This is a genomic window from Corallococcus sp. AB045 (assembly GCF_003668895.1).
GTDB lineage: Bacteria > Myxococcota > Myxococcia > Myxococcales > Myxococcaceae > Corallococcus > Corallococcus coralloides.
The window spans coordinates 1-57,671 of record NZ_RAWN01000020.1 but is presented as its reverse complement, the minus strand read 5'-3'; the positions used below and the strand labels follow the sequence as shown (position 1 = coordinate 57,671).

Below are 57,671 nucleotides of genomic sequence, written 5' to 3'. Positions count from 1 at the left end.
CCACCACCGTCATGCGCTCCGGGCACGTCACGTCCGGCAGCACCGTGTCCACCGCCGCCACCGTCACCTGCTGGGGCGTCAGGCGCGAGAGCGAGCTGGGCGGCGGGACGATGACCAGCGTGAGCGGGAACTCCGTGACGCCGGGCAGGGACGTGAGCTGGTAGCGCCCCTGCGCGTCCGTCAGCACCGGCACGCCCTTGAAGGTGCCTCCGCCGGCCACGCGGCCCTGGAGCGACACGCGCGCGCCGGCCATGGGCGTCTGGCCGTCCATCTCCAGCACGCGGCCCTCCACCTTCACGGACGCGCCGGGGTCTCCCAGCTCCAGCGGAGCGGGGAGGGCGGTGGACGGCTCCACCACGAAGGTCTTCCAGGGCACCAGGTCCCCGGCGTTCACGGGGGTCGCGCGCAGGAGCACCGTGGCGCGCGCGGCGTCCTCCGCGCTCAGCACCAGTTGGAACGCGCCCGTGCCGCGGGTCACGCGGGCGCGTTGGGACAGCGGGCGCAGCGACTCATCCAGCACCTGCACCTCCATGTCCGCGTCCACCTGCTTCGAACCCTGGAGCACCAGCGTCCCCGTCAGCGTCACCACGCGCGAGCCGGTGGGCAGGTCGAAGGCCACCATGCCGCCCGACGAGGGATCCACGAAGGCGTCGCGCGACAGCGGTGGCAGGGCCGGGTCCACCGGCGTGAGCGTCACGGTGTACCTGCCACTGCCCACGGGCAGCACCCACGCGCCGTCGTCCGGGGTGAGCGTCGTCTCATAGCGCCGCGCCACGCCGGGGATGAGGCGGCTGTCGCCCGTGGCCAGCAGGTGGATGGGGGCGCGGTAGGGCATGGGGGCCGTGCCGCCGTCCGCCGTGGCGGTGGTGCCGCGCGTGACGGTGCCCATCAGGCGCACGGGGCTGAAGAGCTCCAGGTTCTGCTCCGCCCGCAGCCGGTCCACCGGGAAGTCCTGCGCGAGCAGGCCCGCCTTGGGATGGGGCTGCACCTCCACGACGATGTCGCCGCCGGGGTTGCCGCAGCCGTCCACGAAGCACACCTGGCCGGCGGCGCACTCCGCGTCGGAGCGGCACACGAGCTGCTCCGGGGGAGGCTCGTCCTCCAGGAAGCCGCACCCGGCCCCGGTCAGCCCGAGCGCCAGCGCCAGGGCCCGGAGCGCGCGCCTCACTGGCAGTCCCCCGCCACCGTGTTCACCACCCACGAGTACGAGGTGACGAAGCCCGGGTTCTTCACCACGCCGCCGTCCGCGAGGATGACCTCGTCCGGTGGATCCGGCTGGCGGTTGGTGAGGTGCCGGTCGGTGACGAACGCCTCCACCAGGTGGATGCCCGGCGGGGCCAGCGGGTTGTTGGCCGAGCGCAGGTCCATGCGCAGCGTGCCGCGGTCGTCACGGCGCGGCTGGCCGGTGTTGGCGAGGACGATCTGCCGGTAGTAGCCCGTGGGGTTGGACGGGTTGTAGTCCACGTACCACTCCACGGTGATGCGGTCGTCGACGTCCAGGTCCTCCACCACCACGTTGAAGTCCTGGATGCAGCTGCCCACGCCGAAGGCGCGCAGGATGCGCTCGGAGGGCTCCACCTGCTCCTCCAGGATGCGCGGCGGCCGGTTCCTGAACTGGGGCAAGCTCTCCAGCAGCGCCACTTCCTGCGGGATGAGGCACCCGGAGCCCGTCGCGAGCGCCGCGAGCCCCAGGGCCGTCACCAGCGGCTGGAGGATGCCCCGGGACTGTCGCGTCGCGTGACGGTGCATGGCGTGGCTTGGGGGAACGCTATAGCAGTTCCTCGTTCTCCTCGGGAGGAAGCGGACCGCCCGTCTTCTCCGCCTCCAGCTTCTCCAGGTGGCGGAAGATGGTGCGGGGGTCCACGCCCAGGTCCTTGGCCGTCTTGGTGCGGTTACCGTTGTTCCGGGCCAGGACCTCGTTGATGTAACGCTTCTGGAACTCTTCCTTGGCCTGGAGCAGCGGCATGATGGGCTCCAGGTTCTCCGGCTTGAGGTCCAGGTCGTCCGCGCCCAAGAGCGGCTTGTCCGCCAGCACCACCGCCTTCTTCAGGCGGTTCTCCAGCTCGCGGATGTTGCCCGGCCAGCCGTACTTCTTCATGGACACGGCGGCGGCGGGCGTGAAGCCGCGCGCCTTGGAGTTGAACTCGCGCGCGTACTTCTGGAGGAAGAAGCGGCCCAGGACGATGACGTCCTCGCCGCGCTCGCGCAGGGGCGGCAGCTTCACGGTGACGACGTTGAGCCGGTAGTAGAGGTCCTCGCGGAACGCGTTCCGCTTCACCTCTTCTTCGAGGATCTTGTTCGTCGCGGCCACCACGCGGATGTCCACCGGTTCGCCGCGGTTCTCGCCGACCTTGTAGACGATCTTGTCCTGGAGCGCGCGAAGCAGCTTCACCTGGAGCTGGAGCGGCATCTCGCCGATTTCGTCCAGGAAGAGCGTGCCGCCGATGGCCGCCTGGAACTTGCCGGGCCGCGTGGCCACCGCGCCGGTGAAGGCGCCCTTGGCGTGGCCGAACAGCTCGCTCTCCAGCAGGTTCTCCGGGATGGCGCCGCAGTTCACCGTGATGAACGGGCCCTTGGTGCGCGGCGAGCGGCGGTGGATCTCCCGGGCGATGAGCTCCTTGCCCGTGCCCGTCTCGCCCGTAATCAGCACGGAGATGTCCGTGGGCGCGATCTTGTCGATGCGCTTGTACACGTCCCGCATGCCCTGGCACGCGCCCACGATGTCGCCGTAGCGCTGGTCCTCCAGCTTGCGGCGCAGCTCCGTGTTGTCGAGCTTCAGGTCGTTCACGAGCAGCGCGTTCTGCAGGAGCAGCGACGCCTGCGCCGCGAACACGGTGAGCATGTCCATGCTCTTGGGCTCGAAGCGGTTCACCAGCCGGTCGTTGCCCACGTAGAGCACGCCGAACAGGTCGCCCTTGTGCATCACCGGCACGCACATGACGGAGTGGACCTTGAGGTTCACCACGGACTCGCTGGCCTTGAACTCCGGCGTGTCCAGCGCGTCCGCGACGATGATGGCCTTCTGGTCCTTCACCACCTTGGCGATGATGGAGTCGGACAGCTTCTCCACCGCGTCCTCGATGTTCTCCCGGGCCACGTTGCGCGCGGCCTTCACGCGAGGCTCGCCGCTCTCCATCAGGATGAGGAAGCCCTTGTCGGCGCGGGTGACCTCGATGGCCTCGTCCAGCAGGCTCTCCAGGATGCGGTCCACGTCGTAGCTGCCGAAGAGCCGCTCACTGAACGCGGTGAGCCGCTTGAGCAGAACCAGCTCGCGGCCCACCACGCCGGGCAGCTCCGCCGTGTGCGAGTCCGACGAGGCCGTGGCGGCGGAGGGCAGGGACACCTCGCGCTCGGGCACCTCGCGGCGCACGGGCTCGCGGGGGGCGTCCTCGCGGGAGAAGGTCAGCTCGGTGCCGCCGACCTTGACCACGTCTCCGGTGGAGAGCGCGTGGTTGTCGCGGCGCTTGCCGTTGACGTGGAAGGTGGCGCCCAGGCTGCCCACTTCGTAGCGGGTGCCGTCGAAGGTGACGTGCAGGGCGTTGGCGGGGACGTTGGCGTCCTCCAGCGGCACGTCGTTGTCGGATCCCCGCCCCAGGCTGGTGATGCGCTTGAGCAGGGAGACCGTGCGGACCTTTCCATCGGGGGTGCGGACGGTGAGGCTGGCCATGGGCGGACTTTGGGTTCTTGGGGCTAGAACGTGAGGGTGAAGCCGGCGCCCAGCCCACCCTTGGTGGAGTACAGCCGCACGCGCGGCGGCGCGGCCTGGGAGACGGAGGGAGAGGGCTTCGGTTCGGGGCGGGACTCGACGGTGGTACTGGTCACCACCTGGTCCTCGTGGTGGTAGACGGCGTCCACCACGCCCAGGGTGTAGACGGTGTAGAAGCCGGTGGCGGACGCGAGCTTGAGCAGCTGCCAGGTGTCCGCCTGCCGGGCGCGGTCCGTGGGGATGTAGCGCACCGGAATGGACGCGCGGCCGTCCTCGTCCAGCACGTTGTCCAGGTTGATGAGCCGCTCCTCGAAGAGCGAGTCGTACGCGAAGAACGCGATGATGCTGGTGATGGCCAGCACGCCCTCCGTGGCGGCGAAGGCGATGCCCATGCCGTTGCGGCCCTGCTGGAACTGGCCGGCGCCGAAGGGGACGAAGTTGACCAGGAAGTTGCGCTTCTCCACGGTGCGCACGGTGACCTGGCGGGCCAGCTCCTCCGCGCGGCGGCGCTGCGTCTCCAGGGCGACGCGCTCCTGCTCCCGGCGCTCCTGTTCGGTCTTCTCGCGCTCCAGGCGCAGGCGCTGCTCCTGGCGGAGGAACTCGCGCTCGCCGGACATCTGGTTCTTGAGGTCCTCGAAGTAGGCGACGGCCGGGGGCGGGACGACGAAGGGGTCCAGGCTGAAGTCGGGATCCAGCCGGAGCACGGCGCGCAGGTGGCGTTCGGCTTCGTCCGTCTTGTTGAGGTTGAAGGCGGACAGGCCCGCGAGCTTGTGCAGCTCCACCAGGTCCTCTTCCGGCAGGTCGCCCCGGTCGATGCGCTGGCCGGCGCGCTCCAGCACCTCCGCGTACTTGCCGTATTCGAACGACGAGCGCAGCGCGGCGACCTCCGGATCCGCGCCCATGGGCGTCTGGGCGCGCGCGGACGCGGGGCCGAGCAGGGCGGCCAGCAGGAGGAACACGAGAAGCAGCGGGCCGCGGCTCATTCGGGCGCCAGGCTCCCGCGCAGGGTGGTGGGCTTGCCGGGCTCCAGCAGGACGACGCGCTTCTCCGTCTTGTAGCCGGGGGAGGAGATCTCCACCTCCACGCGGTGCTGGAAGCTGGCGGGGCCGCGAGGGGAGCGGATGTCGAAGGGGTGCTGGAGGCTGTCGTTCGCGGTGCGCTCCACGTCGCCCACGCGCACGGTGGCGTCCGGCGGCTGGTAGTCCATGGACAGCTGCGAGGCCTTCAGCAGGGCGCGCAGGCGGAAGACGTTCTCGCGGTCCGGCTTCACGTCGATGGTCTCCGTGGCGTCCTCGCAGTAGCCGCAGGAGACGGTGACGGTGTGCTCGCCCGGGGACAGGTGCACGTCGTGCTGCGCGAGCTGCTGCGCGCCGGCGGGGCCGCCGTCCACGCGGATGGAGCCGTAGGGGCGCACGAGGATGGACACGGGGATTTTCCCCGCGCGTGTGGACTTGGAGTCGTCCTGCGGGTCGAGGCTTGCGACCACCGCGGGGCGCGAGGGCGCGCGATCCGGAGGGGAGGGGACGCGAGGGTTGGTGTCGGTGGGAGGCAGGAGCGCGTCTCGGCCGGGCGTGCCCGGGCCCTGCGCGCCATTGGGACGCGAGCCCGTGGCCTGCACGCCCTGAGGGGTGCCCGTGCCGTCAGGCGAACCTGTCGTGCCACCCGTGCCCTGCGCGCCGTGGACCGCGCCCGCGCCTTGCGTGCCCGTCGTGCCACCCGTGCCCTGCGAGCCGCCAGCCGTGGGCTGGGAACCCGGCGCCTTCGAGCCCTCGGCGCGCGGATCCACCGTTTGCACCTTCGGCGTCTCGGGCGCGCTCGCGTTCATCCGGTGCACCTGCCAGCCGCCCAGCCCCAACGCGAGCGCCACGCCCGCCGCGATGCCCACGCGGAGGCCGCGCCTGCGCCACGTGCGCCGCCGCTGCTGACGCTGGATGCCCTTGAGCAACCCCAGCGCCCGTTCATTCGTCGCGTCCAGCGCGAGCACGTGGTTGAGGCACGCCAGCGCGCGCGGTGTCCGCTTCTCCGCGAGCTGCCGCTCCCCGCGCTCCAGCAGCGCCGCGACGATGCGCTGGCGCGCGAGCCGCTGGTACGACGGCGGATCCGCGAAGAACGAAATCAGCTCCTCGCCCACGCGGGAGAAGCCCAGCCCCGCGAGCGCATCCGCCAGCGCGTCGCGCAGCTTCCCCGCGTTGGGGTAGCGCCGCGCCGGGTCGCGCTGGAGGCACGTCGCGCAGATCTCCGCCAGCTCGTCCGAAAGCGCGGGCACGCGGCGGCGCGGGTCCTCATACGCCCCATCCAGGATGCGCTTGAGCGTCGCCGTGGTGTTCGACGCGGTGAAGGGCAGACGGCCCGTCATCAGCGCGTAGAACATGATCCCCAGGCTGAAGACGTCCGCCTCCGGCCCGGCCTCCAGGCCCTCGATGATCTCCGGCGACATGTGCGCGGGAGAGCCCACCAGGGCGCCCGTCACCGTCATCCGGTCCTCGATGTCCAGGAGCCGCGCGATGCCGAAGTCCATGAGCTTGAGGACCCCGTCCTCGCGCACCATGACGTTCTCCGGCTTCAGGTCGCGGTGGATGACGCCCGCCTCGTGCGCGTGCGCCAGCGCCGCCGCCAGCTCGTGGATGATCATCGCCGCCAGCTCCGGCGGCTCCAGCGGGCCTTCGTCCAGGTACGTCTTGAGCGTCCGGCCCCGGATGTACTCCGTGACGATGAAGGCGTCGTGCGCCTCCGCCGAGGAGAAGTCGAACACCTCCAGGATGTTGGGGTGGTGCAGCTTCGCCACCGCGCGGGCCTCGCGCGCCAGGCGCCGCCGCGACTCGTCCTTGCCGGCCAGGTGCGGGTGCAGCACCTTCACCGCGACCTCGCGGTCCAGGGCCGTGTCCAGGCCCTTGTACACGACGCTCATGCCCCCGGAGCCCAGCTCCTCCAGGATGCGATAGCGACCGATATGGCGGCCGACGAGCGTCATGGCGTGCGGTGCGCGCTCTCCCCTCAGTCCCCGAACCCGATGCCCATGCTCCGCGCGAACCGCACCAGGTCCCCCTGGACGTCCACGCGTCGCTCCTTGCGAGACTCACTCAGCGGCACGGGGATGACCTCGTTGTTCCGGAGCGCCACCATGTGCCCCCACTGTCCGTCCCGCACCAGGTCCAGCACCTTGCACCCGTAGCGCGTGGCCAGCACCCGGTCCGCCGCGCTCGGGCTGCCGCCGCGCTGCAGGTGGCCCAGCACCGTCACGCGGATCTCCGCCTCGATGTGGCTCGCCAGCAGATCCGCGCACACCTTGCCGGAGCCGCCCAGCCGCACCACGCCCCGGCCCGGGATGTCCGCGGCCTCCGCCAGCACGGACAGCGCGCCGCCCTCCGGATACGCGCCCTCCGAGATCGCGATGATGGAGAAGCTGCGCCGCCGCGTGGCCCGCCGCTTCAGCGTCTCCAGCATGGACTCCACGCGGTACGGAATCTCCGGGATGAGGATGAGGTCCGCGCCGCCGGCGATGCCGCTCTCCAGCGTGAGGAAGCCCGCGTGGCGGCCCATGATCTCCACCACCATCACGCGGTCATGCGCCTCCGCGGTGGAGTGCAGCCGATCCAGCGCCTCCGTGACGATGAGCCGCGCGGTGTCGAACCCGAACGTCTGGTCCGTGCCGGACAAGTCGTTGTCGATGGTCTTCGGACACCCGACGACCTTCAGGCCCTTCTCCGCCAACTGGTGCGCGATGGACAGCGTGCCGTCCCCGCCAATGGCGACCAGGCCGTCCAGCCGCAATTCCTCGCAGCGGCGCAGGACCTGATCCGACACGTCCCGCACCCCCCAGCCCGAGCCCTCACGCACCGGGTAGGCGAACGGGTTCGCCTTGTTGGACGTACCGAGGATGGTGCCGCCCTTGGGAAGGATGCCGCGCGTGTCCTCCACACCGAGCGGGCGGACGAGCTCCGGCTCCACCAGGCCCATGTAGCCGTTCTCGATGCCGACGAACGAGTGGCCGAACTCGTGCACGCCTCGACGGACGAGGCCACGGATGAGCGCATTGAGTCCCGGACAATCACCACCGCCGGTGAGGACGCCGAGTCGAAGAGGTCGAGCCATAGGAAAGATGAAAGTCGGACGCGGGTGTCAGTGGGAACGGGCGACACTATGACAGCAACGTCGGTGCGGATTGTAGGTGCCACCCCAGGGGGGTGCAACGCACGAATCAGCGGTTGCGTCGGATCCGCGCTTGGAGGGACGCGGGGGCGACCCCTCAGTCGCGCTTGAGGCGACGCCGGGAGGCCAGCCGGTCCAGGAGGGCCTGGAGGCGATCCTCCTTCTGCGCGGGAAGGGCCCGGTCCGTGGGGGACTGCACGGGCATCTCGCGGGCCATCCGGTACAGCTCTTCCAACCGCTCCAGCACCAGCTCGTTGCCGGGGCGCTCCTGAAGGGCCCGGCGGTACGCGGCGGCGGCGCCCACGTAGTCACCCAACGTGAAGAGCCGCTCGCCCTCCTGCATGGGGGAGGGAGGGCCCAGCGGGAGGCGCTGGGGTTCGCGCACGCGGTTCTTCAGGTGCTGCAGCTCCTCCGGCTGGAGGCTGTCGCGCAGCTGGGCCAGCCTGGCGGCCAGGGCTTCCTCGCGCGGAAAGGCGGCGAGGAGGTGCTCGAAGAGCTCGAACGCCTCCGCCAGCTCGCCCCGGCGCAAGGCGCGGTCGGCACGTGCTTCCATGTCGGCCCGGACGGCAGGGGTCATCTCGCGCGGGAGAGTAACTGTTGCCCACCCGGGATGTCACATGCGGAAAAGCCTGCGCTCGGCGGGCCGCAAGGCCTCTCAGGCGGGCGTCGCGGAGGACTCCGGCAATACCGTGCTTTCCGTGCTCCGGGCGCTCCGCTTCCAGTGGCGGAAGAGCCACACGGCCACCAGTCCGTGGAGCACGAGCCCGAAGACGCCCTCGCCGTTGAAGACCCAGACCTGACCGCCGAAGAGCCCCGGCCGGCCGTTGTAGACGCTGCCGAAGAGCAGCGGGTTGATGATGTTCCAGCTGATGTGGAAGAGGGCGGGCGGCCAGATGGAGCGCGACGCCATGTAGAGCTGCGCGAACACCACCGCGGCCACGGCGATGGACACGAGGAACGTCACGTTCTGCCCCACGTGCCCGCGCTGCGTGGAGGAGAAGATGAGGGGCAGGTGGAACGCGGCCCACACCGGCATGGTGATGGCCGCGGCCAGCGCCGGCCGGTGCATCCACCAGCGCACCAGCGTCCCGCGCCAGCCCACCTCCTCACCCAGCTCACTGGGGACGCCGAAGCCCACGACGGGCCCCCACACCAGTGCGGCCAGGCCGTAGCGCAGCCAGCGCCAGCGCTCGGGCAGCTTCGCGCCCAGCTTCTCCACCCAGCGCCAGCGCACGGACGCGGCGGCCAGCCACCACGTCACCGTCAGCGCCCAGAACAGGAGGATCATCACCGGCACCGTCGCCACGCCCGTGACCCCGAATGGACCCTTGAGCAGCTCCGGCTGGTACGTGATGAAGGACGCGTCCCCCGTGGCGAACCGGATCGCGTAGGCCAGCGGCGCGATGACGGCGCCGTACGCCAGCGGCAGCGCCAGCCCCAGGAACCACCACTTCCAGCCGGGGAAGGAGAAGCCCACCGCGGAGGGCGGCTCGCGACGGAAGAACCAGGAGCACGCGAGGCCCACGATGCCGGGCACGCACATCATCCAGCGCATCAGCCACACGGACTTCTCGCCGCCCGTGATGAACAGCACCGCCATCGTCCAGCTCACCGCGAGCGTCACCGCGATGAACGTGAGGGTTTCTTTCCGGGGATTCCTCATGTTCCGGAGCATACCGGTTGGGCTCATGCCGTCGAGCCCTACGTACGAAGGGAGGGCGGACAAGCCGCCCTGCACCCGCGTGCGCCTTCAGCCCTTGAGGTGGACCTCTCGCGCGCCCTCGAGTCGTTCGGCCTGGAGGCCGCGCTCGCGGGCGGTGGAGAGCAGCAGATCAGACTCCTTCATGCGGGGCGTCTCCGGCGTGGCGGCGGGCCCGATGATGTGCTCCATCCAGGGCTCCAGGCCCATGGCGTAGTTGAAGATCCGCTTCGCGCCCACGAGCTCCAGCAGGCGCAGGCCTTCGGTGGAGTTGCTGCCGCGGCAGCGGCGGTTCTTCTCCAGCTTGCGGTCGCGCTTCTTGGGGAAGAAGCCCTCCAGCATCCACGTGTGCGGCGCGCCGACGATCTCCGTGTTCATGAAGACCGTGTGCAGATCGCCCACCGTGCTGCGCAGGTCGCGGTACGTCGTCTCGTCCACGCACATGGAGTCGGCGGCGAAGAACAGGCGCTCCTCGCCGGTGCGGATGATCCACGCCGTCTTGGCGTGGGCCACGTCGCCGTGCTCGCCCATGAACGGCGCGGCGATGATCTCCCCGTCCGGGATGGGCAGGGATTCGTAGAAGTAGGGCTCCAGCACGTTCTTGAAGCCGAGCGCCTTGCCCAACAGCCGGGGCGAGTAGTCACCCGCCAGGGCGCCGCTCGAGCGCGGCACCATCAGCGTGCCGATGCGGTGGCGCAGGCGCAGCAGCGTTTCGATGTCCAGGTGATCCGGGTGGCTGTGGGTGATGACCACGTAGTCGATGCGGCGGGGCAGGTCCGCGAAGGACATGCGCGCCAGCGGGCCCATCTTCTCCGGCCGCACCGGCACCACCGCGTCGATGAGGATGGACGTGCCCTTCCACTCCACCAGCACGCACGCGTGGCCCACGTAGCGGATGCGCACCCCCGGCCCGTTCCAGGTCTCGGGAAGGGTCTGCGGCGCCTCCGTGAGCAGGGGCATCAGGTCCGCGTCGGACTTCACGGCGTCGCCCAGCAGGTCGCGGATCCACTCCAGCGGCTTGGGCTCCACGTCCAGGCTGAACAGCTTGTCCAGGCGCTCGTCGTGGAACGGCACCTTCCAGTCCAGCTGCCCCGCCTCCATCAGGCGCGGCGTGGTGAGCAGCGAGTCGCGCTCCGCGTCCGCCTTCAGGCGGCGGAGCCGCATCGACTGGAGCTCCGTCTTGTGGTGGCGGCCGCGGTACAGCAGGCCTTCGTGCACGCGCATCGACGGGCGGTTCACGTAGTCGTACACCAGCTCCACCACGCCCTTGAGCGGCTCCGGCAGCCGCGCGTACAGCGGCTCCAGGGACTGGCCCTTGGCCTCCGCCAGCAGCTGCGTCTGGAACTCGTCGAACGCCTCCGCCAGCTTGATGTTGTCCTCCTGCGCGGTGGTCATCCGCTGCATGAGCGCCCGCACCTCTTCCGCGCGCTCCGGCGCGATGCCCACGAAGGAGCTGCCGCTCAGCTCCGGATCCTTCGCCGCCTTCGCGTGGAAGTCCGGCGTCTGCAGGTAGGCCTTCAGCAGCGGCAGCAGGTAGGCCTGCAGATGCAGGCTCGCGGGCATGGGCGCCACCGTCATCCACCAGGCCTGGAAGTCCTGGACGAGCGGTTCGACGAGAGTGGCATCCGCGAGGCGATACAGAGGAGCAGTCATGGTGGGCGATCGCGAGGAGGCACCCGCACCCGGACTCGATTCACGGCGGTTCCGGGAAGGGAACTCGCGGAGTCAAGGAAGGGCGGGGTGAGTGCAGAAGACCAGGAAGCAGGGCTGACGAGCGAATGTGAGCGATTCGAGCAATTTGTTCAAGTTCGGTAGAACCCAGCCGTAGTGGTATTCTCGTATCCAGTTCTGCTCCCCCGGACACATTGCAAGGGTGCCTGTGTCACTCACATCGTGAGTGTGCGTCGCACAGGAAGTCGGCCCACTGAAGCCTTTGCGGTGTTCTCCGGCCTTCCACATGGGTTCTTCCTTGCCGCGTTCCCCTGAGCTGACGCCCTCGAATTCCACCCTCGTCGAAATCTTGCGGAGCCGGGCCGAGTCGCGGTCCGAACAACCGCTGTACACCTTCCTGGATGACGCGGGTCAGGAAGACGGAACGCTGAGCTACGCGGGACTGGACGCAAGGGCGCGGCGGATCGCGGTGGCGCTGCGCAAGGTGGCGAAGCCGGGCGAGCGCGTGATGCTGCTGTATCCGCCCGGCCTGGAGTACGTGGCGGGGTTCTTCGGGTGCCTCTACGCGGGGCTCATCGCGGTGCCGGCGTATCCGCCGGATCCGATGCGGCTGGAGCGGACGCTGCCGCGCCTGCGGGCGATCATCCAGGACGCGAACGCGACGGTGGTGCTCACCACGTCCGGCATCCTGTCCATGACGGAGTTCGTCTTCGAGCAGGCTCCGGATCTGCGCTCGCTGCACTGGGTGGGGACGGACGAGATCCCGGCGGGTGGGGAAGCGGAGTGGACGCCGCCGGCGGTGGACGCGTCGACGCTGGCGTTCCTCCAGTACACGTCGGGGTCCACGGGCTCGCCCAAGGGCGTGATGCTGAGCCACGGCAACCTGGCGCACAACCTGGCGCTGATCACGGACGCGTTCGAGCTGGGCCCCAGCAGTTCGGCCGTCATCTGGCTGCCGCCGTACCACGACATGGGGCTCATCGGCGGCATCCTCACGCCGCTGTACGCGACGTTCCACGCGGCGCTGATGTCGCCGCTGACGATGCTCAAGAACCCGCGCGTGTGGCTGGAGGCCGTCACCCGCTACAAGGCCACCATCAGCGGCGGGCCGAACTTCGCGTTCGACCTGTGCGTGCGGCGCATCCCGGCGGAGGAGCGGCAGTCGCTGGACCTGAGCTCGTGGAAGGTGGCGTTCACCGGCGCGGAGCCCATCCGTCCGGCGACGCTGGACCGCTTCGAGCAGGCCTTCGGGCCGCACGGCTTCAAGCGTGAGTTCTTCTTCCCGTGCTACGGCCTGGCGGAGGCGACGCTGCTGGTGTCGGGCGGGCGCGTGGAGGCGCCGCCGGTGCGCTGCGCGCTGGATGCTCCGGCGTTGGAGCAGCGCCGGGCGGTGCTGGTGGACGAGGCGAAGCCGGAGGCGCGTGTCCTGGTGGGCTGCGGCGATGAGCGGCCGGGACACCCCGTGGTCATCGTGGATCCCCAGACGCGCGAGGCGTGCGCGCCCGGCGGCGTGGGAGAGATCTGGGTGCGCGGCCCCAGCGTGGCGCTGGGTTACTGGAACAAGCCGGAGGCGACGGCGGAGGCGTTCCAGGCGCGCGTGAAGGGCACGGACGAAGGCCCGTTCCTGCGCACGGGGGACCTGGGCTTCATGCGGGACGGCGAGCTGTACGTCACCGGCCGGGCCAAGGACCTGATCATCATCCGCGGCCGCAACCACTACCCGCAGGACATCGAGCAGACGGTGGAGGAGAGCCACCCCGCGCTGCGCGCCGGCAGCGTCGCGGCGGTGTCGCTGGAGGTGGCGGGCGAGGAGCGCCTGGTGGTGGTGCAGGAGATCGACCTGCGCAAGGCGGGCAACCTGCGCAAGCAGGTGGACATGGCGGAGGCGGCGGTGAAGGAGATCCGCCAGCGCGTCGCCGAGCGCCACGAGGTGCAGGTGCACGCCGTGGCGCTGATCGAGCCCGGCAGCATCCCGAAGACCTCCAGCGGGAAGATCCAGCGGCACGCGTGCAAGGCGCAGTTCCTCGCGGACGAGCTGCGCACGGTGCTGGTGTGGCGCGAGCCGGGGTTCGAGGAGGCGGAGGAGACGGAATCCGCCGAGTCCTCGGAGCCCGCCGCGGCGCCAGTGCGTGAGGACGTGCCGGAGGCCGCGCGGGCCACGCTGACGTGGCTGGTGGATCGCGTGGCGGAGCAGCTGAAGATGCCGGCGAAGACTGTGGACGTGCGTGAGCCCATCACGCGCTACGGCCTGGATTCGCTGAGCGCGGTGGAGCTGGCGCACGCGGTGGAGAAGGGGCTGGGGATCGCGCTGCCCATGGAGCTGCTGCTCCAGGGGCCGAGCCTGGTGGAGCTGGCGAAGCGCATCACGGCTTCGAAGCAGGAGCCGAAGGCGGCGGTGCTCGCGCCCCGGCCGCGAGGGGCCACGCAGCCGCTGTCGTTCGCGCAGCAGCGCCTGTGGTTCCTGGACCGGCTGGAGCAGGGCAGCGCGCTCTACATCATCCCGGGCGCGGTGCGGCTGGACGGCGCGCTGGACGCCGAATCGCTGCGGCGGAGCCTGGAGGAGATCGTCCGCCGGCACGAGTCGCTGCGCACGACGTTCCGCGAGGAGAACGGCGAGGCGGTGCAGCTCATCCACCCGGCGAAGGCCTTCGAGCTGCCGGTGGTGGACCTGACGGGCTTCCCGGAGGCGTCGCGCGAGGCGGAGGCGCGGCGCTGCGTGGATGAAGAGGCCGTGCGCCCGTTCGACCTGGGCGCGGGTCCGCTGGTGCGCGCGCGGTTGCTCAAGCTGGGTGAAGCGAAGCACGTGCTGCTGGTGACGATGCACCACATCGTCTCCGACGGCTGGTCCATGGGCGTGCTCGTGCGTGAGGTCGCCGCGCTCTACGACGCGTTCCGTGGCGGGCGGGGTTCTCCGCTGCAGGAGCTGCGCGTGCAGTACGCGGACTTCGCGCAGTGGCAGCGGGAGTGGCTGCTGGGCGGCGTGCTGGAGAAGCAGGTCGGCTACTGGAAGCAGCGGCTGTCCGGAGCGCCCGCCGTGCTGGAGCTGCCGACGGACTTCGCGCGTCCGGCGGCACAGACGTACCGCGGCGCGACGGTGCCGGTGAAGCTGGGCGCGGAGCTGAGCAAGGCGCTGGGCGCGCTGGCGAAGAAGGAAGGCGTCACGCCGTACATGCTGCTCCTGGCGGCGTTCCAGGTGTTGCTGGGGCGCTACAGCGGGCAGGAGGACATCTCGGTCGGTTCGCCCATCACGGGCCGCTCGCGCGCGGAGACGGAGGGCCTCATCGGCTTCTTCGTCAACACGCTGGTGCTGCGCACGAAGCTGGAGGGCAACCCGTCCTTCCGCGCGCTGCTGGCCCAGGTGAAGGAGACGACGCTGGGTGCGTACGCGCACCAGGACGTGCCGTTCGAGAAGCTGGTGGAGGAACTCCAGCCGCAGCGCAGCCTGAGCCACGCGCCGCTGTTCCAGGTGATGTTCGTGTTGCAGCAGGACGTGCTGCCGCACTTCCGTCTGCCGGGCGTGGAGCTGTCGCCGTACGAGGTGGAGTCGAAGACGGCGAAGTTCGACCTCACGCTCTACCTGACGGAGACGGCGGGCGGGCTGGATGGGACGCTCGAGTACAACACGGACCTGTTTGCTGCGGAGACAGCGCGCCGGATGACGGAGCACCTGCGGGTGCTGCTGGAGTCGCTGCTCACGGATCCGGGCGCGAAGCTGTCCGACCTGTCGCTGATGGGAGCGCAGGAGAAGCAGACGCTGCTGAAGGACACGTCGGGGACGGACCTGTCGGCCCAGGTGAGCGGGACGATGCAGGCGCTCTTCGAGGCGCAGGCGGTGCGTACGCCGGATGCGGCGGCCGTCTACTTCGACGGGCAGGTGCTGACGTACGCGCAGCTGGACGCGCAGGCGAACCAGTTGGCGCATCACCTGCGTGGCATGGGCGTGGGCTCGGACACGCTGGTGGGCGTGAGCCTGGAGCGCTCCGCACGGATGGTGGTGGCGCTGCTGGGCGTGCTGAAGGCGGGCGGCGCCTACGTGCCGCTGGATCCGGCGTATCCGAGTGAGCGTCTGGGCTGGATGCTGGAGGACGCGCAGGCCCCGGTGCTGCTGACGCAGCAGAAGCTGCTGGGCGTGCTGCCTGAGCACTCCGCGAAGGCCGTCTGCGTGGACACGGACTGGTCCGTGATCGCGCGGCAGCCGACCACGCCTGTCGCGACGAGCACGCGCCTGGGGAACCTGGCGTACGTGCTGTACACGTCGGGCTCCACGGGCCGTCCGAAGGGCGTGGCGATCGAGCAGCGCAGCGTGGTGGCCTTCCTGCACTGGGCGACGGCTGCGTTCACGAAGCAGCAGCTGACGGGCGTGCTGGCGGCGACGTCGCTGAACTTCGACCTGTCCGTGTTCGAAGTCTTCGCGCCGCTGGTCAGCGGTGGTGCCGTCATCGTCGCGGAGAACGCGCTGGCGTTGCCGACGCTGAAGGACGCGGGCCGCGTGACGCTGGTGAACACGGTGCCCTCCGCGATGGCGGAGCTCGTGCGCAGCCAGGGCGTGCCGGAGTCGGTGCGCACGGTGAACCTCGCGGGCGAGCCGCTGCTGAACCGGCTGGCGCAGGCGCTGTACGGGCTGAAGAACGTCGAAGGCGTCTACAACCTCTACGGCCCGACGGAAGACACGACGTACTCGACGTACTCGCGAGTGGAGAAGGACGGCGCGCGCGAGCCGACGATTGGCCGTCCGCTGACGGGCTCGCGTGCATACGTGCTGGATGCATGGCTGCGTCCGGTGCCGCAGGGCGTGCCGGGCGAGCTGTACATCGCGGGCGCGGGCCTCGCGCGTGGTTACCTGGCGAAGCCGTCACTGACGGCGGAGCGCTTCGTACCGAACCCGTTCTCGGCGCAGCCGGGCGCGCGGATGTACCGCACGGGTGACCGTGTGCGGTGGCTGGCGACGGGCGAACTGGAGTACCTGGGCCGCATCGACTTCCAGGTGAAGGTGCGTGGCTTCCGCATCGAGCTGGGTGAAGTGGAGTCGGCGCTGGCGTCTCAGCCAGGAGTGCGCGAGTCCGTGGTGGTGGTGCGCGAGGACGTGCCCGGCGACAAGCGCCTGGTGGCGTACGTGGCGGGTGACTCTCTCGACACGGCGGAGCTGCGCAAGGGCCTGAAGTCGCGGCTGCCTGAGTACATGGTGCCGTCGGCGTTCGTGGTGCTGAACGCGCTGCCGCTGACGCCGAACGGGAAGGTGGACCGCAAGGCGCTGCCGGTGCCGGAGGCCCAGTCTCAGAGCCAGTACGTGGCACCGCGCACGGCGACGGAGGAGCAGGTGGCGACGCTCTTCGCGCAGTTGCTACGTGTGGAGCGCGTGGGCGCGGAGGATTCGTTCTTCGAGCTGGGCGGACACTCGCTGCTGGCGATGCAGTTGGTCTCCCGGCTGCGCACGGCCTTCGGCGTCGAGGTCCCCCTGCGTTCGCTCTTCGAGCTGAGCACGGTGGCTTCGCTCGCGTCGTTCGTCGACGGGAAGAAGCAGCAGGCGGAAGGCGCGAACCTGCCGGCGCTGAAGCGGGTGTCGCGTGAGGGCGTGCTGCCCCTGTCGTTCGCGCAGCAGCGCCTGTGGTTCCTGGACCGGTTGGAGCAGGGGAGCGCGCTCTACAACGTGCCGGGCGCGGTGCGTCTGGATGGTCCGCTGGATGTGGAAGCCCTGCGGCTGACGCTCCAGGAGATCGTCGCGCGGCACGAGTCGCTGCGCACGACGTTCCGTGAGGACAACGGTCAGGCGGCGCAGATCATCCACGCCGCGGGCCGAATGGACCTGCCCGTGGTGGATCTGTCGACCGTGGCCGAAGCGGCACGCGAGACGGAGACCCAGCACCGCGTCAACGAGGAGGCCCTGCGCCCGTTCGACCTGGGCACGGGTCCGCTCTTCCGCGCTCAGTTGCTGAAGCTGGGTGAAGCGAAGCACGTGCTGCTGGTGACGATGCACCACATCGTCTCCGACGGTTGGTCCATGGGCGTGCTCGTGCGCGAGATGGCCGCGCTCTACGAGGCGCACTCGCAGGGCCGCGCCATGCCGTTGCCGGAGCTGGCGGTGCAGTACGCGGACTTCGCGCAGTGGCAGCGGGAGTGGCTGCTGGGCGGGGCGCTGGAGAAGCAGGTCGGCTACTGGAAGCAGCAGCTGTCCGGGGCTCCGGCGATGTTGGAGCTGCAGACGGACTTCGCGCGTCCGGCGGTGCAGACGTACCGCGGAGCGACGGTGCCGGTGAAGCTGGGCGCTGACCTGAGCCGCTCGCTGAACGCGCTGGCGAAGCAGGAAGGCGTTACGCCGTACCAGCTGCTGCTGGCGGCGTTCCAGGTGCTGCTGGCGCGTTACACGGGCCAGGACGACATCTCGGTGGGTTCGCCCATCGCGGGCCGCACGCAGGCGGAGACGGAGGGGCTCATCGGCTTCTTCGTCAACACGCTGGTGCTGCGCACGAAGCTCTCGGGCAACCCGAGCTTCCAGCAGCTCCTCAAGCAGGTGCGTGAGACGACGCTGGGTGCGTACGCGCACCAGGACGTGCCGTTCGAGAAGCTGGTGGAAGAACTCCAGCCTCAGCGCAGCCTGAGCCACGCGCCGCTGTTCCAGGTGATGTTCGCGCTGCAGCAGGACGTGCTGCCGCACCTGAAGCTGTCGGGCATGGAGCTGTCGCCGTACGAGGTGGAGTCGAAGTCGGCGAAGTTCGACCTGACGCTCTTCCTCACGGAGACGGCGGGCGGGCTGGAAGGCACGCTCGAGTACAATACCGACCTGTTCACGGCGGCGACGGCGCAGCGGATGACGGAGCACCTGCGCGTGCTGCTGGAGTCCGTGGCGGTGCGGCCCATGGCGAAGGTGTTCGACCTGTCGCTGATGGGCGCGCAGGAGAAGCAGACGCTGCTACTGGACGTGTCGGGGACGGACCTGCCGGCCCCGGTGACCGGGACGATGCAGGCGCTCTTCGAGGCGCAGGTTGCGCGCACGCCGGATGCAGCGGCCGTCTACTTCGACGGAGAGGTGCTGACGTACGCGCAGCTGGAGGCGCAGTCGAACCAGCTGGCGCATCACCTGCGTGGCATGGGCGTGGGCCCGGACATGCTGGTGGGTGTGAGCCTGGAGCGCTCCGCACGGATGGTGGTGGCGCTGCTGGGCGTGCTGAAGGCGGGTGGCGCCTACGTGCCGTTGGATCCGGCGTACCCGCAGGATCGTCTGGGCTGGATGTTGGAGGACGCGCAGGCGACGGTGGTGCTGACGCAGCAGAAGTTGCTGGGCGTGCTGCCCAAGCACTCGGCGCGCAACGTGTTCCTGGATACGGATTGGGAGAGCATCTCCAAGAACCCTGCTTCGCGCGTCGATCCGCGCACGGGCGTGAGGAACCTGGCGTACGTGCTGTACACGTCGGGTTCTACGGGCCGTCCGAAGGGCGTGGCCATCGAGCAGCGCAGCGTGGTGGCCTTCCTGCACTGGGCGACGACGTTCTTCACGCCGCAGCAGCTGTCGGGCATGTTGGCGTCGACGTCGCTGAACTTCGACATCTCGGTGTTTGAAGTCTTCGCGCCGCTGAGCATCGGTGGTTCCGTCATCGTCGCGGAGAACGCACTGGCGCTCCCGACGATGAAGGACGCGAGCCGGGTGACGCTGGTGAACACGGTGCCCTCCGCGATGGCGGAGCTGCTGCGCAGCCAGGGCGTGCCGGAGACGGTGCGCACGGTGAACCTCGCCGGTGAGCCGTTGCTGAACCGGCTGGCGCAGGCGGTGTACGGGCTGAAGAACGTGGAGGCCGTCTACAACTTCTACGGCCCGACGGAAGACACGACGTACTCGACGTACTTGCGTGTGGAGAAAGGCGCGACGCGGGAGCCGACGGTGGGCCGTCTCCTGACGGGCTCGCGGGGGTATGTGCTGGATGCATGGCTGCGTCCGGTGCCGCAGGGCGTGCCGGGCGAGTTGTACATCGCGGGTGCGGGCCTCTCGCGAGGCTACCTGGCGAAGCCTGCTCTGACGGCGGAGAGGTACGTCCCCAATCCCTTCAGCCAGGAGCCCGGCGCGCGGATGTACCGCACGGGCGACCGCATCCGCTGGTTGCCGAATGGCGAGCTGGAGTACCTGGGCCGCATCGACTTCCAGGTGAAGGTGCGTGGCTTCCGCATCGAACTGGGCGAAGTGGAGTCGGTGCTGTCCACGCAGCCCGGCGTGCGCGAGTCCGTGGTGATGGTGCGCGAGGACGTGCCCGGCGACAGGCGCCTGGTGGCGTACGTGGCGGGTGCGTCTCTGGACGTGGCGGAGCTGCGCAAGGGGCTGAAGGCGCGGCTGCCGGAGTACATGGTGCCGTCGGCGTTCGTGGTGTTGAGCGCACTGCCTCTGAATCCGAACGGGAAGGTGGACCGCAAGTCGCTGCCGGTGCCGGAGGCCCAGACGGCGCAGGGCCAGTACGTGGCTCCGCGCACGGCGACGGAAGAGCAGGTGGCCACGATCTTCGCGCAGTTGCTGCGCGTGGAGCGCGTGGGCGCGGAGGACTCGTTCTTCGAGCTGGGCGGACACTCGCTGCTGGCGATGCAGCTGGTTTCCCGGCTGCGCACGGCCTTCGGCGCCGAGGTCCCGCTGCGTTCGCTCTTCGAGCTGAGCACGGTGGCTTCGCTCGCGGCGTTCGTGGATACGGCCGTGTCAGGCCGTGATGCGTCCAAGGCCTCGGCGATCACGCCTCGGCCCCGGAGTGCCACGGAGTCGCTGTCGTTCGCGCAGCAGCGTCTGTGGTTCCTGGACCAGCTGGAGCAGGGCAGCGCCTTCTACAACGTGGCGGGCGGCGTGAAGCTGGACGGTGCGCTGCATGTGGAAGCCATGCGGCGGGCCCTGGAAGAGATCGTCCGCCGGCATGAGTCGCTGCGCACGACCTTCCGCGATGAGAACGGTCAGGCGGTGCAGGTCATCCACCCGGCGAAGGCCTTCGAGCTGCCGGTGGCGGACCTCTCCGGTGCACAGGACACGGAAGCGCGGCGGCTGGCGGAGGAAGAAGCCGCGCGCCCGTTCGATCTGGGCACGGGCCCGCTCTTCCGCGCGAAGCTGCTGAAGCTGGGTGAGGCGAAGCACGTGCTGCTGGTGACGATGCACCACATCGTCTCCGACGGCTGGTCCATGGGCGTGCTCGTGCGCGAGGTCGCCGCGCTCTATGAGGCCCAGGTCCTCAACCAGAAGTCGCCGCTGCCGGAGCTGGCGGTGCAGTACGCGGACTTCGCGCAGTGGCAGCGGGAGTGGCTGCTGGGCGGGGTGCTGGAGAAGCAGGTCGGCTACTGGAAGCAGCAGCTGGCCGGGGCTCCGGCGGTGCTGGAGCTTCCGACGGACTTCGCGCGTCCTGCGGTGCAGACGTATCGCGGCGCGACGGTGCCGGTGAAGCTGGGCGCGGACCTGAGCCGCACGCTGAACGCGCTGGCGAAGCAGGAAGGCGTCACGCCGTACCAGTTGCTCCTGGCGGCGTTCCAGGTGCTGCTGTCCCGCTACAGCGGCCAGGACGACATCTCGGTGGGCTCGCCCATCGCGGGCCGCACGCAGGCGGAGACGGAGGGCCTCATCGGCTTCTTCGTCAACACGCTGGTGCTGCGCACGAAGCTCTCGGGCAACCCGAGCTTCCAGCAGGTCCTCAAGCAGGTGCGTGAGACGACGCTGGGCGCGTACGCGCACCAGGACGTGCCGTTCGAGAAGCTGGTGGAAGAACTCCAGCCGCAGCGCAGCCTCAGCCACGCGCCGCTGTTCCAGGTGATGTTCGCGTTGCAGCAGGACGTGCTGCCGCACCTGAAGCTGTCGGGCGTGGAGCTGTCTCCGTACGAAGTGGAGTCGAAGTCGGCGAAATTCGACCTGACGCTGTCGCTGACGGAGACGGCGGGCGGACTGGAAGGAACGCTCGAGTACAACACGGACCTGTTCGCTGCGGCGACGGCGCGGCGGATGACGGAGCACCTGCGGGTGCTGCTGGAGTCCGTGGCGGTGCGGCCCATGGCGAAGCTGTCCCAGCTCGCGCTGATGGGCCCGCAGGAGCGTCACCAGGTGCTGGTGGCGTGGAACGACACGCGCGGCGACGTCGCTGGCGACGTGACGTTCCCGGCGCTCTTCGAGGCCCAGGTGCGTCGCGCGCCGGACTCGCAGGCGCTGGTGTTCGAGGATGCCTCGCTGACGTACGCGCAGTTGGACGCGCGGGCGAACCAGCTGGCGCACCACCTGCGCACGCTGGGCGTCGGGCCCGAGGTGCGTGTGGCGCTCTGCGTGGAGCGTTCGCTGGAGCTCGCGGTGGCGATGCTCGGCATCCAGAAGGCCGGTGGCGCCTTCGTGCCGTTGGATCCGTCCTACCCGCGTGAGCGCCTGTCCTTCATGCTGGAGGACAGCGGCGCGCCCGTGCTGGTGACGCAGGAGTCGCTGAGCCAGCAGCTGCCCTCCGACGGCCTGCGCGTGGTGCGCATGGACGTGGAGGCGGCGCACCTCCGGACGCTTCCGGAGACCGCTCCGGCTTCCAGCGCCAACGCCGACACCCTGGCGTACGTCATCTACACGTCCGGCTCCACGGGGCGCCCCAAGGGCACGCTGCTGCCGCATCGCGGCCTCAACAACACCGCCCGGCAGGCCGCCGCGGCGAAGGGTCTGGGCACGGGCCGCCGCGCGTTGCAGTACGCGGCGTCCAGCTTCGACGCCAGCGTGTGGGAGGTGTTCAGCACGCTCGTGTCCGGGGCCACGCTGGTGCTCGCGCCTCGCGACCGGCTGCTGCCGGATGAGCCGCTGCGCACGCTGCTGAAGTCGCAGCGCATCACCACCGTGACGCTGACGCCGTCGGTGCTCGCGCAGCTGAGCACGGATGGGCTGGAGGGCCTGTCCACCATCGTCTCCGCCGGTGAGGCGCTGAGCGTGGAGATGGCTCGCAAGTGGGGGCAGGGGAGGACGCTGATCAACGCGTACGGCCCCACCGAGACCACGGTCTGCGCGACCCTCACGCACGGCGGCGTCCGGGCGGAGCGCCTGACCATCGGCAAGCCGCTGGCGAACGTGCAGGTGTACGTGCTGGATGCCCTGCACCACCCGGTGCCCGTGGGGGTCGCGGGAGAGCTGTACGTCGCGGGCGAAGGCCTGGCGCGCGGCTACCAGGGCCGGCCGGACATGACGGCGGAGAAGTTCGTCCCCAACCCGTTCAGCCAGGAGCCCGGCGCGCGGCTGTACCGCACCGGCGACCGCGTGCGCTGGCTGGCCGAGGGCGAGATCGAATACCTGGGCCGCATCGACCACCAGGTGAAGGTGCGTGGCTTCCGCATCGAGCTGGGTGAAATCGAGGCCGTGCTGCTGCGCCACGCGGACGTGCGCGAGGCGGCGGTCGTGGTGCGCGAGGACGTGCCGGGCGACAAGCGGCTCGTCGGCTACGTCGTGCCTCAGCCGGGGCGGACGGTGGACGCGGCCTCGCTGCGCAAGCACCTGAAGGACGGCGTGCCGGAGTACATGGTGCCGTCGGCGTTCATGGTGCTGGACGCGCTGCCGATGACGCCCGCCGGCAAGGTGGACCGCAAGGCCCTGCCGGCCCCCACGGGCGCGCTCACGCGTCCTGACGCCTACGTGGCCCCTCGCACGCCGACGGAAACGCGCGTGGCGGCCCTCTTCGCGCGCGTGCTCACCGTGGAGCGCGTGGGCGCGGAGGATTCGTTCTTCGAGCTGGGCGGCCACTCGCTGATGGCCACCCAGTTGGTGTCGCGCCTGCGCGGCGAGTTCCAGGTGGAGCTGCCCCTGCGTGCGCTCTTCGAGTCCCCGACGGTGGCCGCCCTGGCCGCTCGCGTGGACGAGGCCACCGGCGCCGAGCGGAAGTTCAAGACACCGCCGCTCAAGCCCGCGTCGCGTGAGGGCTCGCTGCCGCTGTCGTTCGACCAGGAGCGCCTCTGGCTCTTCGAGCAGCTCACGCCGGGCACGCCCATCTACAACGTGCCCAGCGCGGCCCGCTTGAACGGCGACCTGGACGTCGACGTGCTCCGCCGCGGCCTGGAGGAGATCGTCCAGCGCCACGAGGCGCTGCGCACCGTCTTCCATCAGGATGCGTCCGGTTCTCCCGTGCAGGTCATCCTGCCGGCGAAGCCGTTCGTGCTGCCCGTGGTGGACCTGTCCTCGCTGCCCGCCGACAAGGCGGAGGCCGAGGCCCGGAAGCACCTGAACGCGGAGGCCGCTCGGCCCTTCGACCTGGTGCAGGGCCCGCTGCTGCGCGCCCAGCTCCTGAAACTGAGCGCGCGCGAGCACGTGCTGTGCCTCGCCATGCACCACATCGTGGTGGATGGCTGGGCCGTGGGCGTGTTCATGAACGAGCTTCAGGCGCTCTACACCGCGTTCTCGCGCGGCGAGCCCTCGCCGCTGCCCGCGCTGCCCGTGCAGTACGCGGACTACACCCTCTGGCACCGCCAGTGGCTGAGCGGCGACGTGCTGGAGCAGCAGATCTCCTGGTGGAAGAAGCAGCTCGCCGGAGCGCCTCGCATCGCGCTGCGCACGGACGCGCCGCGCCCCGCGGGCGATCGCTTCCACGGTGACAGCCGCCGCTTCCACCTGTCCCCGGACCTCACGTCCCGCATCGAGGCGCTGGGACGAGGGGAGGGCGCCACGCTGTTCATGGTGCTGCTCGCCGCGTTCGACGCGCTCCTGCACCGCCGCACCGGCCAGGACGACATCGTCGTGGGCACGGACATCGCGAACCGCGCCCGCGAGGAGCTGGAGTCCCTGGTCGGCTTCTTCACCAACCAGCTCGTCCTGCGCACGCAGGTGTCGGGCGACCTGTCCTTCCGCTCGCTGCTGGACCGCGTGCGCAAGGGGACCCTGGACGCCTACGAGCACCAGGACCTGCCCTTCGGCACGCTGGTGCAGGCGCTCAAGCCGCCGCGCGAGCCGGGTGGCCAGCTCTTCAACGTGAAGTTCGTGCTGGAGAACGCGCCGCTTCCGCCGCTCCAGCTCCCCGGCCTGGAGCTGAGCCTCCTGGATGCGGAGACGAACGGGACCGCGAAGTGGGACCTGCTCGTCGTCGTCTTCCCGTGGCAGGGCGGGCTCACCGTCACGGTGGAGCACAACACGGACGTGCTCGACCGCGCGTCGGTGGAGCGCCTGTTCGCCCACTTCGAGTCGCTGCTGCGCGCCGTCGTGGACGACCCGGAGCACCGCATCGGCACGCTGCCGCTGCTCACGCCGGATGAGCGCAACACGCTCGCGGCGTGGAACGACCGCCCGCGGACGTACCCGCACGGCCAGCCCGTGTCGCGCGTCTTCGAGGCGCAGGCCGCCCGCGCCCCGGACGCGGTCGCTGTCAGCTTCGAGGGCGGGACGCTCACCGCCGGCCAGCTCAACGCGCGCGCCAACCAGCTCGCGCACCACCTGCGCGCCCTGGGCGTCAGGCCCGGCAAGCGCGTGGGTGTGTCCCTGGAGCGTTCGCTCGACCTCGTCGTGGCGGTGCTGGGCATCGCCAAGGCGGGCGGCGCGTACGTGCCGCTCGACCCCAGCTTCCCCACCGAGCGCCTCTCGATGCTCATCGAGGACGCAGGCCTGTCCGCGCTTGTCAGTGTCTCCGCGATCGCGGACGAGCTGCCCGCGCAGTGGCTCCAGGTGATCTGCCTGGATGACGACGCGGCCGCGATCGCGAAGCGTTCGGATGCCAACCTCGACACCGCGCCGAGCGGCGAGGACGAGCTGTACGTCCTCTACACCTCCGGCTCCACGGGCAGGCCCAAGGGCGTGTCCGTGCCCCACCGCGCCGTGGTGCGCCTGGTGTGCGGCCCGGAGTGGGTGAGCCTGTCGTCGAAGGAGGTCTTCCTCCAGCTGGCGCCGCTCGCGTTCGACGCGTCCACCTTCGAGCTGTGGGGCGCGATGCTCAACGGCGCGAAGCTCGCCGTGTTCCCGCCGCGCGCGCCCACCCTGGACGAACTGGGCGAGGTCATCACCCGCGAGGGCGTGAGCACGCTGTGGCTCACCGCGGGTCTGTTCCACCAGATGGTGGACGGCAACCTGGACGGCCTGCGTCCCGTGCGCCAGCTGCTGGCCGGTGGTGATGTGCTGTCTCCCTCGCACGTGCTGCGTGTGATGGAGCAGTTGCCGGGCTGCCGCGTCATCAACGGCTACGGCCCCACGGAGAACACGACGTTCACCGCGTGCTACCCGGTGGAGGACGCGAGCGCGCTGGGCATCTCCGTGCCCATCGGCCGTCCCATCAACGGCACGCGCGTGCACGTCCTCAACGCGTCCCTGCAGCCCGTGCCCCTGGGCGCCCCCGGCGAGCTGTTCGCGGGCGGCGACGGCCTGGCGCACGGCTACCTGAACCAGCCGGAGCTGACGGCGGAGAAGTTCATCCCGGATCCGTTCAGCACCGTGCCGGGCGCGCGGCTGTACCGTACCGGCGACCAGGTCCGCTTCCGCGCGGACGGCTCGCTGGAGTTCCTGGGCCGCATCGACCAGCAGGTGAAGGTGCGCGGCTTCCGCATCGAGCCGGGCGAGATTGAGACGGCGCTGCGCGGACACGCGTCCGTGCTCGACGTCACCGTCGCCGTGCAGGAGGTCGCGGGCGAGAAGGCCCTGGTCGCCTACGTCGTCACGGAGGAGGGCGCGGAGCCCCTGGGCGTGGACACGATGCGTGCGTTCCTGCACGACAAGCTGCCCGCGTACATGGTGCCTACGGCGCTGATGGCACTGGACGCGCTGCCGCTCACGCCCAACGGCAAGGTGGACCGCCGCGCGCTGCCCGTGCCCGGCAGCGAGCGTCCGCAGATGTCCACCGCGTACGCCGCTCCTCGCACCATGGAGGAGACCGCGCTGTGCGAGGTCTGGGCGGAGGTGCTGGGTGTGGAGCGCGTCGGTATCGACGACAGCTTCTACGACCTGGGCGGTGATTCCATCCGCAGCATCCAGCTCATCGCGAAGCTGCGTGAGCGCGGGCTGGATCTGCCCATGGTGGAGCTGCTGCGTCAGCCCACCATCCGCGCGCTGGGGAACCTGGTGCACGCGGCCCCGTCGAAGGCCGCGGCGCAGGCCGTCCCGGGCTCGGAGCCCTTCAGCCTGCTGTCCGACGCGGACCGCGCGCGGCTGCCTTCGGACGTGGAGGATGCGTACCCGGTGGCCGTGCTCCAGGCCGGCATGCTCTTCCAGAGCGAGCTGGACCAGGCGTCCGGCATGTACCACGACGCCACCAGCTACCACCTGGAGATGGCGCTCGATGAGGCGAAGATGCGCCAGCTGCTGGCCGAGCTGGCCCGCCGCCACGCCATCCTGCGCACGTCGTTCGACCTCACCGGTTACGAGCAGCCGTTGCAGTTCGTGCACCGCGAGGTCCAGGTGCCGCTGGAGCTCCACGACGTGCGCCACGTGCCCGCCGCGGAGCAGGACGCGCTCCTGCGCAAGCTCGTGGAAGAGGACCGCTGCCGCCCGTTCGACTGGAGCCGCGCGCCGCTGCTGCGCTTCGCGATCTACCGGCGCACGGAGAAGACGCTCCAGTTCTCGCTCATCTTCCACCACGCCATCCTGGATGGTTGGAGCCTCGCGACGCTGCTGTCGGAGCTGTTCCGCGGCTACGTGAACCTGCTGCGCGGCACGCCGGCCCCGGAGGCGGCGCCGCTGGCCGTCACCTACCGTCAGTTCGTCGCGCTGGAGCACCAGTCGCTCACCTCCGGCGAGGGCGAACGGTTCTGGAAGTCGCGCCTGGCGGAAGTGGACCGTCCTGCTCCTCGCGCGCCGCTGCCCGCGGGCCAGGAGCCGGTGCTGAGCATGCGGCAGGTGGACGTGCCCGCCGCGCTCCAGGAAGGACTGCAGCGCGTGGCGCAGGCCGCCAACGTGCCGCTGAAGACCGTGCTGCTGGCGGCGCACCTGCGCGTGCGCGCGCTGATGGAGGGACAGCGCTCGGTGGTGACGGGCGTGGTCTCCAACGGCCGTCCGGAGACGGCCGACAGCGAGCGCATGGTGGGCCTGTTCCTCAACAGCATCCCGTTCCCGGTGACGCTGGCTGACGGCTCGTGGCTGGACCTGGTGCGCCAGGTGTCGAAGGCGGACGGCGACATCTGGCCGCACCGCCGCTACCCCATGGGCCGGTTGCAGCAGCAGCTGGGTGGCCAGCGGCTGTTCGAGACCATCTTCAACTTCGTCCACTTCCACGTGGCCGGAGGCCTGTCGCAGCTCGAAGGCGTGCGCCTGCTGGAGGAGACTCCATCCACCGCGTGGATGGAGCTTCCGCTGAGCACGCTGTTCCTCCAGCGCCCGGACACCGGCGCGCTGATGCTCGTGCTGCGCACCAACGGCACGCAGCGCGACGCGGACCAGACGGAGGCGCTGGCGGGCTACTACTTCCGCGCCCTCGAAGCGATGGCCGCCAACCCGCACGCGCGTCACGAGCACGCGCGGTTGCTGCCGGACGCGGAGCGACAGAAGCTGCTGGTGGAGTGGAACGCCACGGGCACGCAGCCCGCGGGCGACACCTGTGTCCATGAGCGCTTCGCCGTCCACGCGGCCCGCACGCCGGACGCCGTGGCGGTGGTCTGCGACGACGGCCAGCTCACCTACGGGGAGCTGAACCGCAGGGCCAACCAGCTCGCGCACTGGCTGCGCGCGCGCGGCGTGGGCCCGGATGCGCGCGTGGGCCTGCTCACCGAGCGCACCCCGGATTCCATCGTCGGCATGCTGGGCATCCTCAAGGCTGGCGGCGCGTACGTGCCGCTGGATCCGTCGCATCCGCCGGAGCGCCTGCGCACAGTGCTGGAGGACGCGGCGGCTTCGCTCGTGGTTACCCAGGCCTCGCTCGCCGCGCATGTGGCGGACGCCTCCAGGGGACACGTGTGCCTGGACTCCGACGCGGGGTTGCTCTCGCGCGAGCGAGAGGACGACCCGAAGCGCCTGGGCGACGCGAGCTCGCTGGCCTACGTCATCTTCACGTCCGGCTCCACGGGCCGGCCCAAGGGCGTGGCCATCGAGCACCGTCAGCTCAACCACTACGTGGAGGGCGTGACGCTCCGGCTGGAGCTGCCCCCGGCGGCGAGCTTCGCGTCGGTGTCCACGCTGGCCGCGGACCTGGGCCACACCGCCGTCTTCCCGACGCTGAGCGGCGGCGGCACGCTACACCTCATCTCCCGCGACCGCGCCTCCGACCCGGCCGCGCTGGGCGACTACTTCGAGCGCCACGCGGTGGACTGCTTGAAGATCGTCCCCTCGCACCTGACGGCGCTGCTGTCGTCGCCGTCGCCCGAGCGCGTCCTGCCTCGCAAGCGGCTGGTGCTGGGCGGTGAAGCGTCCGATCCGGCGCTCGTGGCGCGCGTGCATGCGCTCGTGCCCGGGCTCGAAGTCTTCAACCACTACGGCCCCACCGAGACCACGGTCGGTGTGCTGACGTGGAAGGTGGAGCGGGGCACTGCGCTTGCCGCCACGGCCTCCGTGCCGCTGGGCCGGCCTCTGCCCAACGCGCGGATGTACGTGCTGGACGCTGCGCTGCAGCCCGTTCCCGTGGGTGTGCCCGGCGAGCTGTTCATCGGCGGCGCGGGCGTGGCCCGGGGCTACCTGGGACAGCCGGGCCTGACGATGGAGCGCTTCCTGGCGGATCCGTTCAACGCGGAGCCGGGCGCGCGCGTGTACCGCACGGGCGATCGCGTGCGCTACCTGCCGGACGGCGCGCTGGAGTTCCTGGGCCGCGTCGACTTCCAGGTGAAGGTGCGCGGCTTCCGCATCGAGCTGCCGGAGATTGAAGCCGCGATGAGCGGCCTGCCCGGCGTGGCGGAAGTCGTCGTGCTGGCGCGCGAGGACGTGCCGGGCGACAAGCGCCTGGTGGCCTACGTCGTCGCGGTGCCCGGCCACACGCTGGAGGCCGGGGCGCTGCGCCAGGGCCTGAAGTCGCGGCTGCCGGACTACATGGTGCCGTCCGCCTTCGTCATGCTGGACGCGCTGCCGCTCACGTCCAACGGCAAGGTGGACCGCCGCGCGCTGCCCGCGCCGGAGCAGGAGGCCGAAGCCGGCCGCGCCCACGTGGCCCCGCGCACTCCCACCGAGGAGCTGATCGCGGGCCTGTGGTCGAAGCTCCTGGGCGTGGAGCGCGTGGGTGCGAAGGACGACTTCTTCGTGCTCGGCGGCCACTCGCTGCTGGCGACGCAGATGATCTCCCGCATCCGGAGCGCGTTCCGCGTGGAGCTGCCCCTGCGCGCGCTCTTCGAAGCGACCACGGTGGAGACGCTCTCCGCCCGCGTGGACGAGGCTGTCCGCCAGGGCTTCGGCCTGGAGGCGCCGGCCATCGTGCCGCTGTCTCGCGAGCACACGCTGCCGCTGTCGTTCGCGCAGCAGCGCCTGTGGTTCCTGGATCAGCTGGAGCCGGACAGCGCGTTCTACAACATCGCCGCGCCGGTGATGCTGGACGGCGCGCTGGAAGTGGCCCCGCTGGAGCAGGCCTTCACGGAGCTGGTGCGCCGGCATGAAGTGCTGCGCACCACCTTCCGCGCGGAGGGTGGCAACCCGGTGCAGGTCGTCCACGCGGCGGCCTCCATGCCGCTGCCGCTCGTGGACCTCACGCACCTGCCGGAAGCCGAGCGCGAAGCGAAGGCGCAGCGTCTGGCGGACGAGGACGCGGCCAGGCCGTTCAACCTGGCCACGGGCCCGTTGCTGCGCGCCACGCTGGTGCGCATCTCGGACGTGCGCCACATGCTGCTGCTCACGGTGCACCACATCGTGTCCGACGGCTGGTCGCGCGGCGTGCTCGTGCGCGAAGTGGCCGCGCTCTACGAGGCCTTCCGCCAGGGCAAGCCGTCGCCGCTGCCGGAGCTGCCGGTGCAGTACGCGGACTACTCGGGCTGGCAGCGCGGCTGGCTCCAGGGCGACGTGCTGAAGAAGCAGGTCGGTTACTGGAAGCAGCAGCTGACCGGCGCGCCCTCCGCGCTGGAGCTGCCCACGGACTTCCCGCGCCCGGCCGTGCAGACGTACCGCGGTGAGACGCTGCCCTTCACGCTGCCGCGCGAGCTGTCGGATGCCCTGCGCGCCCTGGCGCTGAAGGAAGGCGTCACGCCGTACATGCTGCTGCTCACCGCGTGGCAGGTGCTGCTGGCGCGCCACGCGGGCCAGGACGACGTCACGGTGGGTTCGCCCGTGGCCGGCCGTGGCCGCATGGAGACCGAAGGCCTCATCGGCTTCTTCATCAACACGCTCGTGCTGCGCACGCGGCTGGAAGGGGACCCCTCGTTCCGCCAGGTGCTCGCGCGGGTGCGGGAGTCGGTGCTGGGCGCGCACGCGCACCAGGAAGTGCCCTTCGAGAAGCTGGTGGAGGAGCTGCAGCCGGTGCGTGACACCAGCCGCTCGCCGCTCTTCCAGGTGTGGTTCGTGCTGCACCAGGAGCTGGCGGCGAAGCTGTCCGTGCCGGGCCTCACCCTGAGCGCCTACGAGGCGGAAGCGCGCACCGCGAAGTTCGACCTGGCCCTGTCCATGCTGGACGCGGCGGACGGCTTCGTGGGCCGCCTGGAGTTCAACTCCGACCTGTTCGCCCGCGCGACCGCGGAGCGGATGATGGCGCGCCTGCACGTGCTGCTGGCGGGCATCGTCACCCAGCCTGAGTCGCCCGTGGGCGAGCTGCCCCTGCTGTCCGCCGAGGAGCGGCATCAGGTGCTGGTGGGCTGGAACAGCGTCCGCGCGGAGCTGCCGCGTGAGGCGACCATCCACTCGCTCATCGAAGCGCACGCGGAGGCCACGCCGGACGCGGTGGCCCTCGTGTACGAGGACCAGTCGCTCACGTACGCGGAGCTGGACGTGAAGGCGAACCAGTTGGCGCATCACCTGCGCCGCCGGTACGTCGGACGTGAGGTGCGCGTGGCGCTCTGCCTGGAGCGCTCGCTGGATCTCGTGGTGGGCATGCTCGGCATCCTCAAGGCCGGCGGCGCGTTCATCCCGTTGGATCCGTCGTACCCGGTGGAGCGGCTCGACTACATGCTGGCGGACTCGGGCGCGCCGGTGCTGGTGACGCAGGAGTCGCTGATGGACTCGCTGCCCACCGACGGCCGCCTGACCATCCAGTTGGACATGGACGTGGACGCCATCGAGCGGATGCCGGAAGAGGCGCCGCGCTCGGGCACGTCCGCGCACAACCTGGCGTACGTCATCTACACATCTGGCTCCACGGGCCGTCCCAAGGGCACGCTGCTCCAGCACGAGGGCCTGGTGAACACGGCCCTGCGTGCCGCCGCTGCGAAGCGGGTGGGGCCGGGCAGCCGCGTGTTGCAGTACGCGGCGTCCAGCTTCGATGCCAGCGTCTGGGAGATCTTCAGCACCCTGGCCGCGGGCGCCACGCTGGTGCTCGCGCCGCGCGACCGGCTGATGCCGGACGAGCCGCTGCGCACGCTGCTGAAGGAGCAGGGCATCACCACCGCCACGCTGACGCCGTCGGTGCTCGCGCAGCTGAGCACGGAAGGGCTGGAGGGCCTGCGCAGCGTGGTGTCCGCCGGTGAAGCGCTGAGCGTGGAGCTGGCTCGCAAGTGGGGCGCGGGGCGCCTCATGATCAACGCCTACGGCCCCACGGAGGCCACGGTCTGCGCGACGTTGACCGAAGGCGGCGTGAACCCCGAGCGGATCACCATCGGCAAGCCGTGGGCGAACGCTCAGGTGTACGTGCTGGACGCGTCACAGCGTCCGGTGCCGGTGGGCGTGGGCGGTGAGCTCTACATCGGCGGCGTGGCGCTGGCGCGTGGCTACCAGGGCCGACCGGACCTGACGGCGGAGAAGTTCGTGCCGCATCCGTTCAGCACTGACGCGGGCGCGCGGCTGTACCGCACGGGTGACCGCGTGCGCTGGCTGGCGACGGGCGAACTGGAGTACCTGGGCCGCATCGACTTCCAGGTGAAGGTGCGCGGCTTCCGCATCGAACTGGGCGAAGTCGAATCCGTGCTGCTGCACCACACGGACATCCGTGAGGCGGCGGTGGTGGTGCGCGAGGACGTGCCGGGCGACAAGCGCCTGGTGGCCTACGTCGTCGCGCAGGAGGACACCGAGCTGGACGTGGCGGAGCTGCGCCGCCACCTGAAGGGCGAGGTGCCGGAGTACATGGTGCCGTCCGCCTTCGTGGTGCTGGAGGCGCTGCCGATGACGCCCGCGGGCAAGGTGGACCGCAAGGCGCTGCCCGCGCCGTCCGACGCCCGCACGGAGCGCAGCGAGGCGGAGTTCGCCGCGCCGCGCACGCCGACGGAGGAGATGCTCGCCACGGTCTGGACGGAGATCCTGGACGTGAAGCGGGTAGGGGTGCGCGACAACTTCTTCGACCTGGGCGGGCACTCGCTGCTGGCCACGCAGGTCGCTTCGCGCATCCGCGAGGCGTTCGGCGTGGAGCTGCCGCTGCGCGCGCTCTTCGAGGCGCCCACCATCGCGGACCTGGCCCAGCGCGTGGATCAGTCCGTGCGTTCGGAGCAGGGACTCCAGGCGCCGCCCATCGTGCCGCTGCCGCGCGAGGGCTCGCTGCCGCTGGGGCTTGCCCAGCAGCGGTTGTGGTTCCTGGACCAGATGGAGCCGGACAGCGCGTTCTACAACATCGTGCTGCCCGTCCGTCTGGAGGGCGAGCTGGACCTGGGCGTGCTGGAGCGGACCTTCACGGAGCTGGTGCGCCGGCATGAATCGCTGCGCACCACCTTCCACGCGGAAGGCGACCAGCCCGTGCAGCGCATCCACGCGCCCGCGCCTGCGTCGCTCAACGTCGTGGACCTGAGCAGCCTGCCCGACGCGGAGCGCGAGGCCGAGGCGAAGCGCCTGGCCGACGCGGAGACCAACCGCGGCTTCAAGCTGGCCACGGGGCCGCTCATGCGCGCCCTCATCCTGCGCATGTCGCCGACGGAGCACGTGCTGCTCCTGTCGCTGCACCACATCATCACGGACGGCTGGTCCATGAGCCTGCTCGTCCGGGAGATCGCCGCCATCTACGCGGCCTTCCGCGAGGACAAGCCGTCGCCGCTGCCGGAGCTGCCGGTGCAGTACGCGGACTACGCGGGCTGGCAGCGCGACTGGCTGCGCAGCGACGTGATGGGCAAGCACGTGGAGTACTGGCGGCAGCAGCTGTCCGGCGCGCCCTCCGCGCTGGAGCTGCCCACGGACTTCCCGCGCCCGGCGGTGATGACGTACTCGGGCGGCGGCGTGGCGGTGAAGGTGCCGCAGACGCTGTCGCAGCGGATCAAGGCGCTGTGCCGCGAGAAGGGCGTGACGCCGTTCATGTTCCTGCTGGCGGCGTGGCAGGTGCTCCTGGCGCGTCACGCGGGCCAGGACGACATCAGCGTGGGTTCTCCGGCCGCGGGCCGCGGGCACTCGTCGACGGAGGGCATCATCGGCTTCTTCGTCAACACGCTGGTGCTGCGCGCGAAGCTGGAGGGCAACCCGTCCTTCCGCGACGTGCTGACCCAGGTGCGTGACACGGTGCTGTCCGCGCACGTCCACCAGGAGGTCCCGTTCGAGAAGCTGGTGGAGGAGCTGCACCCGGTGCGCGACACCAGCCGCTCGCCGCTCTTCCAGGCCATGTTCGTGCTCCAGGCGGAGGAGCTTTCCGGTCAGGTGTCCGTGGCCGGCCTCACGCTGAAGACGTTCGAGGCGGAAGCGCGCACGGCGAAGTTCGACATGTCCCTGTCGCTGGCGGACGCGTCCGAGGGCTTCCTGGGCCGGCTCGCGTACAACTCCGACCTGTACTCCCGCGCCACCGCCGAACGGCTGATGCAGCACTTCGTGATGATGCTGGAAGGCATCGCCACGGACATGGATCAGCGCGTGATGGCGCTGCCGCTCATGACGGAGGACGAGGCGCGGCAGGAACTGGTGGTGTGGAACGACACCCGCGTGGACTTCCCGCGCGAGGCGTGCATCCAGTCGTTCATCGAGGCGCATGCCCGCGCCACGCCGGACGCAGCGGCGCTCGTCTACGAGGACACGTCGCTCACGTTCGCGCAGCTGGACGCGAAGGCGAACCAGTTGGCGCACCACCTGCGCACCCTGGGCGTCGCGCCGGAAGTGCGCGTGGCGCTCTGCCTGGACCGCTCGCTGGACCTGGTGGTCGGCATGCTGGGCGTGCTCAAGGCCGGCGGCGCGTTCGTGCCGCTCGACCCGGCGTACCCCATCGACCGGCTCGACTACATGCTGGAGGACAGCGGCGCCACGGTGCTCGTGACGCGCGGCGAGCCCATGCCGGGCCTGCACGCGGAAGACCGTGTCGGGCTGCACCTGGATGACGTGCGGGACGTCCTCAAGGCGCTGCCCACCACGGCGCCGTCCGTGAACATGACCTCCGCCAATCTGGCGTACGTCATCTACACGTCCGGCTCCACGGGCCGTCCAAAGGGCACGCTGCTCCAGCACCAGGGTCTGGTGAACACGGCCATCCAGGCGGGCCGCGCGCACCGCTACGCGCCGGGCAGCCGTGTGTTGCAGTACGCGGCGTCCAGCTTCGACGCCAGCGTGTGCGAGGTGTTCGGCACGCTCGTCGCCGGGGCCACGCTGGTGCTCGCGCCGCGCGACCGGCTGCTGCCGGACGAACCGCTGCGCACGCTGCTCCAGCAGCAGCGCATCACCGCCGTCACCCTGACGCCGTCGGTGCTCGCGCAGCTGGGCACGGAGGGGCTGGAGGGCCTGCGCACCGTCATCTCCGCCGGCGAGGCGCTGAGCGTGGAGCTGGCGCGCAAGTGGGGCGAAGGGCGCTTGATGATCAACGCCTACGGCCCCACGGAGGCCACGGTCTGCGCGACGCTGACCGAGAACGGCGCGAACCCGGAGCGGCTCACCATCGGCAAGCCGTGGGCGAACGTGCAGGTGTACGTGCTGGATGACGCGCTCCGGCCCCAGCCGCCGGGCGTCCCGGGCGAGCTGTACGTGGCGGGCGTGGGTCTGGCGCGTGGCTACCAGGGCCGGCCGGACCTGACGGCGGAGCGGTTCATCCCGAACCCGTTCAGCCAGGATCCCGGCGCGCGGCTGTACCGCACCGGCGACCGCGTGCGGTGGACGTCCCTGGCCGAGCTCGAGTACCTGGGCCGCATCGACTCCCAGGTGAAGGTGCGCGGCTTCCGCATCGAGCTGGGTGAAGTCGAGTCCGTGCTGCTGCACCACGCGGAGGTGCGTGAGGCGGCGGTGGTGGTGCGCGAGGACGCGCCGGGCGACAAGCGCCTGGTGGCGTACGTCGTGCCCCAGGCCGCGGGCACGCTGGACGCGGTGGAGCTGCGCCGCCACCTGAAGACAGAGGTGCCGGAGTACATGGTGCCTTCGGCCTTCATGGTGCTGGAGGCCCTGCCTCTGACGCCCGCGGGCAAGATTGACCGCAAGGCCCTGCCCGCACCGACGGGCGAGGTGTCGCGCACGCGCACCTTCGTGGCCGCGCGTACGCCGACGGAGGAGCTGCTCGCGGCCCTCTTCGCGCAGCTGTTGAGCGTGGAGCGCGTGGGTGTGGAGGACCACTTCTTCGAGATGGGCGGCCACTCGCTCATGGCCACGCGGTTGGCGTCGCGCATCCGCGAGGCCTTCGACGTGGAGCTGCCGCTGCGCACGCTCTTCGAGGCGCCCACGGTGACGGACCTGGCCCGGCGCGTGGACGCGCTCGTGGCGCAGGGCAGGGGCGTGAGGGCACCGCCGCTCGTGGCACTGCCGCGCGCGGAGCGGATGCCGCTGTCGTTCGCCCAGCAGCGCCTGTGGTTCCTCAACCAGCTGGAGCCGGACAGCGCCTTCTACAACCTCCCGCTGCCGGTGCGGCTGGAGGGCACGCTGGACGTGTCCGCGCTGGAGCGCGCGTTCACGGAGTTGGTGCGCCGCCACGAATCGCTACGCACCACGTTCCCCATGCGCGACGGCCAGCCCGCTCAGGTCATCCAGCCTGCGGCGACGCTGTCGATCCCAGTGGTGGACCTGTCCGGTCAGCCCGAGGACGAGCGTGAAGCCGAGGCCCAGCGTCGGGCCAACGAAGAGGCGCAGCGTCCGTTCCATCTGGCGAACGGCCCGCTGCTGCGCGTGAAGCTGCTCAAGCTGGAGGCCCAGCGGCACGTGCTGCTCGCGACGATGCACCACATCGTCTCCGACGGCTGGTCCATGGGCGTGCTGGTGCGGGAGATGGCGGCCCTCTACGAGGCCTTCGCGTCCGGCCGCGCGCCGTCCCTGCCGGAGCTGCCGGTGCAGTACGCGGACTACGCGGGCTGGCAGCGCGGCTGGCTCCAGGGTGACGTGCTGGCCCAGCAGATGGCGTACTGGAAGCAGCAGCTGACCGGCGCGCCCGCCGCGCTGGAGCTGCCCACGGACCGCCCGCGTCCGGCGGTGCAGACGTACCGGGGCGCCAGCGTGAACCTGCGCGTGGGCAAGCCGGTGACGGACACACTGAAGGCCCTGGCGCTGAAGGAAGGCGCCACGCCCTTCATGGTGCTGCTGGCCGCGTGGCAGGTGTTGCTCGCGCGTTACTCCGGTCAGGACGACGTGAGCGTGGGCACGCCCATCGCGGGCCGTGGCCGTACGGAGACGGAAGGCCTCATCGGCTTCTTCGTCAACACGCTGGTGCTGCGCACGAAGCTGGAGGGCAACCCGTCCTTCCGCGCGCTGCTGGCCCAGGTGAAGGAGACGACGCTGGGCGCGTACGCGCACCAGGAAGTCCCCTTCGAGAAGCTGGTGGAAGAGCTGGCGCCCACGCGCGACACCAGCCGCACGCCGCTGTTCCAGGTGCTGCTGTCGTTCCAGAACGCGCCGGTGCCGGAGCTGGAGGTCAAGGGCCTCACGCTGCGCGCCGTGCCGCTGGAGCACCGCACCGCGCAGTTCGACCTGAACATGACGCTGTCGGAGGTGGACGGCGAGCTGCGCGGAGCCATGGAGTACAACTCCGACCTGTTCGACGCCGGCACCGCCGAGCGGATGCTGGAGCACCTCCGCGTCCTCCTGGAGGGCGTGGCGTCCCAGCCGGACGTGCCCGTGCAGCGCCTGCCGCTGCTCACCGAGGGCGAGCGGACGCAGCTCCTGACGACGTGGAACGACACGCGGGCCGACTTCCCGCGCGACGCCTGCATCCACCAGCGCTTCGAGGAGCAGGTGGCGCGCACCCCGGACGCGATCGCCGCGACCTTCGAGGGTGAGCAGCTCACGTACCGGCAGCTGGACGCGAAGGCCAATCAGCTGGCGCACCACCTGCGCCGGCTGGGCGTGGGGCCCGAGGTGAAGGTCGCCCTGTGCCTGGAGCGCTCGCTGGAGATGGTCATCGCCGTGATGGGCGTGCTCAAGGCCGGCGGCGCCTACGTGCCGCTCGACCCGAAGTACCCGTTGGATCGCCTGTCCTTCATGCTGGAGGACACGCAGGTGCCGGTGGTGCTGACGCAGGACTCGCTGGCGGATGAGCTGCCCGTCACCACCCAGCAGCTCATCAGCCTGGATGGCGACTGGAAGCGCAGCATCTCCCGCGAGCGCGAGGACGCGCCCGTGACGGCGGTGACGGCCGGCAACCTGGCGTACGTCATCTACACGTCCGGCTCCACGGGCAAGCCCAAGGGCGTGGCCATCGAACACCGCGGCGTGTCCAACTACCTGACGTGGTGCTTGTCCGCGTACGGGCTGGATACGGGCGCGGGCGCGCCGGTGCACTCGTCGCTCGCGTTCGACCTGACCGTCACCAGCATGCTGGCGCCGCTGGTCGCGGGCCGGGGCGTGGTGATGGTGTCCGAGACCCGGGGCGTGGAAGGCCTGGCGGACGTGCTGCGTGAGGGCACGGGCTTCAGCCTGGTGAAGCTGACGCCCAGCCACCTGCGGCTGTTGTCGGACCTGCTGGGCGCGGACGCGGCGGCGGGGCGCACGGGCGCCTTCGTCATCGGAGGCGAAGCGCTCTTCTCGGAAGAGCTGGCGTTCTGGCGCAAGCACGCGCCGGCCACGCGGCTCATCAACGAGTACGGCCCCACGGAGACGGTGGTGGGCTGCTCGGTGCACGTCGTGGCCCCGGAGGATTCCGCCTCCGGCGCGGTGCGCATCGGCAAGCCGCTGCCCAACACGCGGATGTACGTGCTGGATGCGCAGCTGCAACCCGTGCCGGTGGGCGTGCCGGGTGAGCTGTACATCGGCGGCGTGCAGGTGGGCCGCGGCTACCTGGGCCGCCCGGAGCTCACGGCGGAGAAGTTCGTGCCGGATGCGTTCAGCACCGACGCTGGCGCGCGGCTGTACCGCTCCGGCGACCTGGCCCGTTGGCGCGCCGACGGCACGCTGGAGTACATGGGCCGCGTCGACCACCAGGTGAAGGTGCGCGGCTACCGCATCGAGCTGGGGGAGATCGAATCCGCCCTCATGGGCGCCTACGGTGTCCGCGAGTCCGTCGTCGTCGTCCGCGAGGACGTGGCCGGCGACAAGCGGCTGGTCGCCTACGTCGCGGGGGACGTGGAGTCCCTGGACCGCAAGGGCCTGCGCGAGCACCTGGAGCGCACGCTGCCGGAGTACATGGTGCCGTCCGCCTTCGTCGTGATGGAGGCGCTGCCGGTGACCTCCAACGGCAAGGTGGACCGCAAGGCGCTGCCCGTCCCCAGCGACGAACGCGCGCAGGACGACGCGTTCATCGCGCCGCGCACTCCCACGGAGCAGCTGCTCGCCGGTGCGTGGAGCGAGCTGCTGAACGTGGACCGCGTGGGATCGACGGACGACTTCTTCGAGCTGGGCGGACACTCGCTGCTGGCCACGCAGGTGCTGTCGCGCGTCCGGAGCATCTTCCGGATCGACCTGCAGCTGCGGGACGTCTTCAACGCGCCCACGGTGCAGAAGCTGTCCGTCCTCATCGACCAGGCGCTCCAGGCCGGCGCGGGCACCCAGGCGCCCGCCATCGTGCCGCTGCCGCGCGAAGGCCGCCTGCCGTTGTCGTTCGCCCAGCAGCGCCTGTGGTTCCTGCACCAGCTGGATGCGTCCAGCCCGGCCTACAACGTGCCCATGGTCCTTCGCCTGAAGGGCTCGCTGGACGTGATGGCGCTGGAGCAGAGCTTCACGGAGTTGGTGCGCCGGCACGGATCGCTGCGAACGTCGTTCCACCTGGACAACGGACAGGCCACGCAGGTCATCCACCCGGCGGTGTCGCTGCCGCTCCCGGTGGTGGACCTCTCCGACATCCCGGAACCGGAGCGCCATGACGAGGCCCGCCGGCTCGCGGACGAGGAGGCGGTGCACCCGTTCCAGCTGGCCACCGGTCCGCTGTTGCGCGTGAAGCTGCTCAAGCTGGACGAGGAGGAGCACATCCTCCTGCTCGTCATGCACCACATCGTCTCCGACGGTTGGTCCATGGGCGTGCTGGTGCGCGAGATGGCCGCGTCCTACGAGGCCTTCACCTCCGGCGGAACGCCGTCCCTGCCGGAGCTGCCGGTGCAGTACGCGGACTACGCGGGCTGGCAGCGCGGCTGGCTCCAGGGCGAGGTGCTGGAGAAGCAGCTCGGCTACTGGAAGCAGCAGCTGTCCGGTGCTCCCTCCGCGATGGAGCTGCCCACGGACCGTCCGCGTCCGGCGGTGCAGACGTCGCACGGCTCCAGCGTCCCGGTGAAGGTGAGTCGCGAGCTGACGGAGACGCTCAGGGCCCTGGCGCTGAAGGAGGGCACCACGCCCTTCATGGTCCTCCTGGCCGCGTGGCAGACGCTGCTGTCTCGCTACTCCGGACAGGATGACATCAGCGTGGGCACGCCCATCGCGGGCCGCCAGCGCGCGGAGACGGAAGGCCTCATCGGCTTCTTCGTCAACACGCTGGTGCTGCGCACGAAGCTGGACGGCGACCCCACGTTCCGCGAGCTGCTGGGCCGCGTGCGGGAGACGACGCTGGGCGCGTACGCGCACCAGGAAGTGCCGTTCGAGAAGCTGGTGGAGGAGCTGGCGCCCACGCGCGACACCAGCCGCACGCCGCTGTTCCAGGTGTCCATGACGCTGCAGAACGCGCCGGAAGGGTCGTTCAACCTGACCGACCTCGTCCTGGAAGGCGTGGAGGTGGAGCACCGCACCGCGAAGTTCGACCTGTCGCTGGGCCTCACGGAGACGGCGAACGGCATCGAAGGCGGGCTCGAGTTCAACACCGACCTGTTCGACGCGAGCACCGCCGAGCGGCTCGCCCGTCACCTGGGCGTGTTGCTGGCGGGCATCGGGGCGAACCCGGACGCGCGGCTGCACCAGCTGCCGCTGCTCACGGAGGAGGACCGCACGGAGGTGGTGACGGACTGGAACACGTCCTTCCGCTTCCCGGTGGACGCGTGCCTGCACACGCTGTTCGAGCGTCAGGCGGCGCGCACCCCGGACGCCATCGCGGTCACCTACGCCGAACAGCGCCTCACGTACCGCGAGCTGGACACGCGGGCGAACCAGCTGGCGCACCACCTGCGCACGCTGGGCGTGGGGCCGGAGGTGCTGGTGGGCCTCGCGGTGGAGCGCTCGCTGGAGCTGATGGTGGGCCTGTTGGCCATCCTCAAGGCCGGCGGCGCGTACCTGCCCATGGATCCGGCGTACCCGCGGGATCGCCTGGAGTTCATGGTGGAGGACGCGCGCGTGCCGGTGGTGCTCACCCAGCAGCACCTGCTGGACGTGGTGCCGTCGGGCGCGGCGAAGCGCCTGTGCCTGGACTCGGATGCCGCCGCGTGGGCCTCCGCGCCCACGACGACGCCGAACAGCGGTGTGGCACCGCATCACCTGGCGTACGTCATCTACACGTCCGGCTCCACGGGCCGTCCCAAGGGCGCGCAGATCGAGCACGCCCAGGTGGTGCGCCTCTTCGACGGCACGAAGCACTGGTTCGACTTCGGCGCGAAGGACGTGTGGACGCTGTTCCACTCGTACGCCTTCGACTTCTCCGTCTGGGAGATGTGGGGCGCGCTGCTCTACGGCGGCAAGCTGGTGGTGGTGCCCTACGAGGTCAGCCGCACGCCCGCGGACTTCCACGCGCTGCTCAAGCGCGAGGGCGTCACGGTGCTCAACCAGACGCCGTCCGCCTTCCGTCAGCTCATCCAGCACGAGGAGCGCACGGGCGACCACGAGGGCCTGTCCCTGCGCACGGTCGTGTTCGGCGGCGAGGCCCTGGAGTTCGGCAGCCTGCGTCCGTGGTACGCGCGCCACGCGGACAACGCGCCGGTGCTCGTCAACATGTACGGCATCACCGAGACGACCGTTCACGTGACCTACCGCGCACTCAAGGCGGCGGACGCGGAGGGCGGGCGCGGCAGCGAGGTCGGCGTGGCGATCCCGGACCTCCAGGTGTACGTGCTGGATGCGCACGGACAGCCGGTGCCTCCGGGCGTCACGGGTGAGATGTACGTGGGCGGCGACGGCCTGAGCCGCGGCTACCTGGGCCGGCCGGAGCTGACCGCGCAGCGCTTCATCCCGGATCCGTTCAGCACGCGGCCCGGGTCGCGGCTCTACCGCTCCGGCGACCTGGCGCGGTGGCGTCCTGACGGCACGCTGGAGTACCTGGGCCGTGCGGACTTCCAGGTGAAGGTGCGCGGCTTCCGCATCGAGCTGGGTGAAATCGAAGCGGGCCTGCTCTCGCACCCGAGCGTGCGCGAGGCCGTGGTGCTGGTGCGCGAGGACGTGCCGGGCGACAAGCGCCTGGTGGCGTACCTGGTGGGCGCGCCGGGCCAGAGCGTGGCGGGAGTCCCGGAGCTGCGCGAACAGCTGCGGCGCACGCTGCCGGAGTACATGGTGCCGTCCGCCTTCATGACGCTGGAGTCGCTGCCGCTCACGTCCAACGGCAAGGTGGATCGCCGCGCGCTGCCCGCGCCGGACACCACGCGCGCGGAGGGCTCCACGCTGGTGGTGGCTCGCACGCCGCTGCAACTGCAGTTGGTCCGTGTCTGGGAGGAGACGCTGGGGATGTCGCCCATTGGCATCCGCGACGACTTCTTCGACCTGGGCGGCCACTCCATGCTGGCGGTGCAGCTCATGGGCCGCATCCAGCAGCTCACCGGCAAGAACCTGCCCCTGGCGTCGCTGTTCCAGGCGTCGACGGTGGAGCAGCTGGCCGCGCTGCTGGAGGCCGAGTCACGCGCCTGGTCGCCGCTGGTGGCGCTGAAGCCGGAGGGCACCAAGCCTCCGCTCTTCGCCATCCACCCGGCGGGCGGCGGCGTCCTCTGCTACGTGGACCTGGCGCGCGAGCTGGACGCGGATCAGCCGTGCTACGGCCTGCAGGCGCGGGGCACCGAGGGCGAGGAGCCCCTGGGCACCGTGGCGGAGATGGCCGCGCTGTACCTGGCGTCCGTGCGCGAGGTGCAGCCGCACGGGCCCTACCACCTGGCGGGCTGGTCGCTGGGCGGCATCATCGCCTTCGAGATGGCGCGGCAGCTGCGCGCCGTGGGCGAAGAGGTGGCGCTGCTGGCGAGCATCGACGCGTACACCGTGCAGCACATGGTGCCGGACAAGACGCCGGAGCAGGTCCTGGAGGACATGCTCACCTCCGAGCTCACCATGATGCTGGCGGCCACCACGGGCCGCGACCCCCTGGAGCTGCGCGAGCGCATCAGCCAGATGACGCAAGCGGAGCGCGTGAACTACTTCTACGAAGTGGGCAGCCAGGGTGACACGCAGATCGCCGACGTGGGCGTGGAGCGCGTGCGCAACCTGTACCGGGTGTTCGAGTCCACCTCGCGCGCCTTCACGCAGTACGACGCGAAGCCGCTCGACGGGAAGCTCGTGCTGCTGCGCGCCAGCCAGCGTCCGGACACGCGTGAGCACACCGGCTGGGAGGAGTTCGTCACCGGCGGCGTGGAGGTCGTGGACATGCCGGGCACGCACATGACGATGATGCGCAAGCCGCTGATCACCAACGTGGCGAGGGAGCTCCAGTCCCGCATCGTCACGCACACGACGCCGGTGGACGATCTGAAGAAGAAGATCGGGTAGCGGCGGGGCAGGGGAGCGGGCGTGGCGCGGGCTTCGGGGTTATCCTCGGGGCCCGTGCTCCTGCCCGTCCTCACCGGTGTGTGGTTGTCGCTGTCCGGTGCGCTCGGCACGGAGCTGCGGCGGGACGGCTACAGCTTCCGGCCTCCGGACACGTTCCGGATGACGCGCTGGGAGCGCTACACCGGTTCGCAGGTGGGCGCGGTGTCGGAGGACGGCGTGCGCACGCGCGGCCTGTCCGCGGCGCTGGCGGACGGAGAGGGCCCGGACGCGGCCACGTTCCTCATCGCCGTGGTGGACGGGGACTTCTCCGCCAGTCCATCCGAGCGCGATTCCTTCTCCACCGCCGTGGTCCAGCACTTCCAACGGGAGCTGGGCGTGGCGCTGACGCCGGAGCGGGTGGACCGCGTGGGCGGGCCCGTGCCTCGGGTGGAGGTGCTGGGGACGCTCCGTGAAGCAGGGCAGGTGCGCACGGTGCTGGTGACGGGGCTGGCCTCCGAAGGCCGCCACGCAGTGGTGACGGTCAGCGCGCCCGCCGCCCGCTGGGACGCCCTGGCCCCCGGGGTGCGCGCCTCGCTGGAGACCTTCCGCATGGAGGCCCCGGTGGCGGGCGTCGTCTCCCGGCGGCTTGCAGGAGCTTTGGCGGGCACCCTGGCCGGGGCCCTGCTGGTGTCGTACGCGGCCTGGCGCCGTCGCCGGCAGGGGGAGGGGCCGGCCACTCCGTAGTGTGGCCTGACAGGAGGGCCAAGGCGTCCCCCGGTGGGGCTCGCGGTGGGATACGGTGCCACCGCCCATGTTCTCCCTTCTCCTTGTCGCCGTGCTCGCGCAGGGGCCTGCGGCTCCTCCGGATCCTTCGGCGTCCCCAGCCCCGCCGGTCCTTCCGGTGCCGGACGCTGGCGTCGCGGACGCGGTGGTGTCGCCCCTGCCGGTGGCGTCGCTGACTCCGGCCACGCACGAGCTGTTCCGCCGCATCCAGGGCCGCGTCTCGCAGGTGCGCATCATCGAGCGCCGCTCCGGGACGAAGTCCTCCATTGGCTCCGCGTTCTTCGTGAGCGCGAAGGGCCACGCCCTCACGAACTACCACGTCGTCTCCGACCTGGTGCTCCACCCGGAGGACTACACCGCGGAGCTGGACCGCGGCGACGCGACGGTGCCGGTGCGCCTGCTCGCGGTGGACGTGGCGAGCGACCTGGCCGTCATCCAGGTGGACGCCCCCATCAGTGACTACTTCAAGCTGGAGGAGCACGAACCGCCGCAGGGCACGCGCCTGTTCGCCATGGGCAACCCGCGCGACCTGGGCACCACCATCGTGGAGGGCACCTATAACGGCCTGGTGCGCGACGCCCTCTACGAGCGCGTGCACTTCACCGGCGCCATCAACCCCGGCATGAGCGGCGGGCCCACGCTCAGCGGAGAAGGCGGCGTCGTGGGCGTCAACGTGGCCACCATGGGCAACCAGGTGGGCTTCCTGGTGCCGGTGGCCCGTGCACGGGCGCTGCTCGACCGGGCTCTGGAGCAGGAAGCGCCTCCGGATCCGGCCGCGCTGATGACATCCGTGAAGGATCAGCTGCTGGCCAACCAGCAGCGCATCACCGACCGGCTGATGGCCACGGACCTGCCGAAGCAGTCGCTGGGCGAGTACCGCGTCCCCGGCCGCTGGAGCCCCTTCCTCAAGTGCTGGGGCGACACGCCGCATGATCCGGAGACGCCCTACACGGTGACGAGCTACCAGTGCTCCTCCGAGGAGGACATCTTCCTGTCCTCCAGCCACCGCACGGGCGTGGTGGCCTACCTGCACCAGCACGTCGAAAGCCAGAAGCTGGGCGCGATGCGCTTCTCCGCGCTCTACAGCACGCTCTTCTCGCAGGACCCGGACGCGGTGGCCGCCACGCGCGAGGACGTCACCAACTTCCGCTGCAAGTCGGAGTTCGTGGACGTGAACGGCCTCACGGTGCGCGCCGCCATCTGCCTGCGCGCCTACCGCCGCTTCCCGGGCCTCTACGACCTGGTGCTGCGCGCGGCCACGCTGAACGCATCCACGCGCGGCGTGGACACCAGCCTCACGTTGGGCGGTTTCTCCGCGGAGAACGCTCGCAAGCTGGCGCGCCGCTACCTGGAGGGTCTGTCGTGGGCGAAGTGATCTTCTTGGAGGTGCTGGAAGGGGACGCCGTCCAGTCCCGCCACCGGCTGGACATGCTGCCGGTGACGGTAGGGCGCGGCTATGCCAACGACATCATCCTGGACGACCCGAAGGTCTCCGCCGAACACCTGCGCCTGGAGCGGCGCGAGGACGGCGCGGTGGTGCTGCATGACGTGGGCAGCGTCAACGGCACCTTCAGCGTGGAGCCGTGGGCGGCGCTGAAGGAACTGGTCATCACCCCGGACGCGCGCGTGTCCGTGGGGGACACGGTGCTGCGCTTCCGACCCCGCTCCTTCGTGGTGGAGGACACCGTCGTCAACGAAGCCCCCGAAGCCCCCAGCGAGCGCCTGCTCGAGCGCCCCCGGGCCTTCGCGCTCACGATGCAGGCGCTGGTCGTGACGTCCTTCATCTCCGAGCGGGTGACCCAGTTCCGGAAGACAGACTGGGGCGACCTGCTGATGTCCGCGGTGGTGCCCCTGGGACTGGCGCTCCTGTGGGCCGGGGGCTGGTCGCTGGCGAGCCGCATCGCGCGCAAGCGCTTCCACTTCCGCGTGCACGCCACCATCGCCGCCCTGGTGCTGCTGGGCTTCGCGCTGCTGCCGCCCCTGTTCGCGCTCGTGAGCTTCAGCTTCTCGCTGGGCTCGTGGCTGGCCTTTGGACGCATGCTGGCCGTGTTGGGACTGGTGGGGTGGGGGCTCTACTGGCACCTGCGCTACGTGACGCGCTGGAGCGGCAAGCGGGTGGTGCGCGGGCTCGTCATCGCGTCGGTGGGCGTGATGATCCTCACGAATGCGTCGGAGGTGTTGGGCAACGAGCCCTTCAGCGAGGAGCTGGAGTTCCCCCGCTCGCTCCTGCCGCCGGTGCTGCGCCTGGCCCCGGCGCACTCCATGGACTCGTTCTTCGAGGACGTGAAGCCGCTGGAGAAGAAGGTGGACGCGCTCGTGAAGGAGCGCTGAGGCGCGTCCACCCCGACTGCCTAGTGGCACTGGCTAGTTCACCCGGATTCATCAAAACCTTATAATCTCCTGCATATGGCAAAGCCTAAGATCGATATAGATGCGGTCCTTCCAGACAAGGACTCTCAGGCTCGAGCAAGAAGAATAGCTGCTATACATATATTATATACTGGAGGGGTTATTACTGATGCGCTTAAGCCCGCCGCTGGGCTGGGCCGGCAAGTGATCCCCACCGCAGAAGGTAGCCAAGCACTTGTTGAGCTAGCCAAAGATGAGCCGGATAGCTCAGAAGACGAGCGAGCGTTGGCGCTCATTCTGAAGTTCTCACATCACAAGCTTCTAATTGACCCAGACCGGACTGATGTCGGGGCCATTGAGGCAATGCTGCATGGTCACCTATTGGAAGGAAGTCTAAAGCTGCCTTGGGTCGGTGGTCGCATTCTTCATGATAGGTTCTTTGATAAGTTTCCGAATCATACTGGCGACTTGTCTCATTTGCAGACTCTTGAGTTGCTGGATGAAACTCCCACTGGAGTTTTTCAAGTTGGGACGCTGTTGGTTGGGCCGCTAGGGGTTCTTGAGTCGCACCAGTACAGATATGTCCCGCCGCTCAGTACGGTACCCGTTCGATACTGCTCCGATCCCTCTTGCGAGTCGTTGCATCCGGTGGACATAGCTGATGCCGAAGGGAAAGTTATTGGACTTCTTGATTTGCTGGAGCTTGCCAGTAATTATGTCTTCAAGGAGGATGAGAGAAATTGGGTTCATCTTCTTGTCGACTACTCGCCTGATTATTATGATGATTTTTCCTTGGAAGATTTGCCGTGGTTCTTGAGTAGTTCATTTTCTGAGGCCGAGCTGCGGCAAATCTTGAAGGAGTTGTTGACCACCAAGGCCGGGCTTCTGCGTCCCAGGCTGCCTAAGGATAAGCAGCTTAGGCGAGCTGTAGATGGAACGGCTGAGCAGATAGTCGGAAGGTTGAAGATTGACGAGGTTCTTCAGCTGATAATGATTGCCTCGAGTGTGGATGTTGTTGAGAGTATTGAGGCGCTGATTGAGAGGCGCGTCATCTTCATCCCTGAGACCGAAGTGCGTATGCCTCCGATACAGAGGTCGCTTGGGAATTGGCTTGACGTGGCATGTGAATGCTCCCAGTTCGGTGTTCGTGTGTCGCCATTGTTTCAGCAAATTGAAATGGCGCGACTGAGGCGTCTCGTTGGTGATGTCTTCTGTGACCCTCGTGACGTGGAGGAGCTCGGTTGGAAGTTGAGACACGTAGATGGGGAGTCAATCCGGTCTAGGTTGGATGCTTATGTGCATGCAACTGAGCCTAGGCAAGTCGTGTCTAATCTTCTTCTTTCTGGTCCTGTCTACTTGCGACGCACTTTTGATGCTCTGCGGTTGAGTGCGTTCAAGATGCCTCAAGATCGCAAAGAGGAAGATCGGCTTGTTGATAAAATTTTATGGAAGCTCGGTTTTGATATACGGATCTTTCCGTCCTATCAACGGTTGTTTTGGGAGCGGCTTGATCGCCTTTTGGAGGTTGCTAGAAAAGGCAGCGGCTATGAAGAGCGTGATAAAGAAAACATTCGCAGTGCGGCTGTGAACTTTTTTGTCTCGCTGGAAGAGGCGCTTGACTATAGTCTCTCATTTTCTAGCTGGCTGCTCTTGCAGGATCACTATGCAGTTAGTCGGTTTCAGTGTAATTTCGATGAAGCTCGCGAGTTCATGGCGAGGCGATTGAGCGGACGAAGAAAGACGGCGGACGGAGCGATAGAGTTCGAAAGCTCCGGCAAGAACACGCTGTATCCTCTCATTCAGGGCTTCTCGATTCTTGCGGAGCTTTGTGCTGAGTTGCTTGCCTCGCCGGAGCAGTGGCTGAGGCCAGCCAAGGAAATGCCTTCGTATCACGACAAACAAAAGCTCTTTCAGTTGCCATTTCGGTATAAGATCGAGTTGATGAATTTGTCTGAAGCAGATCGCGATGCAATTATTCGAGAGTTGCATGAGACGACGCAGAAGCTAGATGCGGCCAATGTCAGCTCTGTTAGGAATCGACTGGAGCATAAGCGGGTCGACTTTCCGGATCGAGTTGAGATAGAGAATGCCTGTGGTGCCATTAGTGAGGTCATGGGGAAACTGGAGGCATCGGGTTTGATGCCCACTGTTTTCTTCTTCTCGGGCCTTCGTTTGGACCCCTATGGGCGGGGGACTGTTCTTCTTCAGGATCATCGCGGTCGAAAACTGGAGGCATTTCATCCAAGCGCTTTCCAGTTCTCTGGGATTCCATCGTTGATGGATGGTGGTGCGTTGATAGTTGTTCCCAGGGCGCACATCTCTGGCTCTGCGGAGTATCTGCGCTTTCGCTTCAAGGAAAAATCGGACTTTGCGTCCATTTGGCAGGACTACCCGCGAAGGCGCTTTTCGGTTCCTTTGTTTATTGAACACTCCCCTGCGACTAAGGGAGGCCAATGATTGGAATGCCTGTTGCGGTGGTTGCTGGTTTTTTGCCGCATTTAGATGTTTGCCGCATGGAGCTGAAGCGCGACATCCCAATTGCCGAAGAGGATCTGAATGAGACTTGCATGGTTAGTTTGTGGCAGCCGAAGGAGAGCCTCTCTGTCGCTGCCGTAAGTCGAGTACTTTGGTGTTTCTGATGTCTACAGGCCGCGCACCGCGTGCGGCTTGTAGGGGGCCTCCAGCGCCTTCACTTCTTCCGGCGTCAGCTTGAGGCTCACGGCCTTCACCGCGTCCTCCAGGTGCTCGGGCTTCGTCGCGCCGATGATGGGCGCGGTGACGACGGGCTTGGACAACAGCCACGCCAGGGCGACCTGCGCAGGCGGGGCCTTTCGCGCCTCCGCCACCTGCTTCACCGCCTCCACCACGTCCCAGTCCCCGGGCTGGTTGTAGAGGATGGGCGACAGCGTGTCGGAGCCCGCGCGCGTCGTGGCCTCCTTGTCGTCCAGCGACTTGCGCGAACCCGCGAGCAGCCCTCGCGCCAGCGGCGACCACGGGATGACGCCCACGCCCTCCGCCTCGCAGAGGGGCAGCATCTCCCGCTCCTCCTCGCGGTAGACGAGGTTGTAGTGGTTCTGCATGGACACGAAGCGCGCCCAGCCGTTGCGCTCGGACACGCTGAGCGCGCGCATGAACTGCCACGCGTACGCGGAGCTCGCGCCCAGGTAGCGCACCTTGCCCTGGCGCACGAGCTGATCCAACGCGGACAGCGTCTCCTCGATGGGCGTGTTCGGGTCCATCCGGTGGATTTGATAGAGGTCGATGGTCTCCACGCCCAGCCGCTTGAGGCTCGCCTCGCACGCTTGGGTGATGGCCTTGCGTGACAGGCCGCGCTCGTTCTGTCCGCTGCCCGTGGGGAAGTAGACCTTCGTGGCCAGCACCACTTCATCCAGCTTCGCGTACTTGCGCAGCGCGCGGCCCGTCACCTCTTCACTGACCCCGTCCGAGTACATGTTCGCGGTGTCGAAGAAGGTGACGCCCAGCTCCACCGCGCGGCGGAAGAAGGGCTGCGCCGCCTCTTCGTCCAGCACCCACGGGCGCCACTTCGGGGTGCCGTAGCTCATGCAGCCCAGGCAGATGCGGGAGACCCGCAGGCCGGTGTGTCCCAGGTTGGCGTACTTCATGGGTCCGCTCCTTCGTGTGTGGTGCCAGAGAGGTTCGCTGCTTGCGTATGCCCAGCATGAGCGAGCGCTTCAACCTCCTGTCGCCGGAAGTGAAGGCCAACCCCTATCCCACCTACGCCCGCATGCGCCGCGAGGCCCCCGTGTGTCAGGTGGAGCCCGGTGGCATGTGGGCCGTGTCGCGCCATGAGGACGTGCTGCGCGTCCTCAAGGACCCCCAGCGCTTCTCCTCGCAGGGCTTCCGCGTGGCCACCAACCCGCCCTGGCTGGGCGGCAATCCCTTCTCCGAGTCCATGCTCACCATGGACCCGCCCCAGCACGGCCGCCTGCGGGTGCTGGTGCAGAAGGCGTTCGGCGGCGCCGCCATGGCCCGGCTGGAGCCCCGCGTGAGGGACATCTGCCGGCAGGCGGTGGCGGAGCTGCCCCGCGGCGTGCCCGTGGACCTGATGCCTCCGTACGCGCTGCGCATCCCGGCCGCCGTCATCAGCGAGCTGCTGGGCCTGGACCCCTCGCGCGCCACGCGCCTGAAGCAGTGGGCGGACCTGATCACCGGCGGCGTCACCACCGTCCGGCCGGACGAAGAGGACCGCAAGCAGAAGGCCCGCGACGCGGTGGCGGAGCTGCGCCAGTACTTCGGCGAGGTGCTGGACGCCCGCGCCCGCGCGCCCGGCACGGACCTGGTCAGCGAGCTGCAACAGGCCCGCGTGGATGGCGAGGCCCTGTCGAAGGACGAGCTCATCGCCTTCATGGCGCTCCTGCTGGTGGGCGGCATCGAGACAGTGGTGCACCTGCTGGGCGCGTCGCTCGTCGTGCTGAGGGAACACCCGGAGATCTGGGCCCAGCTGCGCTCGGACCGTTCGCGCATCCCCGCCTTCATCGACGAGGTGCTGCGCTACGAACCGCCCGCCCAGGCCGCGCCGCGCCTCACCACGGAGGCGGTGGAGCTGGGCGGGGTGAGCCTGCCCAAGGGCGCCCCGGTGCTGGTGCTCCTGGGCTCCGCCGCGCACGACGAGGCGCACTTCCCGGACGGCGACCGCTTCAACCTATCCCGCCCCGGCCCGCAGAACCTGCCCTTCGGCCACGGCGTCCACTTCTGCCTGGGCGCGCAGCTGGCGCGCATGGAGGGCCGCCTGGCCCTGGAGGCCCTGCTGGACGCCTTCCGTCACCTGCAGGCCGGCCCGGAGCCCATGACGTGGCACCGCACGCTGGTGGTGCGTGGGCCCGCCACGCTGCCGCTCGTCCTGCACCCGCACTGATGCGAAAGCAGGGCAGGGCAGCCCCGCAAAGACGACGGGCAGGTCCCCGATGAAGGGAACCTGCCCGCGTCACTGCTTCACGTCAGGGACTTACGCCCGGACTTCCGCCGGGGGCGTGTCCGTGGTGGGCGCGGTGATCGCGGCGCCCTCCTTGAACGGAGACGTCTCCAGCGCGGCGTTGAGGACCTCGTCCATCTTCGTGGCGAAGATGAACTCCAGCTCGTTCTTCGCCTGATCCGGCACGTCGATCAGGTCCTTGCGGCAACGCTCCGGCAGGATGACGCGCTTGATGCCCGCGCGGTGCGCCGCCAGGACCTTCTCCTTGATGCCGCCCACCGGCAGCACCAGGCCACGCAGCGTGGCCTCGCCCGTCATCGCCGTGTCGTGCCGCACCCGGATGCCCGTCAGCAGGCTGGTGAGCGCGGTCAGGATGGTGACGCCGGCCGAAGGACCATCCTTGGGGATGGAGCCCGCGGGGAAGTGCAGGTGCAGGTCCGTCTTCTCCAGGAAGTTGGACGGGATGCCCAGCGCCTCCGCCTTGCTGCGCAGGTAGCTCAGGGCCGCCGTAGCGGACTCCTTCATCACGTCGCCCAGCTGGCCGGTGAGCGTCATGCCGCCCTTGCCCGCCATCTTGGTCGCTTCGATGAAGAGCAGGTCGCCGCCCGCCGCGGTCCACGCGAGGCCCGTCGCCACACCGGGAACCTCCGTGCGCTCCGCGACCTCCGAGTAGAACATCTCGGGCCCGAGGATCTCCTTCACGCGCTCCGCGCCGATGGTCTGCTTCTCCAGCTTGCCACCGGCCACTTCCACCGCCACCGCGCGGCAGATGTCCGCGATGCGGCGCTCCAGGTTACGCACGCCCGCCTCGCGGGTGTACGACGTGGTCAGGATGAGCAACGCCTCGTCCTGCACCTCGATGTGGTCCCCGTTGAGGCCGTGCTCCTTGAGCTGCTTCGGCACGAGGTGGATGCGGGCGATGGCCTGCTTCTCCTCGAACGTGTAGCCCGTCAGCTCGATGATCTCCATGCGGTCCCGGAGCGGCCCGGGGATGGGATCCAGCTGGTTCGCCGTGGCGACGAACATGACCTTCGACAGGTCGAACGCCACGTCCAGGTAGTGGTCGCTGAACGTGCTGTTCTGCTCCGGGTCCAGCACCTCCAGCAGCGCCGCGCTCGGGTCGCCGCGGAAGTCCGCGCCCAGCTTGTCGATTTCGTCCAGCATCATGACCGGGTTCTTCGTCCCGGCCTTCTTCATGCTCTGGATGAAGCGGCCCGGCAGCGCGCCCACGTACGTGCGGCGGTGGCCACGGATCTCCGCCTCGTCACGCACGCCGCCCAGGGACAGGCGCACGAACTTGCGGCCCGTGGCCTTGGCCACGCTCTGGCCCAGCGACGTCTTGCCGACGCCCGGGGGACCGACGAGGCACAGGATGGGCCCGCGCATGTCGTTCTTCAGCTTGCGGACGGCCAGGTACTCCAGGATGCGCTTCTTCACCTTCTTGATGCCGAAGTGATCCTTGTCCAGCTGCTGGCGCGCGTTCTCGATGTCGAGGTTGTCCTCGCTGATCTTCGACCACGGCAGGTCCGCGATCCAATCCAGGTAGGTGCGCGCGACGGTGTACTCGCTGGAGGCCGCCGGGATCGTCTTCAGGCGGTTGAGCTCCTTCTGGGCGACCTTCTCCACCTCAGGGGGCAGGGCGGCCTTCTTCAGGCGCTCCTGGAGCTCGTCCAGCTCCTCCTCCTCTTCGCCCATCTCGCCGAGCTCTTCCTTGATCGCCTTGAGCTGCTGGCGCAGGTAGTACTCGCGCTGGGTCTTCGACATCTCGCCCTTCACGGCGGAGTCGATCTTGTTGGAGAGCTTGAGGATCTCGCGCTTGCGGTTGAGCAGCTCCAGGACGAGCTTCATGCGCGCCTTGAGGTCGACCGTCTCCAGCACGGCCTGCTTCTCCTCGATGGGCACGTCCACGTTGGCGGCGATGAGGTCCGCCAGGTGGCCCGGATGCGTGATGCTCTCCACCAGCTCCGTGGCGGCGGCGGGCAGCTCGGGCATCAGCTCGATGACCTCGCGCGCCAGCTTCTTCAGGTTGATGCCCAGGGCCTCCACTTCGACGTTCTCGCTGGAGGTCTTGTCCTCCACCGCGTCGACGCGGGCCTTGAGGTAGGGCGCTTCCTGGACCAGCTCCATCACGCGGAAGCGCGCGAGGCCCTGGACCACGAGCGAGTAGTTGTCCTCGCCCATCTTCAAGAGCTTCACGATGCGGGCGACGGTGCCCATCGTGTACAGGTCGGACGCGCCCGGATCCTCTTCCTCGGCGCGGCGCTGCGTCACGACGCCGATGACCTGGTCGTCACGGACGGCGTCCTTGATCAGCGCGATCGTCTTCTGGCGGCCGACGGCCAGGGGCAGCACGCCGCCGGGGAAGAAGACACTGTTGCGCAGCGGCAGGATGGGCAGCACCTGCGGAATGTCTTCCTTGTTGATGAGCCCCGGAGGGGCCATCGCGGTGGGCATGGCGCTGGCCGCGGTGCCCTTCTTCTTCTCGTCAGACATGGGAGTTCGGCCTCTTCCTTGCTTGAACCCGGTCAGCAAGCGGCCGGGCCGGTGAACCATCCGGTTGTTTTCTGCGGCGGATGAACCAACGTAACAACCAAAAGGGACATGGCAAACGCGATGTGCGTTATTTCCGTGCCTCGTCGGCTGTACGACTCTCCTCTATGTAACGGCCCAGAAGTCTCGCGTCCGGCGAAGGGGTGGGGCATGCTCGCCCCCTCTCACGCCTGATGCGGTGCGCGAGCGCGCGTCCCCGCACTGGAGGACGATGTGAAGCTCCATACCTGCGCCCACCTGATGTCGCTGTCCGCGCTCCTGGCGCTCGGATGCCACTCCCCCGTGGATGACGATGGCTCCACGGTCCCGGATGCCTGCGAGGCGACCCCTCCAGTGGTCGCCCCCCAGAAGACGGACATCCTCTTCGTCATCGACAACTCCGGATCCATGAGCGAGGAGCAGCAGGGAATCGCCACGGAGTTGCCCGCCTTCCTGGCCGCGCTGAAGGAGGGCAACGGCGTGTCCCAGGACTTCCGCGTGGGGGTCATCACCACCTCCGTGTACCAGCGCCAGATCTTCCCGGACGGGGCGGACGTGATCCGCTCCTTCCCGGATCAGGAGGGCCGGCTGCAGCCGGTGAAGGACGAGGCGAACCAGCCCACCGCCGAGCGCTTCATCGAGGGGTCGGATCCGCTGCTGCTGCCCAAGTTCCAGCGGTTGGTGGACCAGGGAATCTCCGGCAGCGGTCAGGAAGCGCCCTTCGAGGCGGTGCGGCTGGCGGTCGCCTCGCCCCTGGCCAGCAAGCCCCTGGAGGAAGGGGGCAACGGGGGCTTCCTGCGGGACGACTCGCGCCTGCTGGTGGTGGTGGTGTCCGACGAGGAGGACTGCAGCTCCAAGCAGCGGCCGCCCCCGGTGGCGCTGGGGCAGGACCGGGCCGTGGACTCGTGCACGGAGCAGGGGGACAAGCTGACCCCGGTGTCGGAGTACTACCAGGACTTCCAGGGCCTGCGTGACAGCCAGGGCGCGTCGCGCGAGGTGCTGTGGGCGACCATCGGGCCGGTGGCGGTGACGGACAAGCGCGCGGAGCTGACCGTGGACACGACGGGCGGCACGACAAACGTACGCAACGTCGACTGCCCGACGTCCTACGGGCCCGGCTACCGGCAGAGCGACATGGCGAAGGCGTTCGACGAGACCCGGTCGAACCTGGATTCCATCTGCAAGCCGAGCTACCGGCAGACGCTGCTGGACATCGCGGACATGGCCACGGTGGCGCAGAGCGTGGCCGTGGTGAACCTGCCGGATCCGCGGCTCGCGGTGGTGTACGTCACGCGCGCGGACGGCTCCGTGAAGACGTGCACGGCGGCCAACGGCGACTTCCGCTACGAGCCCCCCAGCGGCGATCGCTCCGCGCGCATCTTCTTCCTGGGCCCGTGCCTCAGGCGCGTGGGCGACACGAAGGTGGAGGTGAAGGTGCTGTGCGCCGGGTAGTCCGGAGCTGATCCGCCAGGCCTCACCCGGAGGGCCCCGCGAAGGACGCGGGGCCCTTTTTCGTGGGCCCGCACGTGACCTGTCATGTCCGGTGCCAAAAAAAGAATGCGCGCGGATCCGCCCCGTTCCGTCGAGCGGAGCACCCGACGCAACAGGTCCGACGCACCCGGAATGCCGCCTGTTCGGGTGTCAGATGGCTTCGGATACTGGCCCCATGCGCGCGCGGTGCGCGAGGCGAGGAGGCCACATGGGCGCGGCGGTCGAACGGTCGGGGTTGGCGGTGGTGGAGGAGCTGCGCGAACGGATCCGCCAGTTGCAGGCGGCGCCCCGTAGCGCGCTGTCGGTGCTGCGCACGGGCGTGGACGCGGTGGACGCGCTGCTGCCTCAAGGGGGCCTGCCGTTGGGGCACTCGGTGGAGCTGTGCGGCGAGGCGGCGTCGGGGCGCACCAGCCTGGCGTTGCGCGCGGTGGCGTCCGCGCACCGGGAGCTGCGCCTGTGCGCGTGGGTGGATGGCCCGAAGGAGCTCTATCCCCCCGCAGCGGCGGCGCTGGGCGTGGACCTGGAGCGGCTGCTCGTCGTGCGGCCCCAGGCCTTCGCGCAGCGGGTGTGGGCCGCCGTGCAACTGGCGCGCAGCGGTGCCTTCACGGCGGTGGTGGTGGATCTGACGCTCGGCGTGGGCGCCCCGGGGCGTCCGGAGCGGCTGGCCCTGACGGAGGCGCGCAAGCTCGCGGACGCGGCGTCGCGGGGCGGGACGCTGGTGCTGCTGCTGACGTCGCCGGAGGCGCCCGCGGACGGGCTCGCGCGGCTGCGGCTGGAGGCCCGGGGCGTCCAGGGCTGGTCCGTGGAGTTGGAGCGCAGCCGGGGCGGGGGCGTGGGGACGCGCGTCGTGAGCCCCTGGCGGGAGCTCTACCCGGAGGTGGGGCTGGATGCCGGGGCGCGGCTCTTGGACGCGGACGTGGAGACGCCAGAGGACGCGGGGCCGGGCTTCTACCGGGACCCCGCCGACCGCGTGCGCAACGGCATGGGCATCCTGGGCCAGCGCCCCGGCCGGGACGCGCCCATGCCTTCGCTGGGGAGCGCGCTGTCCCCGGACGGCCGCTGACAGGAAAGAGGGTGGGCCATGCGGAGGGGCTACCTGCACGTCACGCGCTTCCCGGTGCAGCGCAAGGTCATTGAGTCGCCCGCGCTCGCGGGCCAGCCGCTGGTGCTGGTGGAGGAGGTGCGCGGCCAGCGCCGGGTGGCCTTCGCCTCCACGCGCGCGCTGAAGGCCGGCGTGCGGCCGGGGATGACGCTGACCGCGGCCACCGCGCTGGAGCCCGAGCTGAGGAACTTCCCGTACCGGTTGAAGGACGAAGCCCAGGCGCTGGCCGCGCTGGGGGAGTCGCTGCTCGGCCTGTGTCCTGGCTTCCAGCGCGACGCGCCGGACGGGCTGTGGTTCGACGCGAGCGCGGCGCACCTGGTGGGCGGCGAAAGGGAGCTGGGCGCGCGTGTGCTGGAGGTCTGCGGCGAGCAGGGCTACCGGGCGCACGTGACGGTGGCGTCGGAGGCGTTCACCTCGCGGGTGCTGGCGCGGTATGGCTCCCAGCGGGTGGTGGTGGTGCCGGAGGGGCAGGGCGCGCGAGCGCTGGCGCCCCTGCCGCTGGGCGCGCTGGAGGACTCGGCGGCGAAGGCCTTCTCCGTCCTGGGGTTGTCCACGTTGGGCGAGGTGGCGGCGCTGCCGGCAGGGGCAGTGACGGCGCGCGGAGGCGTGGGCGCGGCCCGGGCCCATGCGCGGTGCCGGGGCGTGGACGACACGCCCTTCACTCCGGAGCCGCTGGAGGAGGCGCTGGAGGACCGGGTGGTGCTGGACGCGCCCGCGGACACCTTCGAACCCGTGCAGTTCGCGCTCAAGACGCTGCTGGACCGGATGGGCGCGCGGCTTTCCGGGCGGCAGCGGGCGGCGGTGCGGCTCACCTTCGTGCTGCGCCTGGACCCCACCGGAGAGGCCCAGGTGCCGCTCCTGCTGGCGCGACCCACGGCGCAAGCGAAGCTGCTGTTGGACCTGGCGCGGTACCGGCTGGGGGAATTGCGGCTGGAGCGGCCGGTGGCGGAGGTCGCCGTGCGGGTTGACGCGCACGACGAGGACCTGGGCCAGCAGCTGGCGCTGGGGGACGCGCCGGAGGGGGACGCGGCCCTGGAGAGTGTGCTGTCGCGGCTGGCGACGACGCTGGGTGAGGGGGCGCTGTTCGCCGCGTCCCTGGAGGCCGTGCACCGGCCGGAGTCCGCGCATACGCCCCGGGCCTTCCATCCCCCGGAGACGCGGCGCGGCCTGCTGTCCCCGTCCGGACCGCTGGCTCCGGCGCCGGAGCCAGCAGCGCCCGTCACCGTCTGGCGAGAGACGGGGGCCGCCCGGGAGCGGCCGTCGCGGCTCCTGGCCCAGCCGGCCCGGCTGGACGCGGAGGTGACGGCGTCCGGGGAGATGGTGGCGGCGCGGCTCGCGGGGCGGCGGCACCGGGTGACGGCGATGGCGGGGCCGGAGCGACTGGGTGGCGAATGGTGGACGGACACCCCGTACCAGAGGGACTACTACCGCGTGCACTTCGAGGGGCTGGGGCCCGCCTGGGTGTACCGG

General features: G+C 69.7%; 20 protein-coding genes (1 of these 20 running past the window's edge). 9 read left to right on the top strand and 11 right to left on the bottom strand.

The features are described 5' to 3' along the window. From D7Y21_RS07410 to D7Y21_RS07370, 9 genes are all read right to left on the bottom strand, one after another. On the bottom strand, positions 1-1,168 hold the 5' portion of the coding sequence (locus tag D7Y21_RS07410; protein WP_233612010.1) for a carboxypeptidase regulatory-like domain-containing protein. It extends 470 nt beyond the left edge of the window; the window shows 1,168 of its 1,638 coding nt (coding positions 1-1,168); it begins with the start codon at positions 1,166-1,168; its stop codon lies off the left edge, out of view. Beyond that, complete coding sequence (locus tag D7Y21_RS07405; RefSeq protein ID WP_120563038.1) at positions 1,165-1,749, bottom strand: hypothetical protein; 585 nt, start codon at positions 1,747-1,749, stop codon at positions 1,165-1,167. Before D7Y21_RS07405 ends, D7Y21_RS07410 begins: the two co-directional genes overlap by 4 nt. A 19-nt stretch (positions 1,750-1,768) precedes the next feature. Beyond that, positions 1,769-3,667 (bottom strand): sigma 54-interacting transcriptional regulator, encoded by a 1,899-nt coding sequence (locus tag D7Y21_RS07400; protein ID WP_121712158.1) that lies wholly within the window; start codon positions 3,665-3,667, stop codon positions 1,769-1,771. Positions 3,668-3,690: 23 nt separating this feature from the next. Then, a complete protein-coding gene (locus tag D7Y21_RS07395) occupies positions 3,691-4,689 on the bottom strand; it encodes a tetratricopeptide repeat protein (protein ID WP_121712156.1) in 999 nt (332 codons plus the stop codon). Next, the gene (locus D7Y21_RS07390; protein WP_121712155.1) at positions 4,686-6,677 is read right to left on the bottom strand and encodes a serine/threonine-protein kinase; all 1,992 of its coding nucleotides are present in this window, start codon (positions 6,675-6,677) and stop codon (positions 4,686-4,688) included. The genes D7Y21_RS07395 and D7Y21_RS07390 overlap by 4 nt, the downstream gene beginning before the upstream one ends. A 23-nt stretch (positions 6,678-6,700) precedes the next feature. Beyond that, the gene (locus tag D7Y21_RS07385; protein ID WP_121712153.1) at positions 6,701-7,798 is read right to left on the bottom strand and encodes a 6-phosphofructokinase; all 1,098 of its coding nucleotides are present in this window, start codon (positions 7,796-7,798) and stop codon (positions 6,701-6,703) included. Positions 7,799-7,952: 154 nt separating this feature from the next. After that, on the bottom strand, positions 7,953-8,432 hold the full coding sequence (locus D7Y21_RS07380) for a hypothetical protein (protein ID WP_120563043.1): 480 nt from the start codon (positions 8,430-8,432) through the stop codon (positions 7,953-7,955). Between the two features lie 78 nt (positions 8,433-8,510). Continuing rightward, positions 8,511-9,518 carry a CPBP family intramembrane glutamic endopeptidase gene (locus D7Y21_RS07375; RefSeq protein WP_158627249.1) on the bottom strand — a complete coding sequence of 336 codons (1,008 nt, stop codon included), beginning with the start codon at positions 9,516-9,518 and terminating at the stop codon, positions 8,511-8,513. An 87-nt stretch (positions 9,519-9,605) separates the two neighbouring features. After that, the gene (locus D7Y21_RS07370) at positions 9,606-11,207 is read right to left on the bottom strand and encodes an MBL fold metallo-hydrolase (protein ID WP_121712149.1); all 1,602 of its coding nucleotides are present in this window, start codon (positions 11,205-11,207) and stop codon (positions 9,606-9,608) included. Positions 11,208-11,523: 316 nt separating this feature from the next. On the opposite strand from D7Y21_RS07370, the gene D7Y21_RS07365 reads away from it, so the two are divergent. The 5 genes from D7Y21_RS07365 (at position 11,524) to D7Y21_RS41390 (ending at position 48,603) form a co-directional block, all read left to right on the top strand. After that, positions 11,524-43,035 carry a non-ribosomal peptide synthetase gene (locus D7Y21_RS07365; protein WP_158627248.1) on the top strand — a complete coding sequence of 10,504 codons (31,512 nt, stop codon included), beginning with the start codon at positions 11,524-11,526 and terminating at the stop codon, positions 43,033-43,035. A 54-nt stretch (positions 43,036-43,089) separates the two neighbouring features. Next, positions 43,090-43,758, top strand: coding sequence for a hypothetical protein (locus tag D7Y21_RS07360; protein ID WP_120563047.1), 669 nt, complete (start codon positions 43,090-43,092; stop codon positions 43,756-43,758). A 67-nt stretch (positions 43,759-43,825) separates the two neighbouring features. Further along, positions 43,826-45,172, top strand: a complete 1,347-nt coding sequence (locus tag D7Y21_RS07355) for a serine protease (protein ID WP_121712144.1) — start codon at positions 43,826-43,828, stop codon at positions 45,170-45,172. Next, positions 45,160-46,128 carry an FHA domain-containing protein gene (locus D7Y21_RS07350; protein WP_121712142.1) on the top strand — a complete coding sequence of 323 codons (969 nt, stop codon included), beginning with the start codon at positions 45,160-45,162 and terminating at the stop codon, positions 46,126-46,128. The genes D7Y21_RS07355 and D7Y21_RS07350 overlap by 13 nt, the downstream gene beginning before the upstream one ends. Before the next feature lie 75 nt (positions 46,129-46,203). Then, complete coding sequence (locus D7Y21_RS41390; RefSeq protein ID WP_147469208.1) at positions 46,204-48,603, top strand: hypothetical protein; 2,400 nt, start codon at positions 46,204-46,206, stop codon at positions 48,601-48,603. Positions 48,604-48,788: 185 nt separating this feature from the next. On the opposite strand, the gene D7Y21_RS07345 is transcribed toward D7Y21_RS41390, so the two are convergent. Continuing rightward, a complete protein-coding gene (locus tag D7Y21_RS07345) occupies positions 48,789-49,769 on the bottom strand; it encodes an aldo/keto reductase (RefSeq protein ID WP_121712141.1) in 981 nt (326 codons plus the stop codon). A gap of 47 nt (positions 49,770-49,816) precedes the next feature. Between D7Y21_RS07345 and D7Y21_RS07340 the strand changes: the two genes are divergently transcribed. After that, complete coding sequence (locus D7Y21_RS07340) at positions 49,817-51,022, top strand: cytochrome P450 (protein WP_304984691.1); 1,206 nt, start codon at positions 49,817-49,819, stop codon at positions 51,020-51,022. Positions 51,023-51,112: 90 nt separating this feature from the next. Here the strand turns inward: D7Y21_RS07340 and lon are convergent, their stop codons facing one another. Next, complete coding sequence (gene lon / locus D7Y21_RS07335; RefSeq protein WP_120563051.1) at positions 51,113-53,572, bottom strand: endopeptidase La; 2,460 nt, start codon at positions 53,570-53,572, stop codon at positions 51,113-51,115. 270 nt (positions 53,573-53,842) lie between these two features. On the opposite strand from lon, the gene D7Y21_RS07330 reads away from it, so the two are divergent. The 3 genes from D7Y21_RS07330 to D7Y21_RS07320 all read left to right on the top strand — a co-directional run. Continuing rightward, positions 53,843-55,060: a VWA domain-containing protein gene (locus D7Y21_RS07330; RefSeq protein WP_120563052.1), complete on the top strand. Its 1,218-nt coding sequence runs from the start codon at positions 53,843-53,845 to the stop codon at positions 55,058-55,060. A 247-nt stretch (positions 55,061-55,307) separates the two neighbouring features. Continuing rightward, on the top strand, positions 55,308-56,162 hold the full coding sequence (locus tag D7Y21_RS07325) for an ImuA family protein (protein ID WP_121712138.1): 855 nt from the start codon (positions 55,308-55,310) through the stop codon (positions 56,160-56,162). An 18-nt stretch (positions 56,163-56,180) separates the two neighbouring features. Further along, the coding region (locus D7Y21_RS07320) for a DNA polymerase Y family protein (protein ID WP_147469207.1) at positions 56,181-57,671 on the top strand (1,491 nt) is incomplete at its 3' end.

Bases quoted from the DNA above. Each gene is read 5' to 3' on its own strand.
- D7Y21_RS07405 (WP_120563038.1), bottom strand. From the start codon at position 1,749: ATGCACCGTCACGCGACGCGACAGTCCCGGGGCATCCTCCAGCCGCTG.
- D7Y21_RS07395 (WP_121712156.1), bottom strand. From the start codon at position 4,689: ATGAGCCGCGGCCCGCTGCTTCTCGTGTTCCTCCTGCTGGCCGCCCTG.
- D7Y21_RS07355 (WP_121712144.1), top strand. From the start codon at position 43,826: ATGTTCTCCCTTCTCCTTGTCGCCGTGCTCGCGCAGGGGCCTGCGGCT.
- D7Y21_RS41390 (WP_147469208.1), top strand. From the start codon at position 46,204: ATGGCAAAGCCTAAGATCGATATAGATGCGGTCCTTCCAGACAAGGAC.
- lon (WP_120563051.1), bottom strand. From the start codon at position 53,572: ATGTCTGACGAGAAGAAGAAGGGCACCGCGGCCAGCGCCATGCCCACC.
- D7Y21_RS07325 (WP_121712138.1), top strand. From the start codon at position 55,308: ATGGGCGCGGCGGTCGAACGGTCGGGGTTGGCGGTGGTGGAGGAGCTG.
- D7Y21_RS07390 (WP_121712155.1), bottom strand. From the start codon at position 6,677: ATGACGCTCGTCGGCCGCCATATCGGTCGCTATCGCATCCTGGAGGAG.
- D7Y21_RS07375 (WP_158627249.1), bottom strand. From the start codon at position 9,518: ATGAGGAATCCCCGGAAAGAAACCCTCACGTTCATCGCGGTGACGCTC.
- D7Y21_RS07380 (WP_120563043.1), bottom strand. From the start codon at position 8,432: ATGACCCCTGCCGTCCGGGCCGACATGGAAGCACGTGCCGACCGCGCC.
- D7Y21_RS07340 (WP_304984691.1), top strand. From the start codon at position 49,817: ATGCCCAGCATGAGCGAGCGCTTCAACCTCCTGTCGCCGGAAGTGAAG.
- D7Y21_RS07400 (WP_121712158.1), bottom strand. From the start codon at position 3,667: ATGGCCAGCCTCACCGTCCGCACCCCCGATGGAAAGGTCCGCACGGTC.
- D7Y21_RS07385 (WP_121712153.1), bottom strand. From the start codon at position 7,798: ATGGCTCGACCTCTTCGACTCGGCGTCCTCACCGGCGGTGGTGATTGT.
- D7Y21_RS07345 (WP_121712141.1), bottom strand. From the start codon at position 49,769: ATGAAGTACGCCAACCTGGGACACACCGGCCTGCGGGTCTCCCGCATC.
- D7Y21_RS07370 (WP_121712149.1), bottom strand. From the start codon at position 11,207: ATGACTGCTCCTCTGTATCGCCTCGCGGATGCCACTCTCGTCGAACCG.